Source organism: Streptomyces sp. Je 1-79 (assembly GCF_025195125.1).
Taxonomy (GTDB): Bacteria; Actinomycetota; Actinomycetes; order Streptomycetales; family Streptomycetaceae; genus Streptomyces.
In genome coordinates, this window is record NZ_JAMGSL010000005.1 from 1 (window position 1) to 55,850 (window position 55,850).

56 protein-coding genes and 1 riboswitch (1 of these 57 running past the window's edge) are annotated in these 55,850 nt (G+C 71.6%); of the genes, 36 read left to right on the forward strand and 20 right to left on the reverse strand.

What is annotated here, in order from left to right; genetic code table 11:
* Positions 1-151: 151 nt before the first annotated feature.
* The 10 genes from M5362_RS10560 to M5362_RS10605 all read left to right on the forward strand — a co-directional run bounded on the left by M5362_RS10560 (position 152) and on the right by M5362_RS10605 (position 10,253).
* On the forward strand, positions 152-760 hold the full coding sequence (locus tag M5362_RS10560) for a CDP-alcohol phosphatidyltransferase family protein (protein ID WP_260227174.1): 609 nt from the start codon (positions 152-154) through the stop codon (positions 758-760).
* A 116-nt stretch (positions 761-876) separates the two neighbouring features.
* Positions 877-3,372 (forward strand): mannose-1-phosphate guanyltransferase, encoded by a 2,496-nt coding sequence (locus M5362_RS10565; protein WP_260227175.1) that lies wholly within the window; start codon positions 877-879, stop codon positions 3,370-3,372.
* A gap of 101 nt (positions 3,373-3,473) precedes the next feature.
* Positions 3,474-4,403, forward strand: coding sequence for a DUF881 domain-containing protein (locus tag M5362_RS10570; protein ID WP_260227176.1), 930 nt, complete (start codon positions 3,474-3,476; stop codon positions 4,401-4,403).
* Positions 4,400-4,732: a small basic family protein gene (locus tag M5362_RS10575; protein WP_015032176.1), complete on the forward strand. Its 333-nt coding sequence runs from the start codon at positions 4,400-4,402 to the stop codon at positions 4,730-4,732. Before M5362_RS10570 ends, M5362_RS10575 begins: the two co-directional genes overlap by 4 nt.
* A 5-nt stretch (positions 4,733-4,737) precedes the next feature.
* The gene (locus tag M5362_RS10580; protein WP_260227177.1) at positions 4,738-5,580 is read left to right on the forward strand and encodes a DUF881 domain-containing protein; all 843 of its coding nucleotides are present in this window, start codon (positions 4,738-4,740) and stop codon (positions 5,578-5,580) included.
* Between the two features lie 79 nt (positions 5,581-5,659).
* Positions 5,660-6,577, forward strand: a complete 918-nt coding sequence (locus tag M5362_RS10585; protein WP_260227621.1) for an FHA domain-containing protein — start codon at positions 5,660-5,662, stop codon at positions 6,575-6,577.
* A gap of 29 nt (positions 6,578-6,606) precedes the next feature.
* Positions 6,607-7,350, forward strand: coding sequence for a MerR family transcriptional regulator (locus tag M5362_RS10590; RefSeq protein WP_260227178.1), 744 nt, complete (start codon positions 6,607-6,609; stop codon positions 7,348-7,350).
* 53 nt (positions 7,351-7,403) lie between these two features.
* Positions 7,404-7,877: a bifunctional nuclease family protein gene (locus M5362_RS10595; RefSeq protein WP_158985224.1), complete on the forward strand. Its 474-nt coding sequence runs from the start codon at positions 7,404-7,406 to the stop codon at positions 7,875-7,877.
* A 243-nt stretch (positions 7,878-8,120) separates the two neighbouring features.
* Complete coding sequence (locus tag M5362_RS10600) at positions 8,121-8,774, forward strand: MerR family transcriptional regulator (protein ID WP_260227179.1); 654 nt, start codon at positions 8,121-8,123, stop codon at positions 8,772-8,774.
* A 117-nt stretch (positions 8,775-8,891) separates the two neighbouring features.
* Positions 8,892-10,253 carry a DNA polymerase IV gene (locus M5362_RS10605; protein ID WP_260227180.1) on the forward strand — a complete coding sequence of 454 codons (1,362 nt, stop codon included), beginning with the start codon at positions 8,892-8,894 and terminating at the stop codon, positions 10,251-10,253.
* A gap of 75 nt (positions 10,254-10,328) precedes the next feature.
* Here the strand turns inward: M5362_RS10605 and M5362_RS10610 are convergent, their stop codons facing one another.
* The gene (locus tag M5362_RS10610; RefSeq protein ID WP_260227181.1) at positions 10,329-10,700 is read right to left on the reverse strand and encodes a PRC-barrel domain-containing protein; all 372 of its coding nucleotides are present in this window, start codon (positions 10,698-10,700) and stop codon (positions 10,329-10,331) included.
* Positions 10,701-10,814: 114 nt separating this feature from the next.
* Positions 10,815-10,913: riboswitch (glycine riboswitch) on the forward strand.
* A 179-nt stretch (positions 10,914-11,092) separates the two neighbouring features.
* Between M5362_RS10610 and gcvP the strand changes: the two genes are divergently transcribed.
* A complete protein-coding gene (gcvP, locus tag M5362_RS10615) occupies positions 11,093-13,978 on the forward strand; it encodes an aminomethyl-transferring glycine dehydrogenase (protein WP_260227182.1) in 2,886 nt (961 codons plus the stop codon).
* A 116-nt stretch (positions 13,979-14,094) separates the two neighbouring features.
* Here gcvP and M5362_RS10620 read toward each other — a convergent pair whose 3' ends face one another.
* Together M5362_RS10620 and M5362_RS10625 are read right to left on the reverse strand one after the other, a co-directional pair.
* On the reverse strand, positions 14,095-14,301 hold the full coding sequence (locus M5362_RS10620) for a DUF5999 family protein (RefSeq protein ID WP_308354866.1): 207 nt from the start codon (positions 14,299-14,301) through the stop codon (positions 14,095-14,097).
* A gap of 326 nt (positions 14,302-14,627) precedes the next feature.
* Positions 14,628-15,227, reverse strand: a complete 600-nt coding sequence (locus M5362_RS10625; protein ID WP_260227184.1) for a hypothetical protein — start codon at positions 15,225-15,227, stop codon at positions 14,628-14,630.
* Positions 15,228-15,706: 479 nt separating this feature from the next.
* Between M5362_RS10625 and M5362_RS10630 the strand changes: the two genes are divergently transcribed.
* Both M5362_RS10630 and M5362_RS10635 read left to right on the forward strand, forming a co-directional pair.
* On the forward strand, positions 15,707-17,206 hold the full coding sequence (locus tag M5362_RS10630) for a glutamate-cysteine ligase family protein (RefSeq protein WP_260227185.1): 1,500 nt from the start codon (positions 15,707-15,709) through the stop codon (positions 17,204-17,206).
* Positions 17,207-17,288: 82 nt separating this feature from the next.
* Positions 17,289-18,086 carry a CPBP family intramembrane glutamic endopeptidase gene (locus M5362_RS10635; RefSeq protein ID WP_374214441.1) on the forward strand — a complete coding sequence of 266 codons (798 nt, stop codon included), beginning with the start codon at positions 17,289-17,291 and terminating at the stop codon, positions 18,084-18,086.
* Between the two features lie 93 nt (positions 18,087-18,179).
* Here the strand turns inward: M5362_RS10635 and M5362_RS10640 are convergent, their stop codons facing one another.
* Positions 18,180-18,989 carry a PhzF family phenazine biosynthesis protein gene (locus tag M5362_RS10640; RefSeq protein WP_260227186.1) on the reverse strand — a complete coding sequence of 270 codons (810 nt, stop codon included), beginning with the start codon at positions 18,987-18,989 and terminating at the stop codon, positions 18,180-18,182.
* Between the two features lie 148 nt (positions 18,990-19,137).
* On the opposite strand from M5362_RS10640, the gene M5362_RS10645 reads away from it, so the two are divergent.
* Positions 19,138-19,764, forward strand: a complete 627-nt coding sequence (locus tag M5362_RS10645; protein ID WP_260227187.1) for a PadR family transcriptional regulator — start codon at positions 19,138-19,140, stop codon at positions 19,762-19,764.
* 64 nt (positions 19,765-19,828) lie between these two features.
* On the opposite strand, the gene M5362_RS10650 is transcribed toward M5362_RS10645, so the two are convergent.
* Together M5362_RS10650 and M5362_RS10655 are read right to left on the reverse strand one after the other, a co-directional pair.
* Positions 19,829-20,257 (reverse strand): SRPBCC family protein, encoded by a 429-nt coding sequence (locus tag M5362_RS10650; RefSeq protein ID WP_260227188.1) that lies wholly within the window; start codon positions 20,255-20,257, stop codon positions 19,829-19,831.
* Between the two features lie 68 nt (positions 20,258-20,325).
* Entirely contained in the window at positions 20,326-20,535 is a 210-nt protein-coding gene (locus M5362_RS10655; protein WP_260227189.1) for a hypothetical protein, read from the reverse strand.
* A gap of 197 nt (positions 20,536-20,732) precedes the next feature.
* Between M5362_RS10655 and M5362_RS10660 the strand changes: the two genes are divergently transcribed.
* The 3 genes from M5362_RS10660 to M5362_RS10670 all read left to right on the forward strand — a co-directional run bounded on the left by M5362_RS10660 (position 20,733) and on the right by M5362_RS10670 (position 23,503).
* On the forward strand, positions 20,733-21,332 hold the full coding sequence (locus tag M5362_RS10660; RefSeq protein ID WP_374214442.1) for a Clp protease N-terminal domain-containing protein: 600 nt from the start codon (positions 20,733-20,735) through the stop codon (positions 21,330-21,332).
* Between the two features lie 41 nt (positions 21,333-21,373).
* On the forward strand, positions 21,374-22,360 hold the full coding sequence (locus tag M5362_RS10665) for a DMT family transporter (RefSeq protein ID WP_260227191.1): 987 nt from the start codon (positions 21,374-21,376) through the stop codon (positions 22,358-22,360).
* A gap of 195 nt (positions 22,361-22,555) precedes the next feature.
* Positions 22,556-23,503 carry a DMT family transporter gene (locus tag M5362_RS10670; protein ID WP_260227623.1) on the forward strand — a complete coding sequence of 316 codons (948 nt, stop codon included), beginning with the start codon at positions 22,556-22,558 and terminating at the stop codon, positions 23,501-23,503.
* Positions 23,504-23,644: 141 nt separating this feature from the next.
* Here the strand turns inward: M5362_RS10670 and M5362_RS10675 are convergent, their stop codons facing one another.
* Both M5362_RS10675 and M5362_RS10680 read right to left on the reverse strand, forming a co-directional pair.
* Positions 23,645-24,283 carry an FMN-binding negative transcriptional regulator gene (locus M5362_RS10675; RefSeq protein WP_260227192.1) on the reverse strand — a complete coding sequence of 213 codons (639 nt, stop codon included), beginning with the start codon at positions 24,281-24,283 and terminating at the stop codon, positions 23,645-23,647.
* Positions 24,284-24,293: 10 nt separating this feature from the next.
* Positions 24,294-24,956 (reverse strand): pyridoxamine 5'-phosphate oxidase family protein, encoded by a 663-nt coding sequence (locus tag M5362_RS10680; protein ID WP_260227193.1) that lies wholly within the window; start codon positions 24,954-24,956, stop codon positions 24,294-24,296.
* A gap of 35 nt (positions 24,957-24,991) precedes the next feature.
* On the opposite strand from M5362_RS10680, the gene M5362_RS10685 reads away from it, so the two are divergent.
* Complete coding sequence (locus tag M5362_RS10685) at positions 24,992-26,323, forward strand: aminotransferase class I/II-fold pyridoxal phosphate-dependent enzyme (RefSeq protein ID WP_260227194.1); 1,332 nt, start codon at positions 24,992-24,994, stop codon at positions 26,321-26,323.
* Positions 26,324-26,479: 156 nt separating this feature from the next.
* On the opposite strand, the gene M5362_RS10690 is transcribed toward M5362_RS10685, so the two are convergent.
* The gene (locus tag M5362_RS10690) at positions 26,480-27,565 is read right to left on the reverse strand and encodes a DMT family transporter (RefSeq protein WP_260227195.1); all 1,086 of its coding nucleotides are present in this window, start codon (positions 27,563-27,565) and stop codon (positions 26,480-26,482) included.
* Between the two features lie 74 nt (positions 27,566-27,639).
* On the opposite strand from M5362_RS10690, the gene M5362_RS10695 reads away from it, so the two are divergent.
* Positions 27,640-28,545 (forward strand): LysR substrate-binding domain-containing protein, encoded by a 906-nt coding sequence (locus M5362_RS10695; protein WP_260227196.1) that lies wholly within the window; start codon positions 27,640-27,642, stop codon positions 28,543-28,545.
* Between the two features lie 34 nt (positions 28,546-28,579).
* Here M5362_RS10695 and M5362_RS10700 read toward each other — a convergent pair whose 3' ends face one another.
* On the reverse strand, positions 28,580-29,056 hold the full coding sequence (locus tag M5362_RS10700) for a pyridoxamine 5'-phosphate oxidase family protein (RefSeq protein ID WP_260227197.1): 477 nt from the start codon (positions 29,054-29,056) through the stop codon (positions 28,580-28,582).
* A gap of 118 nt (positions 29,057-29,174) precedes the next feature.
* Between M5362_RS10700 and M5362_RS10705 the strand changes: the two genes are divergently transcribed.
* On the forward strand, positions 29,175-29,834 hold the full coding sequence (locus tag M5362_RS10705) for a cysteine hydrolase (protein WP_260227198.1): 660 nt from the start codon (positions 29,175-29,177) through the stop codon (positions 29,832-29,834).
* 74 nt (positions 29,835-29,908) lie between these two features.
* Here M5362_RS10705 and M5362_RS10710 read toward each other — a convergent pair whose 3' ends face one another.
* Entirely contained in the window at positions 29,909-30,325 is a 417-nt protein-coding gene (locus M5362_RS10710; protein ID WP_260227199.1) for a Rieske (2Fe-2S) protein, read from the reverse strand.
* Positions 30,326-30,410: 85 nt separating this feature from the next.
* Entirely contained in the window at positions 30,411-32,684 is a 2,274-nt protein-coding gene (locus tag M5362_RS10715; RefSeq protein ID WP_260227200.1) for an alpha-N-acetylglucosaminidase, read from the reverse strand.
* Positions 32,685-33,174: 490 nt separating this feature from the next.
* On the opposite strand from M5362_RS10715, the gene M5362_RS10720 reads away from it, so the two are divergent.
* From M5362_RS10720 to M5362_RS10765, 10 genes are all read left to right on the forward strand, one after another.
* Entirely contained in the window at positions 33,175-34,644 is a 1,470-nt protein-coding gene (locus tag M5362_RS10720; RefSeq protein ID WP_260227201.1) for an aldehyde dehydrogenase family protein, read from the forward strand.
* Positions 34,641-36,188 (forward strand): APC family permease, encoded by a 1,548-nt coding sequence (locus M5362_RS10725; RefSeq protein WP_260227202.1) that lies wholly within the window; start codon positions 34,641-34,643, stop codon positions 36,186-36,188. Before M5362_RS10720 ends, M5362_RS10725 begins: the two co-directional genes overlap by 4 nt.
* 43 nt (positions 36,189-36,231) lie before the next feature.
* Positions 36,232-37,794, forward strand: a complete 1,563-nt coding sequence (locus M5362_RS10730) for a GMC family oxidoreductase (RefSeq protein WP_260227203.1) — start codon at positions 36,232-36,234, stop codon at positions 37,792-37,794.
* Between the two features lie 52 nt (positions 37,795-37,846).
* The gene (locus tag M5362_RS10735; protein WP_260227204.1) at positions 37,847-38,692 is read left to right on the forward strand and encodes a HipA family kinase; all 846 of its coding nucleotides are present in this window, start codon (positions 37,847-37,849) and stop codon (positions 38,690-38,692) included.
* Complete coding sequence (locus tag M5362_RS10740) at positions 38,689-39,072, forward strand: DUF3037 domain-containing protein (protein WP_260227205.1); 384 nt, start codon at positions 38,689-38,691, stop codon at positions 39,070-39,072. Before M5362_RS10735 ends, M5362_RS10740 begins: the two co-directional genes overlap by 4 nt.
* Before the next feature lie 168 nt (positions 39,073-39,240).
* Positions 39,241-40,002, forward strand: coding sequence for a 3-oxoacyl-ACP reductase FabG (fabG, locus tag M5362_RS10745; protein WP_260227206.1), 762 nt, complete (start codon positions 39,241-39,243; stop codon positions 40,000-40,002).
* Between the two features lie 26 nt (positions 40,003-40,028).
* Positions 40,029-40,796 (forward strand): SDR family oxidoreductase, encoded by a 768-nt coding sequence (locus M5362_RS10750; RefSeq protein ID WP_260227207.1) that lies wholly within the window; start codon positions 40,029-40,031, stop codon positions 40,794-40,796.
* A 148-nt stretch (positions 40,797-40,944) separates the two neighbouring features.
* Positions 40,945-42,522 (forward strand): ABC transporter substrate-binding protein, encoded by a 1,578-nt coding sequence (locus M5362_RS10755; RefSeq protein WP_260227208.1) that lies wholly within the window; start codon positions 40,945-40,947, stop codon positions 42,520-42,522.
* A gap of 80 nt (positions 42,523-42,602) precedes the next feature.
* Entirely contained in the window at positions 42,603-43,286 is a 684-nt protein-coding gene (ung, locus tag M5362_RS10760) for a uracil-DNA glycosylase (RefSeq protein WP_260227209.1), read from the forward strand.
* Between the two features lie 210 nt (positions 43,287-43,496).
* A complete protein-coding gene (locus M5362_RS10765; RefSeq protein ID WP_260227210.1) occupies positions 43,497-43,970 on the forward strand; it encodes a hypothetical protein in 474 nt (157 codons plus the stop codon).
* Between the two features lie 42 nt (positions 43,971-44,012).
* Here the strand turns inward: M5362_RS10765 and M5362_RS10770 are convergent, their stop codons facing one another.
* Both M5362_RS10770 and M5362_RS10775 read right to left on the reverse strand, forming a co-directional pair.
* The gene (locus M5362_RS10770; RefSeq protein WP_260227211.1) at positions 44,013-44,354 is read right to left on the reverse strand and encodes a hypothetical protein; all 342 of its coding nucleotides are present in this window, start codon (positions 44,352-44,354) and stop codon (positions 44,013-44,015) included.
* A gap of 189 nt (positions 44,355-44,543) precedes the next feature.
* Complete coding sequence (locus M5362_RS10775) at positions 44,544-45,170, reverse strand: TetR/AcrR family transcriptional regulator (RefSeq protein ID WP_260227212.1); 627 nt, start codon at positions 45,168-45,170, stop codon at positions 44,544-44,546.
* Between the two features lie 81 nt (positions 45,171-45,251).
* On the opposite strand from M5362_RS10775, the gene M5362_RS10780 reads away from it, so the two are divergent.
* Both M5362_RS10780 and M5362_RS10785 read left to right on the forward strand, forming a co-directional pair.
* Entirely contained in the window at positions 45,252-46,439 is a 1,188-nt protein-coding gene (locus tag M5362_RS10780; RefSeq protein WP_260227213.1) for an FAD-dependent monooxygenase, read from the forward strand.
* A gap of 40 nt (positions 46,440-46,479) precedes the next feature.
* On the forward strand, positions 46,480-47,385 hold the full coding sequence (locus M5362_RS10785) for a Gfo/Idh/MocA family protein (RefSeq protein ID WP_260227214.1): 906 nt from the start codon (positions 46,480-46,482) through the stop codon (positions 47,383-47,385).
* Here the strand turns inward: M5362_RS10785 and lnt are convergent.
* On the reverse strand, positions 47,309-48,943 hold the full coding sequence (lnt, locus tag M5362_RS10790) for an apolipoprotein N-acyltransferase (RefSeq protein ID WP_260227215.1): 1,635 nt from the start codon (positions 48,941-48,943) through the stop codon (positions 47,309-47,311). The two genes, M5362_RS10785 and lnt, sit on opposite strands and share 77 nt — an antisense overlap.
* 147 nt (positions 48,944-49,090) lie before the next feature.
* Positions 49,091-49,528 (reverse strand): nuclear transport factor 2 family protein, encoded by a 438-nt coding sequence (locus tag M5362_RS10795; protein WP_260227216.1) that lies wholly within the window; start codon positions 49,526-49,528, stop codon positions 49,091-49,093.
* 82 nt (positions 49,529-49,610) lie between these two features.
* Here M5362_RS10795 and M5362_RS10800 point away from each other — a divergent pair, with 82 nt between their 5' ends.
* The gene (locus tag M5362_RS10800; RefSeq protein WP_260227217.1) at positions 49,611-50,210 is read left to right on the forward strand and encodes a flavin reductase family protein; all 600 of its coding nucleotides are present in this window, start codon (positions 49,611-49,613) and stop codon (positions 50,208-50,210) included.
* 26 nt (positions 50,211-50,236) lie between these two features.
* On the opposite strand, the gene M5362_RS10805 is transcribed toward M5362_RS10800, so the two are convergent.
* The 3 genes from M5362_RS10805 to M5362_RS10815 form a co-directional block, all read right to left on the reverse strand.
* Positions 50,237-50,452 carry a hypothetical protein gene (locus tag M5362_RS10805; protein WP_260227218.1) on the reverse strand — a complete coding sequence of 72 codons (216 nt, stop codon included), beginning with the start codon at positions 50,450-50,452 and terminating at the stop codon, positions 50,237-50,239.
* 52 nt (positions 50,453-50,504) lie between these two features.
* A complete protein-coding gene (locus M5362_RS10810) occupies positions 50,505-51,380 on the reverse strand; it encodes an undecaprenyl-diphosphate phosphatase (RefSeq protein WP_260227219.1) in 876 nt (291 codons plus the stop codon).
* Positions 51,381-51,619: 239 nt separating this feature from the next.
* A complete protein-coding gene (locus M5362_RS10815; RefSeq protein WP_260227220.1) occupies positions 51,620-52,405 on the reverse strand; it encodes a TVP38/TMEM64 family protein in 786 nt (261 codons plus the stop codon).
* A 68-nt stretch (positions 52,406-52,473) separates the two neighbouring features.
* Between M5362_RS10815 and M5362_RS10820 the strand changes: the two genes are divergently transcribed.
* The 3 genes from M5362_RS10820 to M5362_RS10830 all read left to right on the forward strand — a co-directional run bounded on the left by M5362_RS10820 (position 52,474) and on the right by M5362_RS10830 (position 55,663).
* The gene (locus tag M5362_RS10820; protein WP_260227221.1) at positions 52,474-53,181 is read left to right on the forward strand and encodes a DNA alkylation repair protein; all 708 of its coding nucleotides are present in this window, start codon (positions 52,474-52,476) and stop codon (positions 53,179-53,181) included.
* A 291-nt stretch (positions 53,182-53,472) separates the two neighbouring features.
* The gene (gene tuf / locus M5362_RS10825; protein WP_260227222.1) at positions 53,473-54,642 is read left to right on the forward strand and encodes an elongation factor Tu; all 1,170 of its coding nucleotides are present in this window, start codon (positions 53,473-53,475) and stop codon (positions 54,640-54,642) included.
* 175 nt (positions 54,643-54,817) lie between these two features.
* Positions 54,818-55,663, forward strand: coding sequence for a spermidine synthase (locus M5362_RS10830; RefSeq protein ID WP_260227223.1), 846 nt, complete (start codon positions 54,818-54,820; stop codon positions 55,661-55,663).
* 3 nt (positions 55,664-55,666) lie between these two features.
* On the opposite strand, the gene M5362_RS10835 is transcribed toward M5362_RS10830, so the two are convergent.
* A protein-coding gene (locus tag M5362_RS10835; protein ID WP_260227224.1) for an MFS transporter crosses the window boundary here: on the reverse strand, positions 55,667-55,850 show its end. It continues 1,232 nt past the right edge of the window; the window shows 184 of its 1,416 coding nt (coding positions 1,233-1,416); the start codon falls outside the window, past its right edge; it ends in the stop codon at positions 55,667-55,669.

A 55,850-nucleotide genomic window follows, 5' to 3' on the forward strand; every position in this document is an offset into this window, starting at 1 on the left:
AATCATTAGCCTCAACCCCTGGACCATGTCCGGGGGTTGAGGCTTTTTTGCGTTCACCGGTCTACCGTTCGACCCCTGTGCACCCGGCCGTCGTGGCTGAGGGTAAGGTCAGGGGGCATCATTGGCACGTTCCCCCACAGGAGGCCCCCGGGTGGAGGTCCAGGAGACTCGCGTTCAGACGGACCGGGTCCTCACCATCCCCAACATCCTGAGCATGGCTCGCCTCGTGGGCGTGCCGCTCTTCCTGTGGCTGATTCTCCGACCCGTGTTCGGCGGTCCCAACAGCGACGGCTGGGCCCTGCTCGTACTGATGCTCAGCGGCGTCAGCGACTATCTCGACGGGAAGCTCGCCCGGCGCTGGAACCAGATCAGCAACCTCGGTCGGCTTCTCGACCCCGCCGCCGACCGGCTGTACATCGTTTCCACCCTCATCGGCCTGACCTGGCGCGAGATCCTCCCGCTGTGGCTGACCGCCGCCCTTTTCGCCCGCGAGCTGATGTTGCTCGTGATGGTGGGAATCCTCCGCCGGCACGGCTATCCGCCGCCCCAGGTGAACTTCCTGGGGAAAGCTGCGACTTTCAACCTGATGTACGCGTTCCCCTTGCTGCTGCTCAGTGACGGAACGGGCTGGCTTTCGTCACTCGCCGAAGTTTTCGGGTGGGCCTTCGCAGGATGGGGTACAACTCTGTATTGGTGGGCAGGGATCCTCTACGTGGTCCAGGTCCGCCGACTCGTGAAGGCGGATACCGAGGCCGATTGAGCCCATCTGTCCTGTGCCGTGCAGCGTGGCCGGCACGATCGAGGACGCCCGAGGTCCAGTGAGCGGGCAGGTGCAGTCGGCAGGACCGTCGTCTCTTCAAGGAGGACGCTTCCGACATGAAGGCCGTCGTGATGGCCGGTGGCGAAGGAACCCGACTTCGCCCCATGACCTCGAGCATGCCCAAGCCTCTCCTGCCGGTGGCAAACCGGCCGATCATGGAGCACGTCCTACGACTGCTCAAGAGGCACGGTCTCACCGAGACCGTCGTCACCGTGCAGTTTCTCGCCTCCCTCGTCCGGAACTACTTCGGCGACGGCGAGGAGCTCGGCATGGAGCTCACGTATGCGAACGAGGAGAAACCGCTCGGCACCGCGGGGAGTGTGAAGAACGCCGAGGAGGCGCTGAAGGACGACGCCTTCGTCGTCATCTCGGGGGACGCGCTCACCGACTTCGATCTCACCGACCTGATCGCCTTCCACAAGGAGAAAGGCGCCATGGTCACCGTCTGTCTGACCCGGGTGCCGAATCCGCTGGAATTCGGCATCACGATCGTGGACGAGGAAGGAAAGGTCGAGCGCTTCCTGGAGAAGCCGACCTGGGGACAGGTCTTCTCGGACACCGTGAACACGGGCATCTACGTCATGGAGCCCGAGGTCTTCGACTACGTTCAGGCCGACACCTCCGTCGACTGGTCGGGTGATGTCTTCCCGCAGCTCATGAAGGAGGGCAAGCCGATCTACGGCTATGTCGCCGAGGGCTACTGGGAGGACGTCGGGACCCACGAGAGCTACGTCAAGGCCCAGGCCGACGTGCTCGAAGGGAAGGTCCAGGTCGAACTCGACGGATTCGAGATCTCGCCCGGTGTGTGGGTCGCTGAAGGCGCCGAGGTGCATCCCGACGCCGTGCTGCGCGGCCCGCTGTACATCGGTGACTACGCCAAGGTCGAGGCCGGCGCGGAGGTGCGCGAGCACACCGTCATCGGCTCGAACGTGGTCGTCAAGAGCGGTGCCTTCCTCCACAAGGCCGTCGTCCACGACAACGTCTACATCGGGCAGCAGAGCAATCTGCGCGGCTGTGTGATCGGTAAGAACACCGACATCATGCGAGCGGCCCGGATCGAGGACGGGGCGGTGATCGGCGACGAGTGCCTCGTCGGCGAAGAATCGATCGTTCAGGGGAACGTACGGGTATACCCCTTCAAGACCATCGAGGCCGGCGCCTTCGTCAACACCTCCGTCATCTGGGAGTCGCGCGGTCAGGCCCATCTCTTCGGGGCGCGCGGTGTCTCCGGCATCCTGAACGTGGAGATCACCCCCGAGCTGGCGGTACGGCTCGCGGGTGCGTACGCCACGACGCTGAAGAAGGGGTCCACGGTCACCACCGCCCGTGACCACTCCCGCGGCGCCCGTGCCCTGAAACGGGCCGTGATCTCGGCGCTGCAGGCCAGTGCCATCGACGTACGGGACCTGGAGAACGTACCGCTGCCGGTCGCACGGCAGCAGACCGCCCGGGGAAGCGCGGGCGGGATCATGCTGCGGACCTCGCCCGGTGTGCCGGACTCCGTGGACATCATGTTCTTCGACGAGCGGGGAGCCGACCTCTCGCAGGCCGGGCAGCGCAAGCTGGACCGGGTCTTCGCACGTCAGGAGTACCGGCGGGCGTTCCCCGGCGAGATCGGGGACCTCTCGTTCCCGGCGAGCGTCTTCGACTCGTACACCGGATCGCTGCTGCGGAACGTCGACACGTCCGGGATCGCCGAGGCCGGGCTGAAGGTCGTCGTGGACGCCTCCAACGGCAGTGCCGGGCTCGTCCTGCCGAGCCTCCTCGGCCGCCTCCAGGTGGACGCGCTCACGATCAACCCGGGCCTCGACGAATCGCGGCCCACGGAGTCGGCGGAGACCCGGCGCGCCGGGCTCGTACGGCTCGGGGAGATCGTCGCCTCGGCGCGCGCCGCGTTCGGCGTGCGGTTCGACCCGGTGGGCGAGCGGCTGTCGCTCGTCGACGAGCGGGGCCGGATCATCGAGGACGACCGTTCTCTCCTGGTCATGCTCGACCTCGTGGCCGCCGAGAGGCGGTCCGGGCGGGTGGCGCTGCCCGTGACGACCACGCGGATCGCCGAGCAGGTCGCCGCGTACCACGGCACGCAGGTGGAGTGGACGACGACCTCGCCGGACGATCTGACCAGGGTCGGACGGGAGGAGTCCACGATCTTCGGCGGAGACGGCCGGGGCGGGTTCATCATTCCCGAGTTCAGCAGCGTCTTCGACGGTGCCGCCGCCTTCGTACGGCTCATCGGCCTGGTGGCGCGGACCCAGCTCACGCTGAGCCAGATCGACGCCCGTATCCCGCGGGCGCACGTCCTGAAGCGGGACGTCGCGACGCCATGGGCCGTGAAGGGGCTCGTCATGCGCCGTGTGGTGGAGGCGGCCGGTGAGCGGTCGGTGGACACCACCGACGGCGTACGGGTCGTCGAGGCCGACGGGCGCTGGGTCATGGTGCTGCCCGACCCGGCCGAGGCCGTCACCCATCTGTGGGCCGAGGGGCCCGACGACGCGTCCGCGCAGGCCCTCCTCGACGAGTGGTCGAGCGTGGTCGACAGCGCAGGTCACTGAACCGATGGGACGGGTGAGCCGGGTGGTGTCCGCCGGACGCCGCCCGGCTCATCGGTGGGGCCATTCGGCGGTAGCACCGCCGACGTGCGACGATGTGCGGCATGTCGCAGCAGCACCCCGTTCGGAGCACCGGAACACCGCCACCGCGTCCGGACGCGTCCATGTCGCTGCTGAACAACGTGATGGACCACGCCCTCGACGACGGTTACGCCGAGGCCTCGGCCCGGCGCGCGGCGGAGGGCGGCGGGCTGCCGCGGACCCTGCGCGCCAAGCTGGGCCTCGCGGCCGGTCTCGTCCTCGCGGCGGCCGTCGTGACCGTGGGCGCCGCCGAGGCGCGGATCTCCGCGCCCGTGGTGGCCAAGGAGCGGCAGGAGCTGATCGGCCGGATCGAGGCGGAGACCTCGGCGGCCGAGAAGCTGGAGCAGGACGTCGAGAAGATCCGCGCCGAGGTGGGCGAGCGGCAGCGCAAGGCGCTCGAACAGCACGGCGGTGACCAGGCCGAGCTGGTGGCCCTGCTCTCGGGCGCGACGCCCGTGCACGGTCCGGGTGTGAAGCTCGTGGTCGACGATGCCAAGGGCACCGACGAAGGCGGCGGTGGTCCTCGTGAGAGCAGCGGCTTCTCCGACACCGGCCGGGTCCGCGACCGCGACATGCAGCGGGTCGTCAACGGTCTCTGGGAGTCGGGGGCCGAGGCCGTCGCGATCAACGGCCAGCGGCTGACGTCGCTGTCGGCGATCCGCGCGGCCGGTGACGCCATACTGGTCGACAACAAGCCGCTCGTACCGCCGTACACGGTGCTCGCGGTGGGGGACGGGCAGCGGCTGAGCACCGCGTTCCAGGACAGCGCCGACGGTCAGTACCTGCACGCGCTCCAGGAGAACTTCGGGATCCGCACCAGCATCTCGGCCGAGACCGATGTGCGTCTGCCGGCCGCGCCGAGCCTGATCGTACGTACAGCAGAGCCGAGGGGAGCCGGGGGAGCCAAGCCCACCGGGCGGGCCACGGCCGACACAGGGAAGGGCACATCTTGATCGCCGTACTGGGCCTGATCGTGGGAGTCGTGGTCGGACTGTTGGTCCGTCCCGAGGTTCCGGCGGTGGTCGAGCCCTATCTTCCGATCGCCGTGGTCGCCGCCCTCGACGCGGTCTTCGGCGGCCTGCGGGCCATGCTCGACGGGATCTTCGTCGACAAGGTCTTCGTGGTCTCCTTCCTGTCCAACGTGGTCGTCGCCGCGCTGATCGTGTTCCTCGGCGACAAGCTGGGCGTCGGTGCGCAGCTGTCCACGGGTGTCGTCGTGGTGCTCGGCATCCGGATCTTCTCCAACGCGGCCGCCATCCGGCGGCACGTCTTCAGGGCGTGACACCGATGAGCAACGACGCGAACCCGGAGACCCCCGAGAACCCGGACGACGACCGGCCGACGCCGTCGGCACCCGACACTCCCGCCGCGCCCGTCGCTCCTGCCGCTCCTGCCGCTTCCGAGGAGCAGCGGACCGGGCGCCAGAGGCTGGCTGCCGGGCTCTGGCCGCCGCGGGTGAGCCGGGCCCAACTCATCGTCGCCGTGCTGCTGTTCGTCCTCGGCCTGGGCCTCGCCATCCAGGTCCGCTCCACCAGCGACAACAGCGCCCTGCGCGGGGCGCGCCAGGAGGACCTGGTCCGCATCCTCGACGAGCTCGACGACCGCACGCAGCGGCTCGAGGACGAGAAGGCGCGCCTGGAGACCCAGCGCTCCGAGCTGGAGTCCAGCTCGGACCAGGCCGAGGAGGCGCGCAAGCAGACCCAGGAGAAGGAGCAGCAGCTCGGGATCCTGGCCGGAACGGTCGCCGCGGAGGGTCCGGGCATCACGCTCACCATCCGCGGTGCGGCCGCGGCGGTCGAGTCGGACATGCTGCTCGACGCGATCCAGGAGCTGCGTGCGGCCGGCGCCGAGGCGATCCAGGTCAACGACGTACGGGTCGTCGCGGACAGCTACTTCTCGGGAAGTGGCTCGGACATAGAGATCGATGGAACGAAGGTGGCTGCTCCGTACGTCTTCAAGGTCATCGGCAAGCCCGAGGATCTCGAGCCCGCGCTCAACATCCCTGGTGGAGTCGTGCAGACGCTGGAGAAGGAGCAGGCCACCGCGACCGTGGCCCGGTCCCAGAAGATCGTCGTGGATGCCTTGCGACCCGCGAAGCGGCCTGACTACGCTCAGTCGTCCTCGCAGTGAGGCGGGGCATGGCGGCCGCGCGACAAGGGGAAGACGTTGCGGGGGGTCGCCGCACCACAAGCGTGGTGCGTGGTGGAAACTGTCGGATGGATACGGACGTTGTGAGGATGTCCGGGTCGGCAGGTGTGTTCATTCAGGGTTCGTCCTGCCCCACGGGCGGGTCTGTTTCGGTCAAGGGGAATCGCCCGTGAGTTTTTTTGCGAAGTTGTTCGGCAAGAGCGCACGCGAGGACGGCGGCAACGCCAAGCACCGCGCGCCGCGCCACGCCCAGAGCGAGGAGCAGGGTGGCGAACGCCCGCTCTTCCGCGACGAGGTCGACGGCCCTGGCGCGTCGTCTGTTGACCCTGCCGGTGCCGGGCGCATAGGTTTCGGAGAACCATCAACCTCAGGTACGGGTGGAGGGTTCACCCCCGACCCGTATGCGACACAGACCTCCGCGGGTCAGCCGCGGCAGGAGGATGCGTCCATGCCGGTGTGTACGAGGTGCGGTCACCGCAACGCCGCGGACAGCCGTTTCTGCTCCCACTGCGGCACGCCGCTGCGCGGCGGCGCGCCTGCCGAGCGCGCGTCCGAGACGACGTCGACGATCTCCATCTCCGGTCTCGAGGCGTACGACGCCGAGGTGACCGGCCAGACGGCGATGCCGTCGCTGTCGCCGGAGGCGCTGGCGGCCGTCGAGGCGCTGCCGGCCGGTTCCGCGCTCCTCGTGGTGCGCCGCGGTCCGAACTCGGGCAGCCGCTTCCTGCTGGACGGCGAGCTGACCACGGCCGGCCGTCACCCGCAGAGCGACATCTTCCTCGACGACTTCACCGTCTCGCGTCGCCACGTGGAGTTCCGGCGGGCGCAGGACGGCAGCTTCACCGTCGCCGACGTCGGCAGCCTCAACGGTACGTACCTCAACCGTGAGCCGATCGACTCGGCCGTACTGTCCAACGGCGACGAGGTGCAGATCGGCAAGTACCGGCTGGTCTTCTACTCGAGCCAGCGAGGCATGTGACGCCTCGGGGAAGCCTTCAGGGAAGGTCCATGCTGCGAACACCGACGGGCGGTGCCGGTCACGGCGCCGCCACAGCGGGCGACCGGCTGGTGAGCATCGGGACGGTGCTGAACCAGCTGCGTGACGAGTTTCCCGAAGTGACCATCTCGAAGATCCGGTTCCTGGAGGCCGAGGGGCTCGTCGAGCCCCGGCGGACGGCCTCCGGGTACCGGAAGTTCAGCCGGCAGGACGTGGAGCGGCTCGCGCAGATCCTGCGGATGCAGCGCGACCACTATCTTCCGCTGAAGGTCATCCGGGAGCATCTCGACGCCCTCGCCCGGGGCGAGCAGATCAAGCTCCCGTCCCCCAGCCCCCAGAGGGATCTGCTCGACGGCGCCTGGGACCCGGAGAGCGAGCGGCCGACCGCGGGGCGCGTGGGACGCGCCGAGCTGCTCGCCGCCGCCGAGGTGACCGAGGAGGAGCTCGCGGAGTGGGAGTCGTACGGACTCATCGCCGCGGGACCCGAGGGCGGCTACGACGCCGAGGCGGTCACCGTGGCCAGACTTGTCGCGGATCTGGGGAGATTCGGTCTGGAACCGCGGCACCTCCGGGCGGTCAAAGCGGCCGCGGAGCGCGAGGCGGGGCTCGTCGAGCAGGTGGTCGCGCCGCTGCGCCGACACCGTAACCCGCAGACCAGGGCCCATGCGGAGGCCACCGCGAAGGAACTCGCGGGGCTCTCCGTGAGGCTTCACGCGGCACTGGTCCAGACCGCGCTCGGACTCCGGTTGCAGTGATCTTGTGGGGGCCCGACTACCCAAACCGGTCGGGCACGTCCTAGGGTTGCTGTGTGAACGAGCTCGACGTTGTGGGTGTCCGGGTGGAAATGCCCTCCAACCAACCGATCGTGCTCCTGCGTGAAGTGGGAGGCGATCGGTACCTCCCCATCTGGATCGGACCGGGTGAGGCGACCGCGATCGCCTTCGCCCAGCAGGGCATGGCCCCTGCCAGGCCGCTGACGCACGACCTTTTCAAGGACGTCCTTGAAGCCGTGGGCCAAGAGCTCACCGAGGTCCGCATCACCGATCTCCGAGAAGGTGTCTTCTACGCGGAGCTGGTCTTCGCCAGCGGCGTCGAGGTGAGCGCCAGGCCGTCCGACGCGATAGCGCTGGCCCTGCGCACCGGAACGCCGATCTTCGGCAGTGACGGCGTGCTGGACGACGCCGGTATCGCGATTCCGGACGAGCAGGAGGACGAGGTGGAGAAGTTCCGCGAGTTCCTCGACCAGATCTCTCCCGAGGACTTCGGGTCCAGCAGCCAGTAGGCCGAGCCGTCGGGGGCCCATCGGACGGTGGGGCCCATCGGACGGTGAGGCCCAGGAGGCTGTGAGGGCCCCGCGGTCCACGGGGCGCCGTCAGAGCATTCGGATAGCCTTTCCCCGGAGAGGGACACGGGAAACCACTCTCAGGGTGATTATCACTCGGCGTGCCGAGTGTGGCGATCGTTGACGCACCCCTAGTGACTGCCTACCTTCGTGTGGGCAGGTCAAGGACGGAGGGTCGGCGTGATGAGCAGCGGCGACGGTACGGCAGGGGGCTCCCTCGGGCGCGCGCCCGGAGAGAGCGGTCCGTATCCGCTTCACGGCAGTGTGGGCGACTTCGGGACGGACGCGGGTGCGAGCGTGGTGGCCGCGCAGAACGACGGTTCCGGTGCGTCGACGGAGACCGACACGGTGGGGTACCGCGGTCCGACCGCGTGTGCGGCGGCCGGGATCACCTACCGCCAGCTGGACTACTGGGCACGCACCGGGCTCGTCGAGCCGAGTGTGCGGCCGGCGTACGGATCGGGGACGCAGCGGCTCTACAGCTTCCGTGACGTCGTCGTCCTCAAGATCGTGAAGCGTTTCCTGGACACCGGGGTCGCGCTGCAGAACATCCGGGCCACCGTCCAGCACCTGCGGGCGCGCGGCTTCCGCGATCTGGAGCGGATGACGCTGATGAGCGACGGGGCGACGGTGTACGAGTGCTCCTCGCCGGACGAGGTCGTGGACCTGCTCGCGGGCGGCCAGGGCGTCTTCGGGATCGCCGTGGGCGTGGTCTGGCGCGACGTGGAGGCGGCGCTCTCGCAGCTGCACGGGGAGCGGGTCGACACCGGCGAGACGCTGATCGGGCACAACCCGGGCGACGAACTCGCCCGACGGCGACGCGACCGGGCGGTCTGAGGGCCCGGGCCGTTTGGGGTCCGGGCGGGCGCTTCGCAGTAGGGCTCCGTGCCGTCCGTGGCGCGCCCGTACGTCCGGGCGGGCCGATTGTCAGTGGCGTAGGGGAGCATCGGAGATGTGAGAGCCGCGCCGACGATCCTGCATCTCGACATGGATGCCTTCTTCGCCGCCGCCGAGCAGGCGGCGAAGCCCAGTCTGCGCGGAAAGCCGGTGGTCGTGGGCGGGCTCGGCCCGCGCGGGGTCGTGGCCACCGCCTCGTACGAGGCACGGCGCTTCGGTGTGCACTCCGCGATGCCGATGGCGCAGGCCCGGCGGCTGGCACCGAACGCCGCCTATCTCGTGCCGCGCTTCGGCTTCTACCGGTCGATCAGCGAGCAGGTCATGGAGCTGCTGGGCCGCCTGTCGCCGCTGGTCGAGCCGCTGAGCCTGGACGAGGCCTTCGTCGACCTGGAGGCCGGGGGTGTGGCGCGGGACACCGCGAGCGCCCTGGAGGCCGGTGAGCGGCTGCGCAGGGACATTCTCGCCACCACGGGGCTGACGGGGTCGGTGGGGCTGGCGGGATCGAAGATGCTTGCCAAGATCGCCTCCGAGGAGGCCAAGCCCGACGGTCTGGTGGTCATGGAGCCGGGGACCGAGCGGGAGCTGCTGGGGCCGAAGTCGGTGCGGATCCTCCCGGGGGTCGGGCCCGCCACGGGCGAGCACCTGCGGCGCGCCGGGATGACCACCGTGTCGGACCTCGCGGAAGCGGGCGAGGACGAGCTTGTACGGCTGCTTGGGCGGGCGCACGGGGCCTCCCTGTACCGGATGGCCCAGGGGTACGACGATCGGCCCGTGGTGGCCGAGAGGGACGCGAAGTCGGTGTCGGTCGAGGACACCTTCGACGTGGACCTGCACGACCGGGTGCGGATCCGGACCGAGGTGGAGCGGCTCGCCGAGCGGTGTGTGGGGCGGCTGCGGGCTTCGGGGCACTCGGGGCGCACCATCGTGCTGAAGGTGCGCCGGTTCGACTTCTCGACCCTGACGCGCTCCGAGACGCTGCGGGGGCCCACGGACGATCCGCTCGTGGTCCGGGAGGCGGCCGGCCGGCTCCTCGAAGGCGTGGACACGACGGGTGGAGTGCGGCTGCTCGGGGTGGGGGTGAGCGGGCTCGCGGACTACACGCAGGAGGACCTCTTCGCGCAGGCGGCGGAGGACTCCGCGGGCACGGCGGAGGAGGCGCCCGCGCCGGAGGCCGTGCCGGAGCCGGAGGAGCGGCCGGCCGCCGAGCGGAGATGGTCGCCCGGGCACGACGTGCGGCATGCCCTGTATGGCGCCGGGTGGGTGCAGGGCAGCGGGGTGGGGCGGGTCACCGTGCGCTTCGAGCAGCCGCAGTCACCGCCCGGGCGGGTGCGGACGTTTCTCGTCGACGACCCCGAGCTGGAGCCGGCGGAGCCGCTGCCGCTGGTCGACGGCGGGGCGGACACGGCCGCCGTCGCCTGAAGGGGGCCCAAGCCGGCCGACGGCCGGCCCTGCCGTTCTCCCGCACGCACGGCGGCACGTCTGCGTGCGCGGTCGTCAGGCGTCCTCCTGGCCCGCCAGGCGGCCGAAGTCGTGGTCCATCGGGGGCGGCGGGGGCGGGAGCGCCAGGCTGTAGTGGCGGTAGAGCTGGAGTTCCTGCTCCGGGGAGAGGTGGCGGCCCACGCCGAAATCCGGTGCGTCCTTGATCAGGGCGCGTTCGTACGGGATGTGGAGGCCGTCCTCGACCAGCTCGCTCGGCTCGAGGGGGACGAACGCGTCCCTGCTGAAGAGGCCCGTGCGGACCGCCGCCCATTCGGGGACTCCCGTCGCGTCGTCCAGGTACACCTCGTCCACGGTGCCGATCTTGTGTCCACTGCGGTCGTACGCCTTGCGGCCGATCAGGCTGCGCGGATCGATGTCGGTCTGCACGGTCCCTCCAACGGGTCGCAACTGCTCTACAAGGACTACGAAAGTGCACATCTGGGATGTCGGCCACTTGAGCGATGGGACAGGGAACCGCGCTGGTAGGCTGGCTGTGGCTGTCGACACCGTGCGGGAGAGTCCTCCGGAGAAACCTTTCGGAGGCGCCGAAGGAGCAAATCCTCCCCGGAATCTCTCAGGCACCTGTACCGCACGGGCGAGGTCACTCTGGAAAGCAGAGCGGAAGTCCGACGGCATTCGCTCTCACCGACGGTGAAAACCGGCGCGCCCCTTCGGCATGCCGGTGAAGCTCTCAGGTTGAGATGACAGAGGGGGAGGCCGTCCGGGCACCCACGCCGTGGTGCCCCTCGCAGGTCGTGACGACCAGGAGGCCTCCGTACATGACCGCCCACCGCACTCCGCTGTCCGAGCTCGAACAGGGCATCCCGTTCGAGCAGCGGCACATCGGGCCCGACGCCGAAGCACGGGCCAAGATGCTCGCGCAGGTCGGCTACGGCTCCCTCGACGAGCTCACGGCCGCCGCCGTGCCGGACGTGATCAAGAACGCCGAAGCGCTCGGCCTTCCCGCCGCCCGCACCGAGGCCGAGGTCCTCGCCGAGCTGCGTGACCTCGCCGACCGCAACCAGGTCCTCGCCCCGATGATCGGCCTGGGTTACTACGGCACCTTCACCCCGCCGGTGATCCTCCGCAACGTCATGGAGAACCCGGCCTGGTACACGGCGTACACGCCCTACCAGCCGGAGATCTCGCAGGGCCGCCTGGAGGCGCTGCTCAACTTCCAGACGATGGTCGCCGACCTCACCGGTCTGCCCACCTCCGGCGCCTCCCTCCTCGACGAGAGCACCGCGGCCGCCGAGGCCATGGCCCTCTCCCGGCGGGTCGGCAAGGTCAAGAACGGGGTCTTCCTCGTCGACGCCGACACCCTGCCGCAGACCGTCGCGGTCATCGAGACCCGCGCCGAGCCGACCGGTGTCGAGGTCGTCGTCGCGGACCTGTCCGAGGGCATCCCCGCCGAGATCGCCGAGCGCGGCGTCTTCGGCGTCCTCCTCCAGTACCCCGGCGCCTCCGGCGCCGTCCGTGACATCAAGCCGCTGATCGACGCGGCCCACGAGCTCGGCGCGATCGTCACCGTCGCCGCCGACCTGCTCGCGCTGACGCTGCTCACCTCGCCCGGTGCGCTCGGGGCCGACATCGCCGTCGGCACCACCCAGCGCTTCGGTGTCCCGATGGGCTTCGGCGGTCCGCACGCCGGCTACATGGCCGTCCAGGACAAGCACGCCCGCTCGCTCCCCGGCCGCCTCGTCGGCGTCTCCGTCGACGCCGACGGCAACCGGGCGTACCGCCTGGCCCTGCAGACCCGCGAGCAGCACATCCGCCGCGAGAAGGCCACCAGCAACATCTGTACCGCGCAGGTGCTGCTCGCCGTCATGGCCGGCATGTACGCCGTCTACCACGGCCCCGACGGGCTCAAGGGCATCGCGCAGCGCACCCACCGGTACGCGGCGATCCTGGCGGCCGGCCTGAAGGCCGGTGGCGTCGAGGTCGTCCACGGGGACTTCTTCGACACCCTCACCGTCCGCGTGCCCGGCAAGGCCACCGAGGCCGTCGCCGCCGCCCGCGAGGCCGGTGTCAACCTGTACCGCGTGGACGCCGACCACGTGTCGGTCTCCTGCGACGAGACCACCGGCCGCGCCCAGCTCGCGGCCGTGTGGAACGCCTTCGGCGTCGACGCCGACATCGAGGCCCTGGACGCCGTCACGGAGGACGCGCTGCCCGCCGGGCTGCTCCGCTCCGACGCGTACCTGACCCACCCGGTCTTCCACGCGCACCGCTCCGAGACGTCGATGCTGCGCTACCTGCGCAAGCTCGCCGACCGCGACTACGCGCTCGACCGCGGCATGATCCCGCTCGGCTCCTGCACCATGAAGCTGAACGCGACCACCGAGATGGAGCCGGTGACCTGGCCCGAGTTCGGCCAGATGCACCCCTTCGCCCCGGTCGAGCAGGCGCAGGGCTACCTCACGCTCATCACCGAGCTCGAGGAGCGCCTCGCCGAGGTCACCGGCTACGACAAGGTGTCGATCCAGCCCAACGCCGGTTCGCAGGGCGAGCTGGCCGGTCTGCTGGCCGTCCGCGCCTACCACCGCGCCAACGGCGACGAGCAGCGCACCGTCTGCCTCATCCCGTCCTCCGCGCACGGCACCAACGCCGCCTCCGCGGTCATGGCCGGCATGAAGGTCGTCGTCGTCAGGACCGCCGACGACGGCGAGGTCGACATCGCGGACCTGCGCGCCAAGATCGAGCAGTACCGCGACGAGCTGTCCGTGCTGATGATCACCTACCCGTCCACGCACGGTGTCTTCGAGGAGCACGTCGCCGACATCTGCGGCGAGGTGCACGACGCCGGTGGCCAGGTGTACGTCGACGGCGCCAACCTCAACGCGCTGGTCGGCCTGGCCAAGCCGGGCAAGTTCGGCGGCGACGTCTCGCACCTGAACCTGCACAAGACCTTCTGCATCCCGCACGGTGGCGGCGGCCCGGGCGTCGGTCCGGTCGGTGTGCGCGCGCACCTCGCCCCGTACCTGCCGAACCACCCGCTGCAGCCGACCGCCGGTCCGGCGACGGGCGTCGGCCCGATCTCGGCCGCCCCGTGGGGCTCGGCCGGCATCCTGCCGATCTCCTGGTCGTACGTGCGCCTGATGGGTGGCGAGGGCCTCAAGCGCGCCACGCAGGTGGCCGTCCTCGCGGCGAACTACATCGCGAAGCGTCTGGAGCCGCACTACCCGGTGCTCTACACGGGTCCGGCCGGACTCGTCGCCCACGAGTGCATCGTCGACCTGCGCCCGCTGTCCAAGTCGACCGGTGTCAGCGTCGACGACATCGCCAAGCGCCTGATCGACTACGGCTTCCACGCGCCGACGATGTCGTTCCCGGTGGCCGGCACCCTGATGATCGAGCCGACCGAGTCCGAGGACCTCACCGAACTCGACCGCTTCTGCGACACGATGATCGCGATCCGCGGCGAGATCGAGAAGGTCGCGTCCGGCGAGTGGCCCGCGGACGACAACCCGCTGCACAACGCCCCGCACACCGCGGCGGCGCTTGGCGGCGAGTGGAAGCACGCGTACACCCGTGACGAGGCGGTCTTCCCGGCCGGTGTCTCGGCCGCGGACAAGTACTGGCCGCCGGTGCGCCGGATCGACGGCGCCTTCGGCGACCGCAACCTGGTCTGCTCCTGCCCGCCGATGGACGAGTACGACAACTGAGCGTGAGCCGCCTGAGCGGCGGCCCCCGGGCATGAGTCAGGGCCGGTTCGGAGAGTTCTCCGGGCCGGCCCTTGGCGTGTTTCCCTCGTACGTGTCGTGCCCGGTGCGCCCCGGTGTCAGGCGGCGGTCGTCACCCGGCCCGCCGTCAGCGGGCGGTGCGGGGCGATGATCTGGCCGTCCGGCAGCAGTTCACCGGTGTCCTCGAAGAGCAGGACCCCGTTGCACAGCAGGCTCCAGCCCTGCTCCGGGTGGTGTGCCGTCGGACGGGCCGCCTCCCGGTCGGCGGAGTCGGCGGTGGGACAGGCGGGCTGGTGCTGGCACATGGGTGGGTTCTTTCGCTGCGTCGTGGTGTCTGTCGTCCTGCGGCTCGATGCGGTGCTCATGGGCCGCCCCCGTTGTCGGTTCGGTTGGTCCAGTGTTCCCCTACGGACACGGATCCGCAGGTATTTCACAGCAGCTCTTCCTACTGCATGAAGACGTATCACCCGCGCGGGCGGTTCAACTCAACTGGGCCATCTCTTCGGGTGGTTCGGGGTAGCCCTGGTGGGCTAGTCCGTCCGGGGAGGGGTGTTCGACGCCGTCGTTCGGACAGTATGGCGCCCCGCGGCCGGTCCGGCCGCGGGGCGCGACGGGGCTCGTCGGAGGTGGGTCAGGCCGGCGCCGGGGTGCCGAAGAGCGGAGGGGGAGCGAGCCGCAGGGTGAGGACGGGCAGCAGGTCGGCGACCCGGTGCGGCCTGTGGGCCGCGATGCCGGGGGGTGCCGGGGCGAGCGGAACCAGCAGATCGGCCGGGTCCGGCGACGACGAGGCCGGGTCGGCGTCGGTGTCGCCGTGCAGCCACAAGGTCAGCATGTACAGCTCCGGTACGGAGAGCAGCCGCGGCTGGTACGCCGTGGGCAGCGACTCGGCCTGGAGCAGGGCGCGTTCGGTGGCCGTGATGTAGGGGCCCTCGAAGAAGTGCGAGAACGACCAGCCGTCGAGGGTGACCATGGTGTCGGCGGCGGCCACCGCCCGGTCGGTGCCCCGGATGAGGAAGCGCCAGCCGGCCAGCCGCGTACGCGGTGCCTGCCCGGGCGGGACGACCTGGTCCCGTACGTCGAGGACGTGGACGGGCAGGGGCACCTCGGGGCTCAGGGGCCCCTGGGCGGCCCGCAGGGCGGGAGTTCGTGCCTCGCGGACGGCGGTGGGGGAACCGAGGGCCGCGAGGACACTGCGCAGGGCCGGCGCAGGGGCCGGGGAGGGTCGGAGCATGATGGGTCGCCTCTCGCTCAGGAGACACGGTGATGCGTGGGCAGGTACGACGGCGCTGTGGGCTGCCGGGCCGAAGGGGCCATGAAGCCATGGCCGGGCGCCAACACTCTGCCTCGTTCGCGGAGTTTATACGAGAGGTGTTCACGCGTTGTTTCCTCTAGCGGTCGCCGATATTGCCGACAAGGCGCCATCAGGCCTTGCTGCGGAGGCGATTAATCGTATTTGCGACACGCGTAGGTCGTCTGCCTGCGAGGACTTCAACGCCGCGGACGGCCAGAAATCGACCCCACGTTTTCGTTGAATATGGCAGCGGAATATGTCCTTTGCCGATGTCCTCGGGACGTGCCGGGCGATTGCTCGGACCAGCCTATCGTTCAACGAGGGCCGCCCGCAGGCGTTATGGATCAATCGTGTGGGGCATCATCGTTCGTGACACGCGCGGCCGTAGCCGTGGCCGCCCGATCGGGAGGGAAGCTTCCATGGGGGAGAAGGTCGTGGCAGACGGGTTCGACCTGTCCGATCGGCAGAGATACCGCAGGAAGCTCCAGCAGTGCCTGGCGGGGCTCGCGAGGCTCCTGGCGGAGAAGAGGTTCGACCGGCCGCGGAATCTGATGGGCCTGGAGATCGAACTCAATCTCGCGGGTGCCGACGGTATGCCGAGGATGGTCAATGGTCCGGTCCTGGAGCGCATCGCGAGCCCGGATTTCCAGACGGAACTGGGAATGTTCAATCTCGAAGTGAACATCGCTCCGCACCGGCTCGGGGGCCGCGTTTTCGACCGGCTCGCGGAGGAACTCAGGACCGGTCTCGGATATGCCGACCGCAAGGCCCGCGAAGTCGACGCGGGCGTCGTCATGATCGGAATTCTGCCCACGCTCGCGCAGGACGACCTCGTCTTCGAGAACCTGTCGGCCGTCGACCGGTACACCCTGCTCAACGACCAGATCGTCGCCGCCCGCGGCGAGGACTTCACGCTCGACATACACGGTGTGGAGCGGCTCACCTGTACCTCCACCTCGATCGTGCCCGAGGCGGCCTGCACCTCCGTGCAACTGCACCTCCAGGTCACGCCGGCGCGGTTCGCCGCGGTGTGGAACGCGGCGCAGGCCGTGGCGGCGGTGCAGATCGCCGTCGGTGCCAACTCGCCCTTCCTCTTCGGCCGGGAGCTGTGGCGCGAGTCCAGGCCGCCGCTGTTCCAGCAGGCCACGGACACCCGGCCGCCGGAGCTCCAGGCGCAGGGCGTGCGGCCGCGGACCTGGTTCGGGGAACGGTGGGTGGACTCCGCGTACGACCTCTTCGAGGAGAACCTGCGGTACTTTCCCCCGTTGTTGCCGATCTGCGACGAGGAGGACCCGCTCCTCGTCCTCGACAAGGGCGGGGTGCCGAAGCTTCAGGAGCTCGTCCTGCACAACGGGACGGTCTATCGCTGGAACCGGCCGGTCTACGGATGGGTCGACGGCGTCCCGCATCTGCGGGTGGAGAACCGGGTGCTGCCGGCCGGGCCGACCGTCACCGACGTCGTCGCCAACGCGGCCTTCTACTACGGCCTGGTGCGGGCGCTCGCCGAGGACACCCGGCCGGTCTGGAAGCGGCTGCCCTTCGAGGACGCCGCGGCCAACTTCGACATCGCCTGCCGCCACGGCATCGAGTCGGAGCTGCGCTGGCCGCGGCCCGGGCGCTCGGGCGGAGTGGCGACCGTGCCGGCCGTACGGCTCGTCCTCGACGAGCTGCTGCCGCTGGCCGCGGCCGGGCTCGACGCCTGGCACGTGGAACCGGCGGACCGGGACTTCTACCTCGGGGTGATCGAGGAGCGCTGCCGGGGGCGGGTCAACGGCGCCTCCTGGCAGGCCGACACGTTCCACAAGGCGCTGGAGGCCGGTCTCGACCGGGAGGCGGCGCTGGCGGCCACGACCCGGAGGTACGCCGAGCTGATGCACGGTGGCGAGCCGGTGCACCGATGGCCGGTGGGGATCGACTAGCCACCCGGAATGGCGCGCGCCCCGGCTCGTCGCGCATGATCTCCGTACCCGGAACGCGATGGGGAAGTGGAGAACAGGTGTGGTGTCGGATCGACGAGTGGTGCCCGCTGCCCTTCCGCCCGACGGTCTGCCGCGCGGGATCCTGCGGTCCGAGACCCTGATCGTCCTGGCGCTGTCGCTGGGCGCGAGCGCCCTGTCGTCGCTCATCAGCTTCACCGGCTCGCTGACCAGGCCCGGCGGACTGAAGGAACAGGCGGCGACGCTCAACGGCTCGTACGCGCCCGGGCGCCCCTGGCTCGATCTGGCCTGGCAGCTCTTCGGCATCGCGTCGGCGCTGGTCCCGGTCGTGCTCGTCGCCCATCTGCTGCTGCGCGAGGGCTCGGGGATGCGGGCGATCGGCTTCGACCGGACCCGCCCCTGGCCGGATCTCGGGAAGGGGACGCTGGTCGCGGCCGGGATCGGGAGCGCAGGGCTGGCCTTCTACCTGGCGGCGCGGGGGGCCGGGTTCAACCTGACCGTGGTGCCCGAGTCGCTGCCGGACGTGTGGTGGAAGTACCCGGTGCTGATCCTGTCGGCGGTGCAGAACTCCGTACTGGAGGAGGTCATCGTCGTCGGCTATCTGCTGCGCCGGCTCGGGCAGTTGGGGTGGTCGCCGACGGCGGCCATGGTGGCGAGTTCGGTGCTGCGCGGTTCGTACCACCTCTACCAGGGCATCGGCGGCTTCATCGGGAATGTCGTGATGGGCGTCGTGTTCGTGTACCTCTACCGCCGCTGGGGACGGGTGGGTCCGCTGGTGGTGGCGCACGCCCTGCTCGACATCGTGGCCTTCGTCGGATACGGCCTGCTGGCCGGGAGGGTGGACTGGCTGCCCACCGTGTAGCCGAGGGCGACGGCGGAGGTACGGAGAAGGGGCGTACGGCGAGGGCCGTACGCCCCTTCTCCGCGTCCGGCGGCCGGCCGGGGCGGCGGGTCCTCAGGCGTTCAGCTCGCCGTCGATGACCGTGACCGCGTGGCCCGTCAGCAGGGTGCGGTCGCCGCGCAGCCGGGTGCGGACGATGCCCGTGCGGGCGCCGCCCTGGAAGCCGGTGAGGTCGTCGCGGCCCAGGCGCGCGGACCAGAACGGGGCGAGCGCGGTGTGCGCGCTGCCGGTGACCGGGTCCTCGTCGATGCCGAGGCCGGGGAAGAAGCCGCGGGAGACGAAGTCGTAGCCGCGCTCCGGCTGTTCGGCGGCGGCGGTGGCGATCACTCCGCGGTCGGAGAGGTCGACCAGGGCCGCGAAGTCGGGTGCCAGGGAGCGGACGGCGGCCTCGTCGCGCAGTTCGACGAGGAGGTCGCCGATGTGGGCGGCGGTGTCGTGGACGGAGACGATCTCCGCGCCGAGGGCCTTCTCCAGGCCGACGGGGGCCTTGACGGGCGTCAGCGACGAGGTCGGGAAGTCCATGGTGATGGTGCCGTCCGGAGCCGTGGTGGCTCCGAGGACGCCGCAGCGGGCGGCGAACCGCACCGTCCCGGTCGCCGCGCCGGTGGTGTGCAGGACGTGGGCGGTGGCGAGCGTGGCATGGCCGCACATGTCCACCTCGGCGACCGGGGTGAACCAGCGCAGTGCCCAGTCGGCCTCGCCGCCCTGCGGAAGCGGGTGGGCGAAGGCCGTCTCGGAGAGGTTGACCTCGGCGGCCACCTTCTGGAGCCAGTGGTCGTCGGGGAAGGAGTCGAGGAGGAGGACCCCCGCCGGATTGCCGGAGAAGGGGCGGTCGGTGAACGCGTCGACGATTCGGATCCGCATGTCATGGACCGTACCGGGGCGGTAAAGCCGCAGGCCAAGGCCAATCCGGGACGACTGGACCGGCCGAGTGTTGGCAAACGAAGTATTCCGATATATCGTTGAGGCATCGCGACAGTTCGACGATGTACCCGATGGAAGGAGCGTTGCGATGCGTTCACATGGACACGAACACGGACATGGAGACTGCGGACCCGGCCCTCGTGGTCGCGGAGGCCCTCGCGGTGAGTTCGAGGGCCTGCGCGCCGCCTTCGGCAATTTCGGGCCGGGCTTCGGCGGCGGACCATGGGGCGGAGGCCCCTTCGGCGGCGGGCGCGGTCGCGGAGGCGGCCGGGGGCGGGCGCGGCGCGGAGACGTGCGCGCCTCGATCCTCACCCTGCTGAAGGACCGGCCGATGCACGGCTACGAGATGATCCAGGAGATCGGGGAGCGCAGCGGCGGGGCGTGGAAGCCCAGCCCCGGCTCCGTCTACCCGACGCTGCAGCTCCTCGAGGACGAGGGCCTGATCACCAGCGAGAGCGAGGGCGGCAAGAAGCTGTTCACGCTCACCGACGCCGGCCGGATCGAGGCCGAGTCGGGGCCGGAGGCCCCCTGGGAAGAGGCCGGGCGCGGCGTCGACTGGGAGGCCGTCAACGAGATCCGGCAGGCCGGCTTCGGTCTGATGGAGGCGTTCGGGCAGGTCTGGAAGACCGGCAACACCGAGCAGCGGCAGAAGGCCGTCGCGGTGATCAACGAAGCCCGTAAGAAGCTGTACCTGATCCTGGCCGACGAGGACTGAGTACGACAGAGCCCGAGGCCTCGTGGAGAACTCCGCGAGGCCTCGGACTTCCGTCGTCCCGGGCTCAGGCCACCAGGCCGGCCAGCTTGCGCAGGGACTCGTTGAGCGCCGCGGTCGCCGAGTCCTTCAGCTTGCCCGCCATCAGGGAGACGGCCGCGCCGGTGAACTCGCCGTCGATCCGCACCGTCGTCGCGCCTCCTTCGGCCGCCAGCGAGTAGCGCGTTCCGACGATCACTCCCATCGGGCCCTTGCCCCGGATGGCCAGCACCCGCGTGGTGTCCAGCTCCTCCACCGTCCAGGTCACCTCGGCGGGGAAGCCCATCAGCTTCATGTTCTCCGCGAAGGTGGCGCCCGTCTCCAGAGAGGCCGGGCCGCCGTTCGGGAAGTTGGTGTGGGTGGCGTTCCACTCCCCGTACGAGGAGAAGTCCGTCAGCTGCGCCCAGACCTTCTCGGCCGGCGCCTCGATCCGTGCCTCCGCGCTGACTTCGGCCATGCGACCACCCCTTCACGGGTTCCGTCCGACTCTGGTGTCGCGGAACGTAGCCGGGCGGCTGCGAACATTCAATACTGATGAACCGTCAGTTCTTCGGTGTCGCCGATCCACCAGATCCGGGCCGCGTCGAACCAGTCGGAGGCCCGCGGTCCGCCGCCCTCGTCATGGCAGTGGAACGCGGCCCAGAAGAGGTCGGCCGGCAGCGCTTCCCGCGGCGCGTACACGCGGTAGACGTACTGCCGCCCGTCGAGTGCGAGCAGAGCCACCATCCAGAACATGTTCTGAAGACGAAGCGGGAGGGCGCCGTGGTTGCGTTCGGGGCGCAAAGCAAGGCGACGCGCGCCCCTGGGGGGCGATCGCCCGCAATCTCCTCCGCAAGGAGGAGGGACCGCTCGGCTGTGCCCAACTCCGGTGGGATGCGCACATGCTTCTCGGCGGGGATGTCCCGGCCGCCGGAGGCTGATGAGGTGGGAGGGTGCAAAGTCCTGTCCCCCGCGTGCCCCGGCAGCCTCCGGCCCGCCGTCCGGAAATCCACCTCGGCCGCTTCACCGCCGAGCTCGCGACGGTCGTGGCGGGCGCGCGCCGCCGAGCCCTGCGCGACGGCGACCGGCAGATCGACACCGCCCATCTGCTGCACTCCCTGATCGAGGCCGACCCCGAGGTGGGCGCCGCCTTCGCGGGCGGTCCGCCGCAGCTCGCGCGCGTGCTCGGCTACCTCGTCCAGCGCCCCATCGGTTACGGCATCCGCTGGCGGGGCTCGGTCGAGGACTCCGGAGCCCTGGACGTCGTACGGGACTCCGGCGTTCCGCGGCTGGTGCGGGACACGGACGCCCTGGGTGTCGTACGGGACGCGGAGGCCGCGGCGGCGGCCGGCTGGTCGCCCGCGGCGGCCTCCGCGATGGGCGGGGCGTGGGAGCGGGCCGCGCTGCGCGGGGGCCGGCGCGCCCGAGGCCTCGATCTGCTGGCCGTCATCGCCGCGGATCCGGAGAGCCGGGCGGCCGAGGTGCTCCGCCGGGCGGGGGTCGACCCGCAGGCGCTCGCCGACCGGATCGGGGAGCTGTCTCAACAGGTGTAACGGGACTTACGCCCCTGACGCCGTCCTGTCATGATGGCCCGATGCACGCGTCTCAGGGGAGAAGCGCCGGCCTGGGACTCGCCCTGGCCTCGGCCTTCGCATTCGGTGGTTCAGGTGTGGCGGCCAAGCCGCTCATCGAGGCGGGACTCGACCCGCTCCATGTGGTGTGGCTCCGGGTGGCCGGCGCCGCCCTCGTCATGCTGCCGGTGGCCTGGCGCCATCGCGACCTCCTGCGGCGCAAGCCCGCCCTCCTCGCCGGCTTCGGCCTCCTCGCCGTCGCCGGGGTCCAGGCCTTCTACTTCGCCTCGATCTCCCGGATCCCGGTCGGCGTCGCGCTGCTCATCGAGTACCTCGCGCCGGCCCTCGTCCTCGGCTGGGTCCGCTTCGTCCAGCGCCGGCCCGTCACCCGCGCCGCCGCGCTCGGCGTCGTCCTCGCCGTCGGCGGTCTCGCCTGCGTCGTCCAGGTCTGGTCCGGCCTCAGCTTCGACCTGCTCGGACTCCTCCTCGCGCTCGGTGCGGCCTGCTGCCAGGTCGGCTACTTCGTCCTCTCCGACCAGGGCGGCGACGAGTCCGACCCGGCCGACCCGCTGGGCGTCATCGCCTACGGACTGCTCTTCGGGGCCCTCGTCCTCACCGTCGTGGCCCGGCCGTGGGGCATGGACTGGGCGGTGCTCGCCGGCAGCGCGGACATGGACGGCACCAGCGCCCCCGCCTGGCTGCTCCTCGGCTGGATCGTGCTGATCGCCACCGTCCTCGCGTACGTCACCGGAGTCATCTCGGTGCGCCGTCTGTCGCCGCAGGTGGCCGGAGTCGTGGCCTGCCTCGAGGCCGTGATCGCGACCGTCCTGGCCTGGGTGCTGCTCGGCGAACATCTGGCGGCGCCGCAGATCATCGGCGGTGCGGTGGTCCTCGTCGGCGCGTTCATCGCCCAGTCGTCCACGCCGAAGGCGGCCTCGGTGGAGCCGGTCGCCGGATCCGGGACGGGCACCCGCGAAGCCGAGTTGCCGGCCGGCCGGACCGCCCCTTAGGGTGCCGATCATGCATTCGACCGTCCTTCCGCCTCCCGCCGCCTAGGCGCGGGCGGCACTCTCCCTGACGAAGACCGGGCTCGGGCAGTCCCCGAGCGGTTCGTCGCTGCCCGCGTGCGGAGTCGAGCGACCACACCACCCCGTCTTCACACGGAGAAGCACGTGTCGAATTCCTCCTCCGCGTCCGCGGCAGCCATGCCTGCCGTCGGGCGGAGCCTGCTCTACCTGATCGTCGCCGGAATCGCCTGGGGCACCGCCGGTGCCGCGGCCTCGCTGATCTTCCAGGTCAGCGACATGGGTCCGCTGGCACTGTCCTTCTGGCGTTGCGTCGGCGGCCTGGTGCTGCTGCTCGGGGCGCTCGCGCTGAGGCCCCGGCCCCGGTTCCGCAGGAGCGCGGCCGCGGCGGCGGAACCGCGCCGGCGCCGGCTGATCCGCATCCTCGGCACGGGGATCGGACTGACCGTCTTCCAGAGCGCCTACTTCGCCGCCGTCGAGGCCACCGGACTCGCGGTCGGCACCGTCGTCACCCTCGGCGCGGGCCCCGTCCTGATCGCGCTCGGCGCCCGGCTCACCATGGGCGAACGGCTCGGCGGCGGGGGCGCGGCCGCCGTGGGCGGCGCGCTCGCGGGACTGGCCGTCCTCGTCCTCGGCGGCGACAGCGGTGAGGTCAGGCCGCTCGGCGTGGCACTCGCGGTGCTCTCGGCGGCCGGGTACGCGGCCATCACCCTGCTCACCCGGTGGCTCGGCCGAGACGGCGGAGGCTCGGACGCGCTGTCGACGACCACCTGGGCCTTCGCGATCGGCGCGGTCGGGCTGCTGCCGATGGCCGTGGCGGAGGGCCTGTTCCCGCACACCGGGCGGCCCGTGGAGGTGCTCGGGCTGCTGGTGTACGTGGCGGCCGTGCCGACCGCGCTCGCCTACGCGCTGTACTTCGCCGGGGCGGCGGTCGTGCGGGCCGCGACCGTCTCCGTGATCATGCTGCTGGAACCGGTGAGCGCGGCGGTGATCGCGGTGACGGTACTGGGGGAGAAGCTGACCACACCGACGGTGGTGGGCACGCTGCTGCTGCTCACTGCGGTGACCGGGCTCGCCCTCGCGGAGGCGCGGGACGCCGCCGCGCGGCGCGGGGAGGCCGCGGCGTAGTCCGGTGGTGGAGGCGCGAGGGCGTGCCTGGCGCCTCGCCGGAGGTCCCCGAGCCGCACGCTCACGGCCCGGGTGAGGGCCGGTGAGGACGCGCTCTCTCGGAGTGAACCCTCTCGGAACGGGTCCCCGCGACCCGGTCTCCTAGGTGCGCCGACGGAGTTGGTGGGCCGCGCTCTCGGCGTCTCCCCGGCCCGCCCGGGCCGTCAGGCCCGCCACGATCCGGTCCTGGACGGCCTCCGGCTTGTGGTTCGCGTACTTGAACTTGGCCCGGACACCGGTCACGTCGAGGCGCAGCACCCGCAGGCCCGGCAGGAGGCGGCCGAACGGCGCCCCGCCGGCCGTGACCGGAGCCGTGCCGCCCTCCGGCTGGAAGTGCGCGACCTGGCGGTTCAGGAGCCGCGCCTTCTCCGCCGGGTCGTCGACCACGTGCGCCGTGCAGCGCAGTTGGACAGCGGCGTAGAAGGAGGTGGGGGTCCCGTGCTCGCACGGGGCTCCCTCCGGGGCGGCCCACGGGCCGGGGACGAAGGCGTAGTCGTCGACCACGCTCAGCACCACCGTCGGGTTCTCCTCCAGCGCGCGCCAGAGCGGGTTGGGGCGGGCGAGATGGGCGATGACCTGCCCGTGGGGGCCGGGCTCGGAGTCGTACCGGAAGTGCATCGGCTGCACCCACGGCGGCTCGCCGGGCAGTCCGTTGACCGCGAGCTGGCCGAAGTCGTGACCGGTCAGCCAGTCGCGCCACTCGGCTGATTCGTGGGCGGCGTCCCAGGGATGGATCAGCATGGCCCGGCCCTCAGACGGCGGTGAGGTAGGCGGGCAGGGCGACGGACGGATCGAGGTCCTCCGCCGGGACCGGGGTGCCGTGGGCCCTGCGTACGGGCACCACACCCGACCAGTGGGGGAGCGTCGCGTCCTCCGGCTCGTCGTTCGGGCCGCCCGTGCGGAGCTTCGCGGAGACCTCGTCGAGGTCGAGGCGCAGGACCGCGGTCGCGGCGAGCTCCTTGGCGTTGGCCGGGCGGGAATCGGCGGCGCGGCCGGGGACGACGTGGTCGACCAGGGCGTCGAGCGCGGTGCGCAGCTCCTCGGGGTCGGTGACCTGGTGGGCGGTGCCGTGGACCACGACCGAGCGGTAGTTGATCGAGTGGTGGAAGGCGGACTTGGCCAGGACCAGACCGTCGACGTGGGTCACCGTCAGACAGACCGGCAGTCCGGGCGCCTCGGCGCCCGAGCCCGCCATGCGCAGCGGGCGCGAGCCCGTGGAGCCGTGGGCGTAGAGCCGGTCGCCGACCCGGCCGTAGAGCGTCGGCAGCACGACGGGCGCCCCGTCGCGAACGAATCCGAGGTGGCAGACGTACGCCTCGTCGAGTATCGAGTGCACCAACGCGCGGTCGTACGAGGCGCGCTTGCGGGAACGGCTGGGGATGGTCCGCTCGGTCGGCTCGTAGGAATCCGTCATTGCGCTCTCCATTGCACTAGTGCATAATCTGTTTTGTGCTAGGAGAGTATCGGATCGAAGGCCGTCGCGCATCGGAGATTGCCGCCAGCGTCGAACGCGGGGTCGGTACGGGTGCGCTGGAGCCGGGTGAACTACTGCCACCCATGAGGGAGTTGGCGCTGACTCTCGGGGTCAACCCGAATACGGTCGCGGCCGCGTACCGGACCCTGCGGGAGCGCGGGGTCATCGAGACGGACGGGCGGCGGGGCAGCCGGGTGCGGCCGAGGCCGGCGACGACGGCCCGTGGCTCGATCCGGGTGGAGGCACCGGCCGGGGTGCGGGACGTGAGCAAGGGCAACCCGGACGCGGAGCTGCTCCCGTCGCTCGACGCCGCCCTCGCCGAGACCGCGCGGCGCGCCGCCCGGTCGCCCGGGATGTACGGCGAGGTCCCCGTCGACGAGGAGTTCGCGCGGCTCGCCCGTGCCGCGCTGGACGCGGACGGCGTTCCGGACGGGCCGATCGCCGTCGCCTCGGGGGCGCTGGACGCGATCGAGCGCGTCCTCTCGGTCCACCTCAGGGCCGGTGACGCGGTCGCCGTCGAGGACCCCGGCTGGGGGAGCCTCCTCGACCTCGTACCGGCGCTCGGGCTGCGGCCGGTGCCGATCGCGGTCGACGACGAGGGGCCGCTGCCCGCCGCGGTGGCGGGGGCGCTGCGGGACGGCGTACGGGCGGTGATCATCACCGACCGGGCGCAGAACCCGACCGGCGCGGCCATCGGTGCGGAGCGGGCCGCCGCGCTCCGCCGCGTGCTCGCGGACCACCCCGACGTGCTGCTCGTCGAGGACGACCACGGGCACGGCATCGTGGACCTGCCGCTGTTTCCGCTGGCCGGGGTGGTCCGCCACTGGGCCTTCGTACGGTCGGTCGCCAAGGCGTACGGCCCTGACCTGCGGGTCGCCTCGCTGACCGGCGACGCCGAGACCGTCGACCGGGTCCTCGGGCGCCAGCGGCTCGGCCCCGGCTGGGTCAGCAGGCTCCTCCAGCGCACGGTCGCGCACCTGTGGGCGACGGGCGCCGTCGACCCGGCCACCGTCGCGGGGGCCTATGCGGCGCGACGCGACGGGCTGATCGGGGCCCTGGAACGGCGCGGCGTCGAGGCGCACGGGCGGAGCGGGATGAACGTGTGGGTACCGGTCTCCGACGAGACGGGCGCGGTGACCCGGCTGCTCGGCGCGGGCTGGGCGGTGGCCCCCGGCGCCCGCTTCCGGATGGCCGCGGGCCCGGCCGTCCGGGTCACCGTCTCCGGTCTGTCCGTGCGGGACATCGAGCCCCTGGCCGACGCGCTCGCCGTCGCGGCCGGCCCGGCACCGGCCAGGAGCTACGGCTGAGGGGCCGCTTGGCGAGGGAGGGGAGTTCCTGGGGCCTTGTGCCGGTCCCGGCGGCGTTCCGGGGTGCCTGGAGGGGAGTTCCTGGAGCCCGGCGCCGGTGCCGGCCGGGTTCTCGGGTGCCCGGCGGGGTGTCCGCCGGGTTGCCCGGTGGGGTGCCTACGGGTGTCCGGCCGGGTGGCGATCCGGCGAGGGGGTCGGAGGCGTGGTCGGGGAGGCGGCGGGAGAGGGGGTCGGCGAGACGGTCGCGGCAGGTGACGTGACCGCTGTGGCGGCCGGCGCCGTGGCCGGTGCGGCGGGTGACGCGGTCGCCCGGATCGTTGCCTTCGGCTGCCTCGACGGGCCCCGGCGCTGGGTCAGAGCCGCGCCCGCGAGGACGATGACGGCGCCGACCGGGGTGTTCCAGCCGAGCTGCTCGCCCAGGACGGCGACGCCCGCCGCCGTGGCGATCACCGGGATGAAGTACGTGACCATCGCCGCCGTCGTCGGGCCGACCTCGGCCACGAGGCCGTACTGGAGCAGCATCGCGTACCCCGTACCCAGCGCTCCCAGCGCGATCACGGCGAGCAGCGGGACGACCTCGACCGACGACGGGAGCGAGGTGAACATCGGGGTCACCACCGCCAGTTGCAGCGTCGCCAGGCCGACCTGGGAACCGGCGAGCGAGAGGTTCGACGCGCCGTTGCCGGCCAGCGTGCGGCGCACGTAGATCCAGCCGACCGCGTAGCTGAAGGAGGCGAGCAGGGCCAGCACCGTGCCGGTGACGTCCAGACCGGAGAACCCCTGCCAGGCGCCGAGCACCGTCAGGACTCCGATGAAGCCGATGCCGAGCCCCGCCGCGCGGACCCGCGTCGGCCGGTCCTCGGAGAGCGCGACCAGGGAGAGGACCATGCCCCACAGAGGTGTCGTCGCGTTGCAGATGCCCGCGAGCGTCGAGGGGATGGTCAGCTCGGCGTACGAGAAGAGGGAGAACGGCAGCGCGTTCAGCAGGAACGCGGCCACCGTCAGATGGAGCCATGTGCGGCGGCCGCGCGGCAGCCGCTCCCGCTTGACCAGCATGGCGACGGCCAGCACCGCCGTACCGAACAGGAGCCGGCCGAAGGTCACCTGGAACGGTGCGAACCCTTCCGTGCCGACCTTGATGAAGAGGAAGCTGAAGCCCCAGATCAGGGCCAGGACGCCGAAGCGGATCCGCCAGTCGACCAGGCGTGGGCGGCGGGCGGCGGGGGAGGTCGCGGAGCTCATGCTCCTCAGAGTGACCCCTTCCACCTCTTAGAACAAGCGAGATTAAATGAAGCCTTTCCCTTAGAATCGCTTACATGTTGAACCTGGAGCGCCTGCGCACCCTGGACGCCGTCGCACGCCACGGATCGGTCAGCGGCGCGGCCGACGGCCTGCACGTCACGACCTCGGCCGTCTCGCAGCAGCTGTCCAAGCTGGAGCGCGAGATCGGCCAGCAACTGCTCGCCAAGAACGGCCGTGGTGTACGCCTCACCGACGCCGGTCTGCTGCTCGCCCAGCACGCGGCACGCATCCTGTCGCAAGTGGAGCTCGCCCAGGCGGACATCGAGGCGCAGCGTGGCCAGGTCGTCGGCGAGGTGCGGATCGCCGCCTTCCCGACGGCGGCGCGGGGGCTGCTGCCCGGCGCCCTCGCCGCGCTGCGCACCGCCCATCCCGACCTCCGTGTGAAAACCACCGAGCTGGAGCCGGAGCAGGGCATCCGAGAGGTCCTGCGGGGCGATGCCGACCTCGCGATCGTCCTGGACTGGAGCAACAAGAAGTCCCCGGTGCCGGGCGGGCTCGAGCGGGCCCACCTCCTTGACGACGCGGCGGACGTCGCCGTGCCCACGGGGCATCCCCTGGCCGAGCGGGAGGACGTCGACCTGATCGACTTCGGCGACGACGACTGGGTCTCCTGGCCCGAGGGCGAGTTCTGCCACGACTGGCTCATGTTCACCCTGCGTTCGCAGGGCATGGAGCCGCGCATCGCGCATCTCGCGGGGGAGCACCACACCCAGCTCGCGCTGATCGCCGCCGGCCTCGGCGTCTGCGTCACGCCGCGCCTCGGCCGCGGGCCCACCCCGGAGGGGATCGCGTTCGTGCCCGTACGGCAGAAGGTGAAGCGGCACATCTACGCGACCTGGCGCAGCGACGCCGACCGGCGGCCGTCCATCAGGGCGGCGGTCGAGGCGCTCCGGGGCGTGGGGGCGCCCCAGAGCATCTGAGGCGAGGGGCTACGCCCAGGGTGCGTCCGCCCGGTCACGCCCCACCGAGGCCGGCCAGTTTGCGGAAGTCCCACGACGCCACGGCGTCCGGGGTCAGCTTCAGCCAGGCGTGCCGGCCGTCGTGCGGCATCTCGTCCATACCGAAGTTCTTCGCGGCGAAGAGCCGTTCCGGCACGTCGAGTTCGGGGCACGGCTCGCCCGTGCGAGGGGCCTCGCCGACGAAGACCGCGGTGCCCGAGAGCTCGGCGCCGCGCAGCTCTCCGTACTCCTCTCCGTCGTCCACCACCACCGCGATCCGCGGATCACGGCGCAGCTCCGCCCAACGGCGGCTCCTGGTGATCGAGTAGAGCCAGAGCGAGGTCCCGTCCCACACGAACCAGAGGGCGCCGACATGCGGGCGTCCGTCGGCGGAGACGGTCGCGACCCGGCAGGTGCGCTGCTCGGTGAGGAAGGTGTCGAGCTCGGCAGGGGTCATCATGATCCGGCGTCCACGGCGCTGTGCGACGGCCATCGTCCGCCCCTTTCCAGAAGTCTGATGAAGTGTCAGAAATCATGGACGCTCTTCCCTCCTGGGGCAAGGGTGGCTAGCCTCGCCCGCCCGGAAAACGGCGCGGGCGACAGGGGAGACCATGACCGGTACCAGGCAGTGGGAACAGCTTCAGGAGCAGCTCGAACCGTCCGGCACGGTGCTTCTCACCGTCGAATGCCAGCAGGGGGTCGTCGGCAGGAACAGCGCCCTGCCCGAACTCGCCACGGCCGTCCGCTCGTCCGGCGCGCTGGCGAACGTCGCCCGGCTGGTCGCGGCCGCGCACGAGGCCGACGTGCAGGTGATCCACGCCGTCGCCGAGCGCAGGCCCGACGGGCGCGGCGCCAACAGCAACGCCCGGCTCTTCCGGGCCGCCGCCCGGCTGCCGGTACAGCAGCACAGCGGCAGTACGGCGGTACGGATCGCCGACCCCATCGAGGTCGCCGACCAGGACCTGGTCGTACGGAGGCTGCACGGGCTCTCGCCCCTCGCCGGCACCGACGTCGACCCGCTGCTGCGCAACCTCGGCTGCCGCACGCTCGTCGTCACCGGCGTCTCGGCCAATGTGGCGATCCCCAACGCCGTCTTCGACGCGGTCAACCTCGGCTACACCGTGGTCGTGCCCGGCGACGCCATCGCGGGGGTGCCGGCCGACTACACCCCCGCGATGATCCGTCACACGCTGGCGCTCGTCTCCACGGTCACCACCACCGAGGACGTGCTGCGCTGCTGGAAGAGCCCGCGGCGCGCCACGCGCGCGTGACCGATCACGCCGCGCGACCGATCACGTCCGCGTGACCGAACTCTTCCGAGTGCCCGATCACGTCCGCGTGCCCCTCACGCCAGCGTGATCGAGTCCCCGTCCACCTTGATCGGGGTCGGCGGCAGCGGAGTGGTGGCAGGGCCGCCCTTCACGCTGCCGTCCGACACGTCGAACTTGCTCTGGTGGCACGGGCAGGTGATGACGCCGTCGGCGACACCGCTGACCGCGCAGCCCTGGTGGGTGCACTTGGACGAGAAGGCCTTGAACTCGCCGGCCGTCGGCTGGGTGATCACCACACCCTGACCGTCGAGGACCTTGCCGCCGCCCACCGGGATGTCCGCGGTCTTCGCGAGGGCCGCCCCGGCCTCCTTCGGAGCGTCGCCCGCGCCCCCGCCCGTCGCACCGTCCTTGGCGCCGCAGGCGGTGAGCGCCACCACGATGCCCGCGCCACCCGCCGCCGCGACGACCGTCCGACGTGCTACTCCACTCATCGCACTCCCCTTGGGTTCCCGATCACATCGACGCGATCACGTTGTAGGAGTGAGTACGAGCGGGAGCACGGAAAAGTTCAACGCGCTACGACTCCGTTCGCAGCGCCGCCAGGACCTCGCCGGCCAGGGCGACCGGATCGCCCGCCGGACGTGTCGGGTACGACGCGCGAGCGCGCGCCCAGGCGTCGTCGACGGCGAACCAGTCGACGGGAACCGGAGCCGTACCGTTGACCAGGGCGTGGTCGAGACCCGCGAAGTACGTCGCCCAGCGCGGCGCGTAGAGGTCCTGGACCAGCCCGGACCACTCGCGGTTCGCGTAGTCGCGCAGTCCGCTCTCGCTGGGCACGCGGTCGCCCCAGGTCGTCAGGATCGAGCGGGCGTCGTACTCCAGCCTGTCGCGTTCGGCGGCATCCGCGCCCCAGGAGCGGGCGTCGGCGAGCCACGGCCCGATCAGGAAGCGCCGGTCGGAGCCGACCAGCCGGCCGAGCAGCTTCTCGGCGGCCTGCCACTCGCCGACCAGCGCCCGGAAGGCCGCCAGCTCTTTCGCTTCGTACGCCGCCCTGATCCGCGGGAGCAGGACGCGGCTGCGGTTGGCGAGCGCCTGGCGGGCCACGTCGACCAGGTCGTAGCGGTACGCGTCCGTGGTCCGCAGCTCCGGGGCCACCTGGAGCAGCTCCGCCAGGGCACGTTCCACCCGTGTGGCGTCGTAGCGCATCGCGGTCGGACTCCACCGCCCGGCGCGGCTCGCCGTCAGACTCGGGCGCGCGGTGAACAGGCTGTCCTGCGGTTCGCTCCAGCTGCCCGTGGGGGTGCTGTACGGGCCGAGGCGCAACTGCTCCCACGCGGCCGCCGCGTGCGGGTCCGCACCGCCGTAGCGTCGGGAGGCGTACGCCGCGAACCAGGCCGCGTGGTCGATCGGGCCCGGCTCCCAGGCGAGTTCGGTGAAGAGGTCGAACGCCGCGGGGTTCCCGCCGGTGCTCTCCGGCAGATACGCGATGCCGCGCAGCGCGCTGCCGGGCTTCGTCAGCCAGGTGTGGAAGCGGGCGCCCCAGGCGTGGGTGTTGGCGCCCAGGCCGGAGTGGCCGCCGAAGTTCGGGATCGTGCCGAAGGCGTACGGCGTCCCGGCCCACTGGGCCTCCCGGTCCAGATTGTCGTACCGGTCCGAGAGACCGTCGACGACGAGCACCCGGCTCCGGTCCACCCCGCTGAGGACGGCCGCGGACGGATTGCGCTGCCAGCCGAGCATGACCCAGGTGGCACCGGGACGCGCGGTGTCCAGCGCCCGCTGGACGGCCGCCGCCGCGCTGGGCACGTCCACCGAGCCGGGCGTGCCGCCCTCGTGCAGCAGGTCCATCTTGAACATGTCGCTGTCGCCGAACTTCCGCTGCTGGACGCGGTAGTACGCGGCGGCGAGACGGTCGAAGACCGGACCGGTCGGGTCCAGCCAGTCGGGGCGGGCGAAGCCGATCCAGGTGCCCTGCGGCACCGTGACCGCCCCCGGGTTGCGGTCGGCGAAGCCCGGCGGGACCGTGCCGAAGAAGCCCGGCAGGACGGGAGTCATCCCGAGCGAGCGCAGCCGGTCCGCGATCCGGCGGCCCAGCGCCGCGCGGGACTCCACGAGCTGCCGGGAGACCGGCCCTCCGAACCCCGACAGGTTCTGCAGCAGCCACCAGGCCTGATGGGCCGGGCCGGGGATCCACGCCCGCAACTCGGCCTCGTCGTAGCCGAAGTCCTGGAGCGCGCGGTAGTAGGGGTACTCGGCGCCCGTCGGGACGAAGACCTCGTTCACCCCGTGCAGCGCGAGCAGATCGATGTCGCGCTGGTACGAGGTGAAGTCGCGGTACGGGCCGGAGTAGCCCTCGTCGGTGTCGTTGAGCGCGTACCGGTGGGGCACGCTCGCCGAGCGCGTGACCTCGCCGTCGACGGCGGGGAGCGTACGGGGGAGCCGGCCGATGCTGTCGCCGGGCCAGCCGATGTCGACACCTGCGACGTGCTCCAGGTACCAGCCGACGCCGGTGAGCAGGGTGGCCGGGGAGGTGCCCCGGACCCGGATCGCACCCGGCGGGCCGGAGACGGAGAAGCGGTCGCCGGAGGCGCCCCGCGCGACCGGGACCAGGGTGAACTGGGAGGCGCGGGCAGGCAGCAGCCGCTCCAGGCTCGCGCGGGCGGGCGCCGGGTCGAAGGCGGGCGCGGCGGTCCGGGCGAGGGCGACCGGTCCGGCGGTACGGACCAGGGCGTTCGGTGCGCCGACGCCGGGCCCGGCCGAGACGGCGGTGCTCGGAAGTGCCAGCGAGGTGATCGTGGCCAGCGCCACGACGGCGAGAGTCCTGCGACGTCGAAGGACCGGGGGACTGCCCATCTGGCTCCCTGCTCGGAGTGATTGACGCATGATCCGCCCACTCTCCGACGACGTGCCGTTCCGGCGGCGCAGGCGGAGCCGAGCAAGGGACGGCGCTCATCCGTGCGGGTGCAAGAGGACGGGGCGCGGGCGGCCGGGCCCCTCGTACGGCAGAGCTCACGCGCGGCCCCGACGGCCTCGGCGACCGCCATGGCGAGCCTGGGCGTGCCCCCGAATGGCACAATCCGGGGCAGCTCGCCGACAAGCCCCGGCGTGCCCCGGCGTGAACACCTCGGCCGTCGCGCCGACCGGCGCCGTCGGCCGAAAGCCCTGGTAGTGGCGCTGCAAGGACCTACGGCCGTCGTGCGCTGGACGACGTTCGTCGACGGGCGGACATCGCCGGTCACGGCACCAGCCGCCCGGGCCTTCGTTCTGCGGGGGCGGCCAAGGCTGCCTAGTGTCATGGCGTGGAGCACACAGACAGTGCCCCGCCCGGACCCGGAGGTGCGCGATGCCGGAGTTGTTCATCGGAGGCACGTGGGCCGCCGCTGCCGACGGTCGCACGCGGGAGATCCGCTGCCCGGCGGACGGCACCCTGGTCGCCACCGTGGACGAGGCCGGTCCCCAGGACGCGGCGGCGGCCGTCGCCGCCGCCCGCGAGGCGTTCGACAGCGGGCCGTGGCCCGCCACGCCCGCCGCGGAGCGCGGACGGCTGCTGGTGCGCGTCGCCGATCTGCTCGAACGGGACAAGGCGGTCTTCGCCCGGGCCGAGTCCCTGGACACCGGCAAGCGGCTCGTCGAGTCCGAGTACGACATGGACGACATCGCGGCCTGCTTCCGCTACTTCGGCAATCTGACCGCGTCGGGCGGCAGCGACCGGATCATCGCCACCGGCAACCCGGAGGCGGACAGCCGGGTGGTGCACGAACCGGTCGGGGTGTGCGCACTGATCACTCCATGGAACTATCCGCTGCTGCAGACCGCGTGGAAGGTCGCCCCGGCGCTCGGGGCGGGCAACACGTTCGTGCTGAAGCCGAGCGAACTCACCCCGCACACCGCGATCCTGCTGATGCGGCTGCTCACCGAGGCGGGGCTGCCGCCCGGGGCCGGAAACCTGATCCTGGGGACGGGCGCCGAGGCCGGCGCGCCGCTCACCGAGGATCCCCGCGTGGACCTGGTGTCGTTCACCGGCGGCCTGGCCACCGGCCGCCGGATCATGGCGGCGGCGGCGCCCACGGTGAAGAAGGTCGCCCTGGAGCTCGGCGGCAAGAACCCGAACATCGTCTTCGCGGACGCCGACTTCGAGGCGGCTGTCGACCACGCGCTGATGGCCGTCTTCCTGCACTCCGGACAGGTCTGCTCGGCAGGCGCCCGCCTCCTCGTGGAGGACTCCCTGCACGACGCCTTCGTCGACGAGATCGTGACCCGCGCGCGGGCCATCCCGATGGGCGGCCCGTTCGACGAGAACGCGCGGACCGGGCCGCTGATCTCGGCGGCACACCGCGACAAGGTGGAGGCCTATGTGGCCGCGGGCCTGGCCGAGGGCGCGGTGCTGCGCTGTGGCGGGGCGCGGCCGACGGACCCGGAACTCGCCCACGGCTACTACTATCCGCCGACCGTGCTGGACGACTGCACGCCCGGGATGTCGGTGGTCCGGGACGAGTCGTTCGGCCCGGTGCTCACGGTCGAGCGGTTCGACAGCGAGGCCGAGGCCGTCGCCGTCGCCAACGACACCATGTACGGCCTCGCGGGTGCGGTCTGGTCGCAGGACACCGGCCGCGCACACCGGGTCGCGTCCCGGCTCCGGGCGGGCACCGTCTGGATCAACGACTTCCACCCCTACGTGCCGCAGGCGGAATGGGGCGGCATGAAGCAATCCGGTTTCGGCCGTGAACTGGGGCCGGCGGGACTCGCCGAATACCAGGAGACCAAGCACATCTGGCGCAATCTCGCCCCCAAGGCGCAGAGGTGGTTCGAGTGACCGCACAGCCGGCAGGCCAGGACCGGCCCGGCGCCGGCGACGGCGCCCCGCACGACGACGACTCGGTGACCGAGCTCGGGTACCGGCCCGAACTGAAGCGCACGCTCGGCAACTTCCACACGTTCGCCGCGGGGATCAGCTACATCTCGATCCTGACCGGCACGTTCCAGCTGTTCTACTTCGGAATCACCTTCGGCGGCCCGGCCTACTGGTGGTCGTGGCCGATGGTGTTCGTGGGCCAGCTGATGGTGGCGCTGTGCTTCTGCGAGCTGGCGGCGCGCTACCCGGTCGCGGGCTCGGTCTACAACTGGGCGAAGAAGATGGGCGGCCCGCACGTGGGCTGGCTCGGCGGCTGGATGATGATGACGGCCACCATGGTGACCCTGTCGGCCGTGGCCCTGGCGTACCAGATCACGCTGCCGCAGATCGACCCCTGGTTCCAGATCGTCGGCGACGGCAGCGGCGAGAACGACGCCGCGGCCAACGCGGTCCTGCTGGGCTCGGTGCTGATCCTCTTCTCCACGCTGGTCAACGCCTTCGGCGTACAGCTGATGGCGCGGATCAACTCGGCGGGTGTCTTCATCGAGCTGATCGCCGCCGTGGCCCTGATCGTCTTCCTCGCCGCGCACATCACCCGGGGACCCTCCACGGTGCTCACCGACACGTACGGTCTGGGCAGCGGGGACACGCTCGGCTACTTCGGGGCGTTCCTCACCGCGTCACTCGCCTCGGCGTACGTGATGTACGGCTTCGACACGGCCTCCTCCCTCGGCGAGGAGTCCCACCACCCGAGCCGGAACGCGCCGCGAGCGATTCTGCGGGCGCTCGTCGCGTCCTTCCTCCTCGGTGGTCTCATCCTGCTGTTCGCGCTGATGGCGGTGCCGGATCTGTCGGCGAAGGAGCTGAGCACGGGCGGCCTGCAGTACGTGGTGCTGGAGACGCTCGGGCCGACGATCGGTGAGATCTTCCTGTGGTGCGTGGTCGTCGCGATCACCGTGTGCGTGCTGGCCGTCCAGGCAGCGGGCATCCGGCTGATGTTCGCGATGGCACGGGACAACAACCTGCCCGCCGGATCGGTGCTCGCCAAGGTGAGCCCGCGCTTCCGGACCCCGGTGATTCCCGCCGTCGTGATCGGTGTGGTGGGTGTGGTCATCCTGGTCGTCAACATCAACCAGCCGCAGATCTTCTCGGTGATCACCAGCATCGCGATCATCATGATCTACGTGGCGTACCTGCTGGTCACCGTCCCGATGCTGATCCAGCGGCTGCGGGGGAACTGGACGCCCCGCGAGGGAGCCTTCTCGCTCGGCCGCCTCGGACTGCCGATCAACATCCTGGCGGTGCTCTGGGGTGCCGCCATGTCCCTGAACCTGGCCTGGCCCCGTGCCGACGTCTACAACGCGACCGGGCCCCAGCACTGGTACCTGCGCTGGGGCGCGTTCCTGTTCATCGGCATCGTGGCGCTCGGCGGCTTCGCCTACTACTGGTTCGTACAGCGGCACCGTACGGGCGTGCTGGCCGAACACCGCGCAGACGTCCCCTGATCCGCGCTTCCTCCCCCACGGGACATCCTGTACTGGAGAGACCATGCCCGCACAGCCCTCAGAGCCCGAGTTCGACTACGTCGTGGTCGGCGGCGGCACCGCCGGGGCGGTCGTCGCGGCCCGCCTGTCGGAGGATCCCGGTGTCAGCGTCTGCGTGCTGGAGGCGGGCCCCTCCGACGAGGGCGACGAGAACATCCTGCGGCTGGACCGGTGGATGGCGCTGCTGGAGTCCGGCTACGACTGGGACTATCCGGTGGAGCCGCAGGAGAACGGCAACAGCTTCATGCGCCACGCGCGTGCCAAGGTGCTCGGCGGTTGCTCGTCGCACAACTCGTGCATCGCCTTCTGGGCGCCGGCCGAGGACCTCGACGAGTGGGGTGCGATGGGGTGCTCGGGCTGGAGCGCGGCCGACTGCTTCCCGTTGTACCAGCGGCTGGAGACCAACGACGGCCCCGGCGACCACCATGGCCGCTCCGGTCCCGTGACGATCCGCTCGGTGCCGCCCCGGGACCCGTGCGGCCGGGCGCTGTTGGCGGCCTGCGCGGCGAGCGCCATCCCGACGGTGCCGTTCAACTCCGGCCGCACGGTGGTGCGCGGCGCGAACTGGTTCCAGATCAACTGCCGTGAGGACGGGACCCGTTCCTCCGCCTCGGTGTCGTATCTGCACCCCGTGATGGGCAAGCGGCCCCATCTGGAGGTACGCACCGGGGTGCAGGCGAGGCGGTTGCTCTTCGACGGCGCGCGCTGCTCGGGGGTGGAGTACCTGCGGCCGGACGCGGTGCACGTCGACTCCGTACGGGCGCGGCGCGAGGTGATCGTCTGCTGCGGGGCGATCGACTCGCCGAAGCTGCTGATGCTGTCGGGCATCGGGCCCGCCGCCCATCTGCGCGACAACGGCGTGGACGTACGGGTGGACTCCCCCGGCGTCGGCTCGCACCTCCAGGACCATCCCGAGGGGGTGATCATGTGGGAGGCGAAGCAGCCCATGGTCACCTCGTCCACGCAGTGGTGGGAGATCGGGATCTTCGCGGACACCGAACCGGGCCTTGACCGGCCGGATCTGATGTTCCACTACGGTTCGGTCCCGTTCGACATGAACACCTACCGGCGCGGCTATCCGACCACCGACAACGCCTTCTGCCTCACGCCGAACGTCACCCGGGCCCGCTCGGAGGGCACGGTCCGGCTGCGCAGCCGGGACTTCCGGGACAAGCCGAAGGTCGACCCGCGCTACTTCACCCACGAGCACGACATCCGGGTGATGATCCGCGGGCTGCGGCTGGCGCGGGAGATCGCGGCTCAGGCGCCGCTCGTCGACTGGAAGGGGCTGGAGCTGGCGCCCGGACCGGACGCCACGACCGACGAGGAGCTGTTCTCCTACATCCGCCAGACGCACAACACGGTCTACCACCCGGCGGGCACCGTGCGGATGGGCGCCGAGCAGGACTCCGCCTCCCCCCTCGACCCGCAGCTGCGGGTCAAGGGGGTGCAGGGGCTACGGGTGGCGGACGCCTCGGTCATGCCGTTCCTGCCCGCGGTCAATCCGTGCATCACCACGATGATGATCGGCGAGAAGTGCGCGGACATGATCCGGGCAGGACAGTGACCGCAACCCGGTCGCGACGGAGGCCCTGCTGGTAGCCGTATAGCCTGGCGAAATGCTTACAGAAGTGACAGCGACCCGCTATGTCACGCCCCTGCGTGAGGGCGGTTCGCTCCCCGGGATCGTCGAGGCCGACGATCTCGGTACGTACGTCATGAAGTTCACCGGCGCCGGGCAGGGGCGCAAGACCCTGGTCGCCGAGGTCGTCTGCGGGCAGCTCGCCCGGCGGCTCGGGCTGCGGGTGCCGGAGCTGGCCGGCATCCAGCTCGATCCGGTCATCGGTCTCTCCGAGCCCGACCAGGAGGTCCAGGAGCTGCTGAAGGCGAGCGGCGGACTCAACCTCGGGATGGACTACCTCCCCGGCTCGCTCGGCTTCGACCCGCTGGCGTACGAGGTGGATCCCAAGGAGGCGGGGAAGGTCGTCTGGTTCGACGCGGTGATCAACAACGTCGACCGGTCCTGGCGCAACCCGAACATGCTCGTCTGGCACGGCGACCTGTGGCTGATCGACCACGGCGCCACCATGATCTGGCACCACAACTGGCGCGGCGCCCAGGCCTCCGCCGCGAAGCCGTACGACGCCTCCGACCACGCCCTCGCGCCCTTCTCGCCGGACGTCGCCTCCGCCGCGGCCGAGCTGGCGCCGCTGGTCACCCGGGAGCTCCTGGAGGAGGTCGCCGCCGACGTGCCCGACGAGTGGCTCGTGGACGAGCCGGGCTTCGACAGCACCGACGCGCTGCGCCAGGCCTATGTGGACGCGCTGCTGCCGCGCGCCGCGACCATCCACGAGCGCGTCACCCTCGGTCCGCGTGTCGAGCGCCGGCCCGCGCAGCCGCCCGGCTGGCTGGCCGACCGGCTCGCCCCCCGGACCCACCCCACCCAGAAGGACCGCACCACGTGACCGACCGCGATGTCTTCGAGTACGCGCTGGTGCGCGTGGTGCCGCGCGTCGAGCGCGGCGAGTTCTTCAACGCCGGCGTGGTGGTCTACTGCCGCGCCAAGTCCTTCGTCGCCGCCCGTACGCACCTGGACGAGACCAAGCTCAGGGCGCTCGACCCCGGTGCGGACGTCACCGGCGTACGGGCCGCGCTGCACGCCGTCGAGGGGGTCTGTCTCGGCGGCGAGGACGCCGGACAGGCGGCGCGCGACGACGCGGGCCGGCGCTTCCGCTGGCTGATCGCGCCCCGCTCCACGGTCGTCCAGCCGGGTCCGGTGCACACCGGTCTGACCGCCGATCCCGAGGGCGAGGTCGAAAGGCTGCTCGATCTGCTGGTGCGCTGAGCCCCGGCGCCCGGGCGCCGGAGTGATCCGGTGCACCCGGTGGGCCGTTGACACCGGGTGCCAGGGCTTCTAGCGTCTCGTCTGCGGAAGGTACTAAGCGGTCGCTCATGTGTGGGACGCACCGTGTGAGCCGCATCCATGGATGATCCAAGGGCGAGGAGAACCAGCATGTCGACCACCGAGCAGCGCGTAGCCGTCGTCACCGGCGCGGCACGGGGCATTGGCGCCGCGACCGCCGTACGGCTGGCCGCGGAGGGCCGTGCCGTCGCCGTACTCGACCTCGACGAGGCGGCCTGCAAGGACACCGTCGAGAAGATCACGGCCGCCGGCGGCACCGCCATCGCCGTCGGCTGCGACGTCTCCGACAGCGCCCAGGTCGAGGCCGCCGTCGCGCGCGTGGCGGCCGAGCTCGGCGCGCCGACGATCCTCGTCAACAACGCGGGCGTGCTCCGCGACAACCTGCTCTTCAAGATGTCCGAGTCCGACTGGGACACGGTCATGAACGTGCACCTCAAGGGCGCGTTCCTGATGGCCAAGGCCTGCCAGAAGCACATGGTGGACGCGGGCTTCGGCCGGATCGTCTCGCTCTCCTCGTCCTCAGCGCTCGGCAACCGCGGGCAGGCGAACTACTCGGCCGTCAAGGCCGGCCTGCAGGGCCTCACCAAGACCCTCGCCAAGGAGCTCGGCAAGTTCGGCATCACCGCCAACGCCGTCGCCCCGGGCTTCATCGTCACCGAGATGACCGCGCAGACCGCCGAGCGCGTCGGCATGGGCTTCGAGGACTTCCAGGCCGCGGCCGCCTCCATGATCCCGGTGCAGCGGGTCGGCAGGCCGGAGGACATCGCCAACGCCATCGCCTTCTTCGCGGGCGACGACGCCGGCTTCGTCTCCGGCCAGGTCCTGTACGTGGCCGGCGGCCCGCTCAACTGACGCCCGAGCCGGAAGAGGAGACGTACATGAGCACGAAGGAACTGCCCGAGCTGTCCGGCAAGGTCGCTCTGGTCACCGGGGCCAGCCGGGGCATCGGCTACGGTGTCGCCGAGGCGCTGGTCGCCCGCGGCGACCGGGTCTGCATCACAGGACGGGGCGAGGAGGCCCTCAAGGAGGCCGTGGAGCGCCTCGGCTCCGACCGGGTCATCGCCGTGCCCGGCAAGGCCCACGACGAGGTCCACCAGGCCGCGGCGGTCGAGGCGACGATGGAGGCGTTCGGCCGCGTCGACTTCCTGGTGAACAACGCCGGGACGAACCCGGTGTTCGGGCCGATCGCCGAGCTCGACCTGAACGTCGCGCGCAAGGTCTACGAGACGAACGTGATCTCCGCGCTGGGATTCGCGCAGCTCACCTGGCGGGCCTGGCAGAAGGAGCACGGCGGTGCGATCGTGAACATCGCCTCGATCGCCGGCCTCTCCCCGTCGCCGTTCATCGGCGCGTACGGGATGAGCAAGGCGGCCATGGTCAACCTGACCCTCCAGCTGGCGCACGAGTTCGCGCCGGTGGTCCGCGTCAACGCGATCGCCCCGGCCGTTGTCAAGACCAAGTTCGCCCAGGCTCTCTACGAGGGCCGGGAGGCCGAGGCTGCGGCCGCGTACCCGCTCGGCCGTCTCGGGGTCCCGGAGGACATCGGCGGCGCGGCCGCGTTCCTCACGTCCGCCCAGTCGGACTGGATCACCGGCCAGACTCTCGTGGTCGACGGAGGTCTTTTCCTCAACTCCGGCGTCGAGTGACCGATAAACGGACACTTTCCTGAATTCCTGACCGGTTTGACCCCGGTTAATCGTTGAATGCCTCAAGTGCCCCGTCAGGGTCGAACATTGACCTGACGGGGCGCTGCGGTATGGTCGGCCGACCCATGGCTGAACGAGGAGCGTGCACGTGTTCAACCGGACCAGTCTGCAGGCCGCTGCAGCCCTTGCGTCCATATCCCTGGTGTCCGGATGCAGCCTGTTTTCGGACAATGCCTCCGCCGGGGAGCAGAGAATCGTCGTCGGCACGACGAGTTCTCCCACCACGCTTGATCCGGCAGCCGCCTGGGACAATTCCTGGGAGCTGTTCCGAAATGTCTTCCAGACGCTGGTGAGTTTCCCGACCGGCACCACGACCCCGCAGTCCGATGCCGCGGACTGCAAGTTCACGGACACCGCCAGTCGCGTCTTCGAATGCAAGCTCATCGAAGGCCTGACGTTCTCGAACGGGCACAAACTGGACGCAGAGGCGGTCCAGCACTCGATCGAGCGCATCCGGAAGATCAATGTCGAGGGCGGTCCCAACGGGATGCTCGGCTCGCTCGACAAGATCGAGACCGTGGACGACCGCACGGTCGTCTTCAAGCTGAACAAGCCGGACGCGACCTTCCCCTTCGTCCTCGCCACCCCCGCCATGTCTCTCGTGGACCCGGCGGAGTACCCCGCCGACGCGCTCCGCAAGGACGGCGCACTGACGGGCTCCGGTCCCTACGTCCTCGACGAGTACGTCGAGGGCGACAAGGCGGAGCTGTCCAAGAACGCCAGCTACAAGGGGTTCGCGGACCGGAAGAACGACGCCGTGACCATCCGGTACTTCAAGGAGTCCGAGCCGATGGTCGCGGCGCTGAAGGAGAAGGAGATCGACGTCACCTACCGCGGTCTCACCGCCGAGGAGGTCGTCGACCTCCAGGGTGACAGCGAGGTCAACGAGCAGCTCCAGCTCGTCGAGTCGACCGGCGCCGACATCCGCTACCTCGTCTTCAACGCCCAGGACCCCTCCGTCGCCAAGGAGCCCGTCCGCCGGGCCATCGCCCAGCTCGTCGACCGTGAAGAGCTGGTCGCCAAGGCCTACAAGGGCACGGCCGAGCCGCTGTACTCCATGGTTCCCAAGGGCATCGTCGGCCACACCACCGAGTTCTTCGACCACTTCGGCGAGCCCAGTGTCCCCAAGGCGCGCGACATCCTGCGCGACGCCGGGATCACCAAGCCCGTCGAGCTGACCTTCTGGTTCACCACCGACCGGTACGGCTCCGGCACCGCGCTCGAGTTCGCCGAGCTCAAGCGGCAGCTGGACTCCTCCGGGCTCTTCGAGGTGACTCTGCGCAGCAAGCCGTGGAAGGACTTCGCCGCGGACTACCAGAAGGGGCAGTACCCGGTCTTCGGCCGAGGCTGGTTCCCCGACTTCCCCGACCCGGACAACTTCATCGCGCCGTTCGTCGGCAAGCAGAACGCGCTGGGAACGCCGTACCTGAGCCCCGAGATCACGGACAAGCTCCTCCCGAAGTCGCGGCGCGAGAGCGACCGCGGGGCGGTCGTGGCCGAGTTCCGCAAGGCGCAGGAGATCATGGTGGAGGACGTCCGGCTGCTGCCGCTCTGGCAGGGCAAGCTCTACATCGCGGCGAGCGAGGACATCGGTGGCGCCGAACGCGCCCTCGACCCGCAGACCGTCATGCAGATGTGGGAGCTCAGCCGCAGGGCCAGCTGGTAGGAGGCCCGAGCGGGACCGTTGTCAGTGGCCCCCGGTAGGTTCTCGTGCGTAGAAGAGATCGCCTACCGGAGGTTGTTGACGTGACCGACACCGACATGCTGCCCGAGTCCTGGCGCGGCGTCCTCGGCGAAGAGCTGCAGAAGCCGTACTTCAAGCAGCTGACCGAGTTCGTCGAGGAGGAGCGGGCCGAGGGGCCGGTCTACCCGCCGCGCGAGGAGGTGTTCGCCGCCCTGGCGGCGACGCCGTACGACAAGGTGAAGGTCCTGGTCCTCGGTCAGGACCCCTACCACGGCGAGGGGCAGGGGCACGGCCTCTGCTTCTCCGTCCGTCCGGGCGTGAAGACCCCGCCCTCCCTCCGCAACATCTACAAGGAGATGAAGGAGGAGCTCGGCCACCCCGTGCCGGACAACGGCTATCTGATGCCGTGGGCCGAGCAGGGCGTGCTGCTCCTCAACGCGGTCCTCACCGTCCGGGCCGGCGAGGCGAACTCGCACAAGGGCCAGGGCTGGGAGAAGTTCACGGACGCGGTGATCAGCGCGGTCGCCTCCCGGCCGGACCCCGCGGTCTTCGTGCTGTGGGGGAACTACGCGCAGAAGAAGCTCCCGCTGATCGACGAGACGCGTCATGTCGTCGTGAAGGGCGCGCACCCCTCGCCGCTGTCGGCGAAGAAGTTCTTCGGATCCCGTCCGTTCACGCAGATCGACGCGGCGATCGCGGCCCAGGGCCACGAGGCGATCGACTGGCGGATCCCGGACCTCGGCTGAGCCGGTGGCCCGTGGCCGGTGGCCGGTGGCCTGGGGCCGGTGGCCCTTGGCCTGGGACCGGTGGCCCGTGGCCGGTGCCGGCCCCGTCGTGCGGGCGGTCGTTGAGCCCGCCCGGCTGACAGGCCCGGGGCACCACCCGAGCCTGTGCCGGATCGGGGGCCGCGGCGGTTAGCGTCGGAGCCCCTGGACGGAGAGCGTGTGGAGGCAGCGGTGACCGAGCAGCAGCAGGTGTCGGACGAGGGCGTCATGACCCGGATCGGGCAGGCGACGATGCTGCTCCACGGCGGGGACCGCGAGGAGGCGCGCAATCGGTTCGGGGAGCTGTGGGTGCAGATCGGCCCCGACGGCGACCCCCTGCACCGCTGCACGCTGGCGCACTACATGGCCGACGCGCAGGACGACCCGGACGCCGAGCTCGCCTGGGACCTGCGGGCCCTGCTGGCCGCCGAGGGGCTGAGCGAGGAGCGGCTGGCCGAGCACGACGCGACGGTCGCGCTCCGGGCCCTCTACCCCTCGCTCCATCTCAACCTGGCCGCCGACTATCTCAAGCTCCAGCGGCTCGACGCGGCGCGGATCCATCTGGACCGGGCCCGCGCGGCCTCGGACACCCTGGACGACGACGGATACGGCAACGGTGTCCGTGCCGCGATCGGTCGCCTGGAGGTACGGCTCCGCGACCGGTAGCCGCCGCTGCCGCGAGGGGAGCTCCGCGCGCGTGGGCCGTCCTCACCGCTGGTAGGTACCCCGGCAGATCGTCGCCTGCACGCTGTCCGGGTGCCAGCCGCCGTACCGCTCACCCAGCTCGCACATGTCCGCCGGGGAGCGCGGCGGCTCCGGCGGCTCCGGCGGCCGGAAGGGTTCCGCCCCCGTCCGCTGCCGTGGCGCGGACGACTGCCGCTGTGCGCCGGCTCCGTTCCGTACGGTGCTCCCGTCCCGCTCCCCGACCTCCCGCGGCGTCGGCCGGGGTGACGGCGGCGGGGGAGCGGGGAGCGCCGCCTCCAGGGCCTCGCGGGCCGGGCCCTCGACGATCTGCGGGGCGACGGCCACGTCCGGGGAGGGGCTGCTCACCTCCGGGGGCGGTGCGGGCGCGGGGGGCGTCGTATCGACGGAGACGCAGCCGGAGAGCGCGACGACCGCGGCCCCGACCAGTAACGTCGCTCTGTTTCTCGTTGCGGACACCCGCGCCACTCTGCTGGCCCGACGGTGATCTTCGCGCCCCTACCGGCGGGGAATGCCCCGCACGGGTGATCCGCCCGATCAGGATGACGGGCCGAGCATGCCGCGCAGCAACTCCTCGAAGCCGGTGCGCAGCTCCGCGCGGCCAGGGACCGCCGAGTGGAAGGAACCGGCGGCGCAGGAGAACATCAGCCCCTCGCACCAGGCGATCAGGGAGAGGGCGTGCCGCTCGGGGGCGGAGGAGCCGGCCTGGGCCATCATCGCGATCAACGGTCCGTGGAACGCCGCCGAGCCCGCCGCGTCGAAGAAGGCGCGCAGTTCGGGTCGGCGGGTGGCCTCCAGGGCCAGTTCGTAGCGCGAGACGAGCAGCGCCCGGTGGTCGGTGAGATACCGGTGCAGCGCCAGCGCCAGGGCGTCCACCAGAGCGTCCGGACCGCTGTCCGGACCCGGCATCTCGTGCGGGGTGAGCACGCCCGACTCCCGCTCGACCTGCCGCCGCACCGCGGTCTCCAGGAGCGCCTGGCGCGTGCGGGCGTGGTTGGAGGTCGACCCCTGCGGCAGCCCGGCGCGCTCGTCCACGGCCCGATGGGTCAGCCCGCGCATCCCCCGCTCGACGAGCAGATCGAGTGCGGCGTCGCCGATCCGGGTGGTGCGGGAGGCGGCCGGGGCGGAGGGGTCCGGTGCGGACGCGGGGGTGCGGGCGGTCATGGGGACAAGGTACTACCGAGCGAACTACGGCTGTAGTAACGTCAAACGAGTCACTACACCTGTAGTTGCCCAGGAGGAGTCATGGAACAGCACCGTGCCGTCGTCGTCGGAGCCGGCGTCGGCGGCCTGACCGCCGCCGTCGCCCTCCACCGGGCCGGCTGGGACGTCACCGTCCTGGAGCGCGCCGCCGCCCTGACCCCCGTGGGCGCAGGCATCGGCCTCGCCCCCAACTCCCAGCGCGCCCTGGACGTCATCGGCCTCGGGGACCGGGTCCGCGCGCTCTCCGCCTGGCAGGGCGACGGCGGGATGCGCGCCCCCGACGGCCGCTGGCTCGCCCGTACCAGCGCCAAGGCCGCCGCCGACCGCTTCGGCGGGCCGCTCGTCCTGCTGCACCGCGCCACCCTCGTCTCCATCCTTACCTCGGCCCTCCCCGACGGTGTCGTACGCACCGGAGTGACCGCGTCCCTCGCCGACCCCGGCGACGACGGACGGCCCGCCGTCGTCAGGACCCCGGACGGGGACATCGAGGCCGAGCTGGTCCTCGGCGCCGACGGCATCCACTCCACCGTCCGCCGCGCCCTCTTCCCCGACCACAAAGGCCCCCGGTACTCCGGCTTCACCACCTGGCGCGTGGTGATCCCGGCTCCCGACCGGCCCTTCGCCCCGCACGAGACCTGGGGCCGCGGCCGTCTCTGGGGCACCCAGCCCCTCAAGGACGGCCGGATCTACGCCTACGCGATGGCCGCCGCCCCGGAAGGCGCCCACGCCCCCGACGACGAGCGGGCCGAACTCCTCCGGCTCTTCGGCGACTGGCACCACCCGGTCCCCGAGATCCTCGCCGCCGTCGACCCCGCCGCCGTCCTGCGCAACGACGTCCACCACATGCCCGACCCGCTGCCCGCCTTCCACCTCGGCCGTGTCGCCCTGCTCGGCGACGCCGCCCACGCCATGCAGCCCACCCTCGGCCAGGGCGGCAACCAGGCCATCGAGGACGCGATCGTCCTCGCCCACCACGCCGGCCGGGGAGTTCCGCCCAGCCGCGCCCTCGCCGCGTACACCGCCGACCGGCTGCCGCGCACCACCGCGATCGTCCGAAAGGCGGCCAGGACCGGCCGGCTCACCCTCGTCTCCGCCCGGCCCGCCGTCGCGCTGCGCAACGGGCTGATCGCCGCCGTCTCGCGTTTCGGTCCCGGCCTCGTCCTGCGCGGCTTCGACGGCATCGCAGACTGGCGCCCGCCGCTCGCCGACGAGCGCAGCCGCGTAAGCTGACCGGCGCGAACGGCACATCGACAACCGCTAGGGAGACCCCGTGAAGGTCGGCTGCATCGGACTCGGCGACATCGCGCGGAAGGCGTACCTCCCGGTCCTCGCCGCCCTCCCCGGAGTCGAACTCCACCTCCAGACACGGACGAAGGCGACCCTGGACCGGGTTGCCGAGACCCATCGCGTGCCCGGGTCCCAGCGCCACGGCGACCTCGACTCGCTGCTCTCCGCCGGGCTCGACGCCGCCTTCGTCCACGCGCCGACGTCCGTGCACCCCGAGATCACCGCACGGCTCCTCGAGGCCGGCGTGCCGACCTACGTCGACAAGCCGCTGGCGTACGAATACGCCGAATCCGAACGGCTCGTGGAGCTCGCCGAGGCACGCGGCGTGAGCCTGGCCGTCGGCTTCAACCGCAGGCTCGCCCCCGGCTACGCGCAGTGCCTGGACCACCCGCGCGAGCTGATCCTCATGCAGAAGAACCGGATCGGCCTGCCCGAGGACCCGCGCACCCTCGTCCTCGACGACTTCATCCACGTCGTCGACACCCTGCGCTTCCTGCTGCCCGGGGACGTCGAGCACACCGACGTGCGCGCCCGGATCCGCGGCGGCCTGATGCACCACGTCGTGCTCCAGCTCTCCGGTGACGGCTTCACCGCCATCGGCATGATGAACCGGCTGAACGGCTCCACCGAGGAGATCCTCGAGGTCTCGGGCGGGGACACCAAGCGTCAGGTCCTCAACCTCGCCGACATCGTGGACCACAAGGGGCAGCCGACGGTCCGCCGGCGGGGGGACTGGGTGCCGGTGGCCCGCCAGCGCGGCATCGAGCAGGCGGTACTCGCCTTCCTGGACGCGGTGCGCGACGGTACGGTCCTCAGCGCTCGCGACGCCCTCGCGACCCACGAGCTGTGCGAGCGCGTGGTGCGCGAAGCTCTGACCCAGGCCTCCTGAGCGCCCCCATGCCCTCGGCGGCGCAGAGCACGGCCAGGACGGTCAGGGCGACGTACAACGGCCAGTCGCCGTACCGGACGTACCCCGTCGTCGACCGGGACAGCGGCACGTCGTAGACGGCGGACGCGCTCCGGTCGGTGCCCAGCGGCGTGCCGATCCTGCTGCCGTCGGGGCCGTACGCGGTGCTGATGCCGGTCAGCGTCGCGTGCACCATCGGGCGGCCGGACTCGGCCGCCCGCAGCGCCGCGAGCGAGGCGTGCTGGGCGGGCGCCCAGCTGTCCTGGAAGGTCGAGGTCGCCGACTGGGCGACGAGCACGTCGGCGCCGTCACGGGTCAGCCGACGGCTCATGTCGGGGAACGCCGACTCGAAGCAGACCAGCGGACCGATCCGGAGCGCGGGGCGGCCGTCCTCGGCCGGCAGCGCCATCACCACCGGTTCCGTGCCGCGCCGCCGGTCCTCGTTCGCCGCCTTGCCGACCGAGGTCACCCAGCCGAGCACCGGGCGCGCGGGGATGTACTCGCCGAACGGCACGAGCCGCATCTTGTCGTACCGGTCGCCGGTCGGCCCGTCCGGCCCGATCAGGACACTGCTCTTGAAGATGCCCGGCCGGTCGGAGCGCCGGGCGTCCACGTTGACGAGGACCGGCGCGTCCACGTCGCGTGACAGGGCGGTCAGACGCGCCGCGAGGTCGGGGCGGGCCGTCAGGTCGGAGCCGACGCTGCTCTCGCCCCAGACGACCAGGTCGAGGTCCTGGCCGACGAGTTCCCGGGTCAGCTCCTCACCGCGCGCGAACCTGCGCTCGGCGCCGCCCGGCCCGTCGTACACCCCCGGCTGGACCACGGCGATCCGTGCCGTGCCCTGCTCACGCGGTGGTGCGACTCCCCACCAGACGACGCCCACGGTGAGTGCGCACACCACGAGACCGACCAGGGCTGCCATCCGTACAGCAGCGTCCGACACCACAAGGAGAGCCACGGCTGTGTTGACCGCCACCACGAGCAGCGACACCAGCCAGACGCCCCCGACGGAGGCCAGCCGCAGCGCCGGCGCGACCTGCCACTGGCTCGCGCCGAGGAGGCCCCAGGGGCCGCCCAAGCCCTCCCAGGAACGGGCCAGTTCGATGAGCAGCCAGCCGGAGGGCACGACGAACACGGCCGCGGCGGCGCGCGGCCCCGACGGCCCGTCCCCGAGCATCGCCCGCACCAGCCAGCCCCACGGCAGCCACAACAGCCCCAGCAGCGCGGCCACCACCAGGATGAAGACGTGCAGACTCGGCATCAGCCACTGGTGCACGGCGAGGGCGAAGCCCATGCCGCCGAGCCAGCCCTCCAGGCCCGCCCGGCGCGCGGTGGGCGCGGTGCGGAGCAGCAGGAGCCAGGGGACGAGGGCGACATAGGCGAACCACCACAGGGCAGGCGCCGGGAACGCGAGGGCGGGCAGGGCGCCGGCGGCGACCGCGACCACGGCACGCGCGGCGCGGTGCGGCGTCCGAGGCGCCCCGGGCGTGCCGGTGGTGGGCGCGGCTCCGCTGCCGCGACGGCCGAACGGGTTCCGCATGCCGCGTCGCCTCCAGGTGTCGCCTCCAGTGTGCGCCGAAGGACCGCCGCAGCCGCACGGCGCCACGGCCGTTCGCGCGCCTCGGCCGCTCGGCCCACGCACCCGGCCCCGGGCCCGCCCGGAGCCGGTTGCGACCCCGTACGGCCGTTACGTCCGGCGCCACTTCTCCTCGACGACCACGGAGCGGAGCCGCCAGCCGGCGTCCGTACGGAGCAACGAGAACGTGTAGCGGCCGCCGCAGACGAAGTCCTCTCCCGACTCGAAGCGCATCGGGTTCACGTAGTCAGCGCGGACGTCCGCGCTGTCGCCCGGGTAGCCGCCGAGGTCCTGGATCCGGACCCGCCGGTTCACGATGAGGTGCTGGCGTACGGGGAAGAGCCGCATCGTCTCGGCGAGCCAGTCGGCGACCTCGGTCGCGGGGCCCTCGACACCGCCGGAGCCGCGGTAGTCGGCCCGGCCGTCGCGGGTGAAGAGCGCCCGGTAGCCCACCCAGTCGGAGTCGTCCACCGCCACCGCGTATCCGGTGACGAGGTCGTCGATGGCCAGCCGGTCCATCACGGTCGCGAGATCCACGCGCTGTGTCATCGCCTCAGTGTCGGGCAGCGGAGGCGGGGCGCCAAGAGCCGCGCGGCGCGGGCGTGGTCGGATACCGGTCATACTTCTCGCCATGCGCATCGACTTCGATCCCGACCGCAGCGACCGGAACAGTTTCTACCGGCTGCTCACCGCCACCGTCGTACCCCGGCCGATCGCCTGGATCTCCACGACCTCGGCCGACGGGACCGACAACCTCGCCCCGCACTCCTTCTTCACGATCTCCTCGGTGTCGCCGCCGGTCGTCCAGTTCACCTCGGTGGGCCGCAAGGACTCGCTGCGGAACATCGAGGACACGGGGGTGTTCGTGGTGAACCTCGCGCCCGAGCCGCTCTTCGAGCAGATCAACGCGACGGCGACGGACTACCCGCGCGGTGCGAGCGAGTTCGACCTGTGCGGGGTGGAGCGCGAGCCGAGCCTGCGGGTCAAGCCGCCGCGGGTGGCCGCTTCGCCGGTCGCGCTGGAGTGCGAGCTGCACAGCACGCTGAGGATCGGGGACTCGACCGTCGTCTTCGGGCGGGTGGTGCATGCCGCGGTGGACGACGCCGTGATGGTGGACGGCCACCCCGAGATCACGCGCATGCGCCCGCTGACCCGGCTCGGCCGCAACGAGTGGGGGACGCTCGGCGGCATCCAGGAGATCGCCAGGGTGCCGTACGACCCCGAGGGCTGACCCGCACCCGGACCCTGCGGAGCCGTCTAGGCGGCCTCCCAGCGGTGCGGGCGGCCGCCGCGCCACTCCACCAGGTGCGGATCGTCGAGGATCATGTCGGCGTCCTCGAGTCCGGCTCGGCGCAGGAACTCGACGAGGTCGGTGTCGTTGTGCGCCAGGCCCACGATCTGTCCGCGGACGGTGACGCGCCGCCCGCCGTCGGGGGACGGGCGGTGCACGACGATGGGTGGTTGCCAGGCCATGGTTCCAGGGTGCGACGCGCACCCGAAGATCGCCCGGCGGGTTCGCCCGAGGTCAGGACCCGGACTCGCCCGCGTGGGGGCTGAGGGTGTCCGTGCCGACCAGGATGAAGAGCAGGATGCCCAGCGCGATCCGGTAGATCACGAACGGCATGAAGCTCTTGGTCGTGATGAACTTCATGAACCAGGCGATGACCGCGTAGCCGACGGCGAACGCGATGATCGTCGCGAAGACCGTCGGACCCCACGACACATGGCCGCCCTCGGTCGCGTCCTTCAGCTCGAAGACGCCCGAGGCGAGCACCGCGGGGATGGCGAGCAGGAACGAGTAGCGGGCCGCCGCCTCACGGGTGTAGCCCATCAGCAGACCGCCGGAGATCGTCGCCCCGGAGCGGGAGACGCCCGGGATCAGGGCCATCGCCTGGCAGACGCCGTAGATCAGACCGTCCCGTACGCCGAGGTCCTTGAGTGTCTTGCGCTCGCGCGCCGCGCGGTGCCGGCCGCCGGCCTCGTCGCGGGCGGCGATCCGGTCCGCGATGCCGAGGACGACACCCATCACGATGAGCGTCGTGGCGATCAGCCGCAGATCGCGGAACGGACCCTCGATGTGGTCCTTCAGTGTCACGCCGAGCACGCCGATCGGGATCGAGCCGACGATGACCAGCCAGCCCATCTGGGCGTCGTGGTCGCTGCGCATCGACTTGTCGCGCAGCGAGCGGAACCACGCCGAGACGATCCGGGCGATGTCCTTGCGGAAGTAGATCAGGACGGCGGTCTCCGTACCGATCTGGGTGATCGCGGTGAAGGCCGCTCCCGGGTCCTCCCAGCCGGCGAACGCGGCCGTGAGGCGGAGGTGCGCGCTGGAGGAGATGGGAAGGAACTCCGTCAGCCCCTGGACGAGTCCGAGGATGAATGATTCGAACCAACTCATGGGGCTAGGGCCGTCCCGAAGGTACTCGTGCGGTCAGGAAAAGGCGGTCCGATCGGAAGATCGACCGCCGGTCGTTGCGCAGCGTACCGTCCCGAGATGAAGCCCCCGGTCCCAGGTCTCCACAGGGCCCGTCGCCGCCCGGCCCGCGCCGATCGCACCGGGGGGCCGGGCTCGCGGCGGGACCGGGCTCGCACCGGGACCGGGCTCGTGGCGGGGCCGGGCTTGCGGCGGAGCCCCGGTCAGCGAGCCTCAGGGGCTCCCGCGGTCTCCAGGGAGCGTTCCGGCGCGGACGGGGCGGCCGACGCCGCGCCCCGCGCCGCCGCCCGTGCCCGCAGGCCGTGGCGCTTGCGCCAGGCCACGGCCGCCGCGGCCAGGCCCGAGACGACGATGAAGCCCATCGAGATCAGGAACGCGGGCGAGGTCGGCGATCCGGCCTCGCTGCCGGCCACCACGTACGCCGCCGTGTTCGGGATCGACCCCAGCGCGGTGGCCAGCAGGAAGGGCGTGTACCCCATGCGGGAGACCGCCGCGCAGTAGTTGGCCGCCGCGAACGGCACCCCGGGGAAGAGCCGGACGGCCAGCATCGAGCGGAAGCCGTGCCGGCTCAACTGCCCGTCCGCGGCCGTCAGCCAGCGCCCCCGCAGCAGCGGCCGCAGCGCGTCCTGCCCCAGGAACCGCCCGAGCGTGAAGGAGATGCCCGCCCCGAGGACCGTTCCGGCCACCGCCGCCACCAGACCCGCCTGGGTACCGAAGAGCGCGCCCGCCGCCAGGTTCAGGATCGGCCGCGGCACGAAGGCCGCCGTGCACGCGCCGTACGCCAGGGCGAACAGCAGCACCGCGCCCGCGCCGCTCGTGTGCGGCGGCCAGCCGTCCGCGAGCAGCCGCTGCGGCTCGTACAGCACGACGGTCGTCGCCGCGACGAGCAGGAGCGCGGCGAGCAGGGAGAGCCGCGACCAGGACGAGAGCAGAGCCCGGGACCAGCGCGGAGTGAGGGAGCCCGGCGGCCGGGAGACGGGGTCGAGCATCCGGGGAGAGTAACCGAACCACCCGTGTGATCGCCGTAATGTCCGTCATCCGCCGTACTGTGAGCCGCATGACGTCCGCGCCGCCCACCGCCCCCGCCAGTGCGCTCGCCGACACCGTCCTCGGGCGCCTGACCGAGGTCTACCCCGCCGCCGGCGACCCCTTCCGGGCCCAGGAGATGGTCGCGTACATGAAGGGGATCGCGCCCTTCCTCGGCGTCCGTACCCCCGAGCGGCGCGCCCTGTCCCGTACGGTCCTGGAAGGCACCCCACGCCCCGACGAGGCCGACTGCACGGCCGTCGCCCTGCGCTGCTTCGCCCTCCCCGAGCGCGAGTACCACTACTTCGCCGTCGACTACCTGCGCCGCCACGTCGGGCGCTGCTCGTCCGGCTTCCTGCCCGTCGCCCGGCACCTCGTCCTCACCGACTCCTGGTGGGACACCGTCGACCACCTCGCCGCGCATGTGGTCGGCGGGCTCGTCGCCGCCGATCCGGGGCTCGCCGAGCGGATGGACGAGTGGATCGAGGACGACGACCTCTGGATCGCGCGGACCGCGCTGCTGCACCAACTCCGCTTCAAGGGCGACACCGACACCGAGCGGTTGTTCGCCTACTGCCTGCGCCGCGCGGGCGACACCGACTTCTTCCTCCGCAAGGCGATCGGCTGGGCCCTGCGCGAGTACGCCAGGACCGGCCCCGACGAGGTGCGCGCGTTCGTCGAGCGGAACAGGGACCGGCTCGCCCCGCTCTCCGTGCGCGAGGCGCTCAAGCACCTCTGAACTCCCCCTCGACAGAAAATCGTTCGACGCGGACCGCCCGTACCACGATGATCAGGGGCATGTCCCGGTACGCCTTCCTCGCAGCACGGCCCGCAGTCGCGGCCGCGCCGAAGGCTGCCGAATTCCTCGTCGTCCCCGTCGCATCCTGCGCGGCAGCCGCACTGCTCGCAGTCGCTTTCGACGGCGCCCGAAGCTGACCCTCCCCGGATCGTCCGGCGGACCCCGCAGGGGGAGGGTCGGTCCGGCCCCGGGGTCCCCTCACACGCTTCGAGCTCAAGGAACGAGCGAACCATGCCCAAGACGGCATACGTGCGCACCAAGCCGCACCTGAACATCGGCACCATGGGCCACGTCGACCACGGCAAGACGACTCTCACCGCCGCCATCACCAAGGTCCTCAGCGAGCGCGGGACCGGCACGTTCGTGCCTTTCGACCGCATCGACCGCGCGCCCGAGGAGGCCCAGCGCGGCATCACCATCAACATCGCGCACGTCGAGTACGAGACCGACACCCGTCACTACGCGCACGTCGACATGCCCGGCCACGCGGACTACGTCAAGAACATGGTCACCGGCGCCGCCCAGCTCGACGGGGCGATCCTCGTCGTCTCCGCGCTCGACGGGATCATGCCGCAGACCGCCGAGCACGTGCTCCTCGCCCGGCAGGTCGGCGTCGACCACATCGTCGTCGCGCTCAACAAGGCCGACGCCGGTGACGACGAGCTGGCCGACCTGGTCGAGCTGGAGGTGCGGGAGCTGCTGACCGCGCACGGTTACGGCGGCGACGGGGTTCCCGTCGTCCGGGTGTCCGGACTCAAGGCCCTGGAGGGGGACCCGCGGTGGACCGCGGCGATCGAGGCGCTTCTCGACGCCGTGGACACGTACGTACCGATGCCGGTGCGCTATGTGGACGCGCCGTTCCTGATGTCCGTCGAGAACGTGCTCACGATCACCGGCCGAGGCACCGTCGTCACGGGCGCGATCGAGCGGGGGAGCGTGCGGGTCGGCGACCGTGTCGAGGTGCTCGGCGCGGAGACCGAGACGGTCGTCACCGGGGTCGAGACCTTCGGCAAGCCCATGGAGTCCGCCGAGGCGGGCGACAACGTGGCCCTGCTGCTGCGGGGTGTCGCCCGCGACACCGTCCGCCGCGGTCACGTGGTGGCGGCGCCCGGCAGCGTCGTTCCGAGCCGGCGGTTCACCGCGCAGGTCTACGTCCTGTCGGGCCGGGAGGGTGGTCGCACCACCCCCGTCTCGACCGGCTACCGCCCGCAGTTCTACATCCGCACCGCGGACGTCGTCGGCGACGTCGACCTCGGCGAGGCGGCCGTCGCGCGCCCCGGCGACACGGTCACCATGACCGTAGAGCTCGGCCGTGACGTACCGCTGGAGGCCGGCCTCGGCTTCGCGATCCGCGAGGGCGGCCGCACGGTCGGCGCGGGTACGGTCACGACGGTGGGCTGACCGCGCCGCGCCGGGCGGGGGCCCGCACGCCGTACGCCACGGAGTGCGGGCCCACCGCCGTGCGCCGCCCCGGGACCACGGACCGGGAGCACGGACCGCGAGCACGGACCGCGAGCACGGACCGGGGCCGTGGTCCGTGCGGAGGCGGTCCCTGCGCTGTGGGCACAATGAGAGCGTGAACGAGCAGATACCCGTCATCCGGGACGTCGACTGGGGAACCGCCCGGCTCATGCCCGATGTGGACCGGGAGCGGGCCTGGCTGCTGACGGTCGACGGCGCACCGCAGTCGTACATCGACCTGGACGAACCGACGCACCTCGAGTTCGAGTACGCGCGCCGGCTCGCCCACGTCCTCGACAGCGCCACCGACGAGGGCGAGCCGCTCTCCGTCCTCCACCTCGGCGGCGGGGCGCTCACCCTGCCCCGGTACGTCGCTGCCACCCGCCCCGGCTCGCGCCAGGACGTGGTGGAGGCCGACCGGGGCCTGCTCGGCCTGGTCGCCGAGCACCTTCCGCTGCCGGACGGTTCCGGGGTCACCGTCCACGGGTCCGACGCCCGGGCGTGGCTGGAGAGCGCGCCCCACGCGTCGGCGGACGTGCTCATCGCCGATGTCTTCGGAGGCTCGCGGGTCCCGGCCCACCTGACCTCGGTGGAGTACGCGCGCGAGGCACGGCGGGTGCTGCGGCCGGGCGGGATCTACGCGGCCAATCTGGCCGACGGGGCGCCCTTCGCCTTCCTCCGCTCCCAACTGGCCACCTTCGCGACCGTCTTCCCCGAGCTGGCGCTGATCGCCGAACCGGCGGTGCTGCGCGGTCGCCGCTTCGGAAACGCCGTGCTCGTCGCCTCCGGCCGGGAGATCGACACGGCGCGCCTGGCCCGGCGCGCGGCGGCGGACGCCTTCCCCGCACGGGTGGAGTACGGCGACTCGCTCGCGCGCTTCACCGGCGCCGCGAGGCCGGTGAGCGACCCGGACGCGGTGCCGTCTCCCGTACCGCCGGACGGGGCGTTCAGCGTGGGATGACGGTCAGCGGACCGTGCCGGCGCCGTTCTCCGCGGAGGCGGGCGCGGAGAGGGAGGCGGGCGCGGTCGGGGAGGCGGGCGCGGGCGCAGCCAGGGAGGCGGACGCGGAGCCGGGCGCGGGTGAAGGGAGGGGCGCGGGCACCGGTACGGAGGTGGCGGAGCCGGAGGCGATCTCCTTCGTGCGGCGC

Bases quoted from the DNA above. Each gene is read 5' to 3' on its own strand.
- M5362_RS10565 (WP_260227175.1), top strand. From the start codon at position 877: ATGAAGGCCGTCGTGATGGCCGGTGGCGAAGGAACCCGACTTCGCCCC.
- M5362_RS10570 (WP_260227176.1), top strand. From the start codon at position 3,474: ATGTCGCAGCAGCACCCCGTTCGGAGCACCGGAACACCGCCACCGCGT.
- M5362_RS10580 (WP_260227177.1), top strand. From the start codon at position 4,738: ATGAGCAACGACGCGAACCCGGAGACCCCCGAGAACCCGGACGACGAC.
- M5362_RS10590 (WP_260227178.1), top strand. From the start codon at position 6,607: ATGCTGCGAACACCGACGGGCGGTGCCGGTCACGGCGCCGCCACAGCG.
- M5362_RS10600 (WP_260227179.1), top strand. From the start codon at position 8,121: ATGAGCAGCGGCGACGGTACGGCAGGGGGCTCCCTCGGGCGCGCGCCC.
- gcvP (WP_260227182.1), top strand. From the start codon at position 11,093: ATGACCGCCCACCGCACTCCGCTGTCCGAGCTCGAACAGGGCATCCCG.
- M5362_RS10620 (WP_308354866.1), bottom strand. From the start codon at position 14,301: ATGTGCCAGCACCAGCCCGCCTGTCCCACCGCCGACTCCGCCGACCGG.
- M5362_RS10625 (WP_260227184.1), bottom strand. From the start codon at position 15,227: ATGCTCCGACCCTCCCCGGCCCCTGCGCCGGCCCTGCGCAGTGTCCTC.
- M5362_RS10630 (WP_260227185.1), top strand. From the start codon at position 15,707: ATGGGGGAGAAGGTCGTGGCAGACGGGTTCGACCTGTCCGATCGGCAG.
- M5362_RS10640 (WP_260227186.1), bottom strand. From the start codon at position 18,989: ATGCGGATCCGAATCGTCGACGCGTTCACCGACCGCCCCTTCTCCGGC.
- M5362_RS10645 (WP_260227187.1), top strand. From the start codon at position 19,138: ATGCGTTCACATGGACACGAACACGGACATGGAGACTGCGGACCCGGC.
- M5362_RS10650 (WP_260227188.1), bottom strand. From the start codon at position 20,257: ATGGCCGAAGTCAGCGCGGAGGCACGGATCGAGGCGCCGGCCGAGAAG.
- M5362_RS10655 (WP_260227189.1), bottom strand. From the start codon at position 20,535: ATGTTCTGGATGGTGGCTCTGCTCGCACTCGACGGGCGGCAGTACGTC.
- M5362_RS10665 (WP_260227191.1), top strand. From the start codon at position 21,374: ATGCACGCGTCTCAGGGGAGAAGCGCCGGCCTGGGACTCGCCCTGGCC.
- M5362_RS10670 (WP_260227623.1), top strand. From the start codon at position 22,556: ATGCCTGCCGTCGGGCGGAGCCTGCTCTACCTGATCGTCGCCGGAATC.
- M5362_RS10675 (WP_260227192.1), bottom strand. From the start codon at position 24,283: ATGCTGATCCATCCCTGGGACGCCGCCCACGAATCAGCCGAGTGGCGC.
- M5362_RS10680 (WP_260227193.1), bottom strand. From the start codon at position 24,956: ATGACGGATTCCTACGAGCCGACCGAGCGGACCATCCCCAGCCGTTCC.
- M5362_RS10690 (WP_260227195.1), bottom strand. From the start codon at position 27,565: ATGAGCTCCGCGACCTCCCCCGCCGCCCGCCGCCCACGCCTGGTCGAC.
- M5362_RS10695 (WP_260227196.1), top strand. From the start codon at position 27,640: ATGTTGAACCTGGAGCGCCTGCGCACCCTGGACGCCGTCGCACGCCAC.
- M5362_RS10700 (WP_260227197.1), bottom strand. From the start codon at position 29,056: ATGGCCGTCGCACAGCGCCGTGGACGCCGGATCATGATGACCCCTGCC.
- M5362_RS10705 (WP_260227198.1), top strand. From the start codon at position 29,175: ATGACCGGTACCAGGCAGTGGGAACAGCTTCAGGAGCAGCTCGAACCG.
- M5362_RS10710 (WP_260227199.1), bottom strand. From the start codon at position 30,325: ATGAGTGGAGTAGCACGTCGGACGGTCGTCGCGGCGGCGGGTGGCGCG.
- M5362_RS10715 (WP_260227200.1), bottom strand. From the start codon at position 32,684: ATGGGCAGTCCCCCGGTCCTTCGACGTCGCAGGACTCTCGCCGTCGTG.
- M5362_RS10720 (WP_260227201.1), top strand. From the start codon at position 33,175: ATGCCGGAGTTGTTCATCGGAGGCACGTGGGCCGCCGCTGCCGACGGT.
- M5362_RS10730 (WP_260227203.1), top strand. From the start codon at position 36,232: ATGCCCGCACAGCCCTCAGAGCCCGAGTTCGACTACGTCGTGGTCGGC.
- M5362_RS10735 (WP_260227204.1), top strand. From the start codon at position 37,847: ATGCTTACAGAAGTGACAGCGACCCGCTATGTCACGCCCCTGCGTGAG.
- fabG (WP_260227206.1), top strand. From the start codon at position 39,241: ATGTCGACCACCGAGCAGCGCGTAGCCGTCGTCACCGGCGCGGCACGG.
- M5362_RS10750 (WP_260227207.1), top strand. From the start codon at position 40,029: ATGAGCACGAAGGAACTGCCCGAGCTGTCCGGCAAGGTCGCTCTGGTC.
- M5362_RS10775 (WP_260227212.1), bottom strand. From the start codon at position 45,170: ATGACCGCCCGCACCCCCGCGTCCGCACCGGACCCCTCCGCCCCGGCC.
- M5362_RS10780 (WP_260227213.1), top strand. From the start codon at position 45,252: ATGGAACAGCACCGTGCCGTCGTCGTCGGAGCCGGCGTCGGCGGCCTG.
- lnt (WP_260227215.1), bottom strand. From the start codon at position 48,943: ATGCGGAACCCGTTCGGCCGTCGCGGCAGCGGAGCCGCGCCCACCACC.
- M5362_RS10795 (WP_260227216.1), bottom strand. From the start codon at position 49,528: ATGACACAGCGCGTGGATCTCGCGACCGTGATGGACCGGCTGGCCATC.
- M5362_RS10800 (WP_260227217.1), top strand. From the start codon at position 49,611: ATGCGCATCGACTTCGATCCCGACCGCAGCGACCGGAACAGTTTCTAC.
- M5362_RS10805 (WP_260227218.1), bottom strand. From the start codon at position 50,452: ATGGCCTGGCAACCACCCATCGTCGTGCACCGCCCGTCCCCCGACGGC.
- M5362_RS10810 (WP_260227219.1), bottom strand. From the start codon at position 51,380: ATGAGTTGGTTCGAATCATTCATCCTCGGACTCGTCCAGGGGCTGACG.
- M5362_RS10815 (WP_260227220.1), bottom strand. From the start codon at position 52,405: ATGCTCGACCCCGTCTCCCGGCCGCCGGGCTCCCTCACTCCGCGCTGG.
- M5362_RS10820 (WP_260227221.1), top strand. From the start codon at position 52,474: ATGACGTCCGCGCCGCCCACCGCCCCCGCCAGTGCGCTCGCCGACACC.
- tuf (WP_260227222.1), top strand. From the start codon at position 53,473: ATGCCCAAGACGGCATACGTGCGCACCAAGCCGCACCTGAACATCGGC.